This window comes from Mycobacterium sp. E2479 (assembly GCF_001667925.1).
GTDB lineage: Bacteria > Actinomycetota > Actinomycetes > Mycobacteriales > Mycobacteriaceae > Mycobacterium.
In genome coordinates this window covers 1-51,609 of the sequence record NZ_LZJR01000150.1, presented here as the reverse complement: position 1 = coordinate 51,609, position 51,609 = coordinate 1, and the positions used below count along the sequence as shown (strand labels likewise).

43 protein-coding genes are annotated in these 51,609 nt (G+C 66.1%); 29 read left to right on the top strand and 14 right to left on the bottom strand.

Translation table 11 applies throughout. From position 1 onward, the window contains the following. Positions 1–43: 43 nt before the first annotated feature. Positions 44–916, bottom strand: coding sequence for a crotonase/enoyl-CoA hydratase family protein (locus tag A5686_RS22135; RefSeq protein WP_231986453.1), 873 nt, complete (start codon positions 914–916; stop codon positions 44–46). A 34-nt stretch (positions 917–950) separates the two neighbouring features. Between A5686_RS22135 and A5686_RS22130 the strand changes: the two genes are divergently transcribed. Genes A5686_RS22130 through A5686_RS22115 form a run of 4 tightly spaced genes read left to right on the top strand, consistent with a single transcriptional unit; the run spans position 951 to position 5,799 of the window. Then, entirely contained in the window at positions 951–2,603 is a 1,653-nt protein-coding gene (locus tag A5686_RS22130; RefSeq protein ID WP_067938665.1) for an acyl-CoA synthetase, read from the top strand. 18 nt (positions 2,604–2,621) lie between these two features. Continuing rightward, a complete protein-coding gene (locus A5686_RS22125) occupies positions 2,622–3,389 on the top strand; it encodes a fructosamine kinase family protein (RefSeq protein ID WP_067938663.1) in 768 nt (255 codons plus the stop codon). A 38-nt stretch (positions 3,390–3,427) separates the two neighbouring features. Next, complete coding sequence (locus tag A5686_RS22120; protein WP_067938660.1) at positions 3,428–4,252, top strand: amidohydrolase family protein; 825 nt, start codon at positions 3,428–3,430, stop codon at positions 4,250–4,252. Then, positions 4,249–5,799, top strand: a complete 1,551-nt coding sequence (locus tag A5686_RS22115; protein WP_067938658.1) for an acetolactate synthase large subunit — start codon at positions 4,249–4,251, stop codon at positions 5,797–5,799. Before A5686_RS22120 ends, A5686_RS22115 begins: the two co-directional genes overlap by 4 nt. Here A5686_RS22115 and A5686_RS22110 read toward each other — a convergent pair. The 5 genes from A5686_RS22110 to A5686_RS22095 form a co-directional block, all read right to left on the bottom strand. Next, complete coding sequence (locus A5686_RS22110; RefSeq protein ID WP_067938656.1) at positions 5,785–6,498, bottom strand: serine hydrolase; 714 nt, start codon at positions 6,496–6,498, stop codon at positions 5,785–5,787. The genes A5686_RS22115 and A5686_RS22110 overlap by 15 nt on opposite strands. Then, entirely contained in the window at positions 6,495–6,620 is a 126-nt protein-coding gene (locus tag A5686_RS28245) for a hypothetical protein (RefSeq protein WP_255405050.1), read from the bottom strand. Before A5686_RS28245 ends, A5686_RS22110 begins: the two co-directional genes overlap by 4 nt. 101 nt (positions 6,621–6,721) lie before the next feature. Further along, on the bottom strand, positions 6,722–8,233 hold the full coding sequence (fadD17, locus tag A5686_RS22105) for a long-chain-fatty-acid--CoA ligase FadD17 (protein ID WP_067938654.1): 1,512 nt from the start codon (positions 8,231–8,233) through the stop codon (positions 6,722–6,724). A 5-nt stretch (positions 8,234–8,238) separates the two neighbouring features. Further along, the gene (locus tag A5686_RS22100; RefSeq protein WP_067938653.1) at positions 8,239–9,336 is read right to left on the bottom strand and encodes an acyl-CoA dehydrogenase family protein; all 1,098 of its coding nucleotides are present in this window, start codon (positions 9,334–9,336) and stop codon (positions 8,239–8,241) included. A 29-nt stretch (positions 9,337–9,365) separates the two neighbouring features. Then, positions 9,366–10,544, bottom strand: a complete 1,179-nt coding sequence (locus A5686_RS22095) for an acyl-CoA dehydrogenase (protein ID WP_067938651.1) — start codon at positions 10,542–10,544, stop codon at positions 9,366–9,368. Positions 10,545–10,757: 213 nt separating this feature from the next. On the opposite strand from A5686_RS22095, the gene A5686_RS22090 reads away from it, so the two are divergent. The 12 genes from A5686_RS22090 (at position 10,758) to A5686_RS22035 (ending at position 22,636) form a co-directional block, all read left to right on the top strand. Then, the gene (locus tag A5686_RS22090) at positions 10,758–10,949 is read left to right on the top strand and encodes a ferredoxin (RefSeq protein WP_067938674.1); all 192 of its coding nucleotides are present in this window, start codon (positions 10,758–10,760) and stop codon (positions 10,947–10,949) included. 44 nt (positions 10,950–10,993) lie between these two features. Beyond that, positions 10,994–11,908, top strand: coding sequence for a 3-oxoacyl-ACP reductase (locus tag A5686_RS22085; protein ID WP_067938649.1), 915 nt, complete (start codon positions 10,994–10,996; stop codon positions 11,906–11,908). A gap of 236 nt (positions 11,909–12,144) precedes the next feature. Beyond that, positions 12,145–12,909: an ABC transporter permease gene (locus tag A5686_RS22080; protein ID WP_067938647.1), complete on the top strand. Its 765-nt coding sequence runs from the start codon at positions 12,145–12,147 to the stop codon at positions 12,907–12,909. Positions 12,910–12,928: 19 nt separating this feature from the next. Then, on the top strand, positions 12,929–13,771 hold the full coding sequence (locus tag A5686_RS22075; RefSeq protein WP_067938646.1) for an ABC transporter permease: 843 nt from the start codon (positions 12,929–12,931) through the stop codon (positions 13,769–13,771). Between the two features lie 18 nt (positions 13,772–13,789). Next, positions 13,790–14,992, top strand: coding sequence for an MCE family protein (locus tag A5686_RS22070; RefSeq protein WP_067938644.1), 1,203 nt, complete (start codon positions 13,790–13,792; stop codon positions 14,990–14,992). Continuing rightward, the gene (locus tag A5686_RS22065) at positions 14,992–16,044 is read left to right on the top strand and encodes a virulence factor Mce family protein (protein WP_067938642.1); all 1,053 of its coding nucleotides are present in this window, start codon (positions 14,992–14,994) and stop codon (positions 16,042–16,044) included. Before A5686_RS22070 ends, A5686_RS22065 begins: the two co-directional genes overlap by 1 nt. Continuing rightward, complete coding sequence (locus tag A5686_RS22060) at positions 16,034–17,098, top strand: virulence factor Mce family protein (RefSeq protein WP_067938640.1); 1,065 nt, start codon at positions 16,034–16,036, stop codon at positions 17,096–17,098. The genes A5686_RS22065 and A5686_RS22060 overlap by 11 nt, the downstream gene beginning before the upstream one ends. Then, complete coding sequence (locus A5686_RS22055; protein ID WP_067938638.1) at positions 17,095–18,537, top strand: virulence factor Mce family protein; 1,443 nt, start codon at positions 17,095–17,097, stop codon at positions 18,535–18,537. The genes A5686_RS22060 and A5686_RS22055 overlap by 4 nt, the downstream gene beginning before the upstream one ends. Continuing rightward, a complete protein-coding gene (locus A5686_RS22050) occupies positions 18,534–19,688 on the top strand; it encodes a virulence factor Mce family protein (RefSeq protein WP_067938636.1) in 1,155 nt (384 codons plus the stop codon). The genes A5686_RS22055 and A5686_RS22050 overlap by 4 nt, the downstream gene beginning before the upstream one ends. 13 nt (positions 19,689–19,701) lie before the next feature. Next, positions 19,702–21,426, top strand: coding sequence for a virulence factor Mce family protein (locus A5686_RS22045; RefSeq protein WP_067938634.1), 1,725 nt, complete (start codon positions 19,702–19,704; stop codon positions 21,424–21,426). Between the two features lie 11 nt (positions 21,427–21,437). Beyond that, positions 21,438–22,145 (top strand): mammalian cell entry protein, encoded by a 708-nt coding sequence (locus A5686_RS22040; RefSeq protein WP_067938632.1) that lies wholly within the window; start codon positions 21,438–21,440, stop codon positions 22,143–22,145. Further along, a complete protein-coding gene (locus tag A5686_RS22035) occupies positions 22,145–22,636 on the top strand; it encodes a mammalian cell entry protein (RefSeq protein WP_067938630.1) in 492 nt (163 codons plus the stop codon). The genes A5686_RS22040 and A5686_RS22035 overlap by 1 nt, the downstream gene beginning before the upstream one ends. A 15-nt stretch (positions 22,637–22,651) precedes the next feature. Here A5686_RS22035 and A5686_RS22030 read toward each other — a convergent pair whose 3' ends face one another. From A5686_RS22030 to A5686_RS27445, 3 genes are all read right to left on the bottom strand, one after another. Next, positions 22,652–23,230, bottom strand: coding sequence for a hypothetical protein (locus A5686_RS22030; protein WP_067938627.1), 579 nt, complete (start codon positions 23,228–23,230; stop codon positions 22,652–22,654). Between the two features lie 84 nt (positions 23,231–23,314). Beyond that, positions 23,315–24,796: a trehalose-6-phosphate synthase gene (locus A5686_RS22025; RefSeq protein ID WP_067938625.1), complete on the bottom strand. Its 1,482-nt coding sequence runs from the start codon at positions 24,794–24,796 to the stop codon at positions 23,315–23,317. Continuing rightward, positions 24,797–24,961 (bottom strand): hypothetical protein, encoded by a 165-nt coding sequence (locus A5686_RS27445; protein ID WP_007772513.1) that lies wholly within the window; start codon positions 24,959–24,961, stop codon positions 24,797–24,799. It lies immediately after the preceding gene. Between the two features lie 134 nt (positions 24,962–25,095). On the opposite strand from A5686_RS27445, the gene A5686_RS22020 reads away from it, so the two are divergent. The 5 genes from A5686_RS22020 (at position 25,096) to A5686_RS22000 (ending at position 29,391) form a co-directional block, all read left to right on the top strand. Continuing rightward, complete coding sequence (locus tag A5686_RS22020) at positions 25,096–25,809, top strand: phosphate ABC transporter ATP-binding protein (RefSeq protein WP_067938623.1); 714 nt, start codon at positions 25,096–25,098, stop codon at positions 25,807–25,809. Continuing rightward, a complete protein-coding gene (gene fetB / locus A5686_RS22015; RefSeq protein ID WP_067938672.1) occupies positions 25,806–26,600 on the top strand; it encodes an iron export ABC transporter permease subunit FetB in 795 nt (264 codons plus the stop codon). The genes A5686_RS22020 and fetB overlap by 4 nt, the downstream gene beginning before the upstream one ends. A gap of 100 nt (positions 26,601–26,700) precedes the next feature. After that, positions 26,701–27,636 (top strand): enoyl-CoA hydratase, encoded by a 936-nt coding sequence (locus A5686_RS22010; protein WP_067938621.1) that lies wholly within the window; start codon positions 26,701–26,703, stop codon positions 27,634–27,636. Positions 27,637–27,727: 91 nt separating this feature from the next. Continuing rightward, positions 27,728–28,567, top strand: a complete 840-nt coding sequence (locus A5686_RS22005; RefSeq protein ID WP_067938618.1) for an SDR family oxidoreductase — start codon at positions 27,728–27,730, stop codon at positions 28,565–28,567. Between the two features lie 32 nt (positions 28,568–28,599). Next, positions 28,600–29,391 (top strand): SDR family NAD(P)-dependent oxidoreductase, encoded by a 792-nt coding sequence (locus A5686_RS22000; RefSeq protein WP_067938616.1) that lies wholly within the window; start codon positions 28,600–28,602, stop codon positions 29,389–29,391. A gap of 110 nt (positions 29,392–29,501) precedes the next feature. Here the strand turns inward: A5686_RS22000 and A5686_RS21995 are convergent, their stop codons facing one another. Both A5686_RS21995 and A5686_RS21990 read right to left on the bottom strand, forming a co-directional pair. Next, entirely contained in the window at positions 29,502–31,064 is a 1,563-nt protein-coding gene (locus A5686_RS21995) for an LCP family protein (RefSeq protein WP_156750192.1), read from the bottom strand. A gap of 347 nt (positions 31,065–31,411) precedes the next feature. Then, positions 31,412–31,654, bottom strand: coding sequence for a hypothetical protein (locus tag A5686_RS21990; RefSeq protein ID WP_067938612.1), 243 nt, complete (start codon positions 31,652–31,654; stop codon positions 31,412–31,414). 379 nt (positions 31,655–32,033) lie between these two features. On the opposite strand from A5686_RS21990, the gene A5686_RS21985 reads away from it, so the two are divergent. Beyond that, the gene (locus tag A5686_RS21985; protein WP_067938610.1) at positions 32,034–32,231 is read left to right on the top strand and encodes a hypothetical protein; all 198 of its coding nucleotides are present in this window, start codon (positions 32,034–32,036) and stop codon (positions 32,229–32,231) included. Here A5686_RS21985 and A5686_RS21980 read toward each other — a convergent pair. Beyond that, positions 32,228–33,721 (bottom strand): amidase, encoded by a 1,494-nt coding sequence (locus A5686_RS21980; RefSeq protein WP_067938608.1) that lies wholly within the window; start codon positions 33,719–33,721, stop codon positions 32,228–32,230. The two genes, A5686_RS21985 and A5686_RS21980, sit on opposite strands and share 4 nt — an antisense overlap. Before the next feature lie 132 nt (positions 33,722–33,853). On the opposite strand from A5686_RS21980, the gene A5686_RS21975 reads away from it, so the two are divergent. The 5 genes from A5686_RS21975 (at position 33,854) to A5686_RS21955 (ending at position 37,525) form a co-directional block, all read left to right on the top strand. Further along, positions 33,854–34,729, top strand: coding sequence for an alpha/beta fold hydrolase (locus A5686_RS21975; protein WP_197520668.1), 876 nt, complete (start codon positions 33,854–33,856; stop codon positions 34,727–34,729). Between the two features lie 88 nt (positions 34,730–34,817). Then, positions 34,818–35,486, top strand: coding sequence for a S1 family peptidase (locus A5686_RS21970; protein ID WP_067938667.1), 669 nt, complete (start codon positions 34,818–34,820; stop codon positions 35,484–35,486). A 188-nt stretch (positions 35,487–35,674) separates the two neighbouring features. Then, a complete protein-coding gene (locus tag A5686_RS21965) occupies positions 35,675–36,151 on the top strand; it encodes a lipoprotein LpqH (protein ID WP_067938606.1) in 477 nt (158 codons plus the stop codon). Between the two features lie 40 nt (positions 36,152–36,191). After that, positions 36,192–37,169, top strand: a complete 978-nt coding sequence (locus A5686_RS21960; RefSeq protein ID WP_067938605.1) for an MAP_0585 family protein — start codon at positions 36,192–36,194, stop codon at positions 37,167–37,169. A gap of 119 nt (positions 37,170–37,288) precedes the next feature. Next, positions 37,289–37,525: a hypothetical protein gene (locus A5686_RS21955; protein WP_067938603.1), complete on the top strand. Its 237-nt coding sequence runs from the start codon at positions 37,289–37,291 to the stop codon at positions 37,523–37,525. Between the two features lie 5 nt (positions 37,526–37,530). Here the strand turns inward: A5686_RS21955 and A5686_RS21950 are convergent, their stop codons facing one another. Continuing rightward, positions 37,531–38,472, bottom strand: a complete 942-nt coding sequence (locus tag A5686_RS21950; RefSeq protein ID WP_231986454.1) for a transglycosylase SLT domain-containing protein — start codon at positions 38,470–38,472, stop codon at positions 37,531–37,533. A gap of 152 nt (positions 38,473–38,624) precedes the next feature. On the opposite strand from A5686_RS21950, the gene A5686_RS21945 reads away from it, so the two are divergent. Further along, positions 38,625–39,431, top strand: coding sequence for a DUF732 domain-containing protein (locus A5686_RS21945; protein ID WP_067938600.1), 807 nt, complete (start codon positions 38,625–38,627; stop codon positions 39,429–39,431). Positions 39,432–39,529: 98 nt separating this feature from the next. Further along, positions 39,530–39,844, top strand: coding sequence for a hypothetical protein (locus A5686_RS21940; RefSeq protein WP_067938598.1), 315 nt, complete (start codon positions 39,530–39,532; stop codon positions 39,842–39,844). A gap of 62 nt (positions 39,845–39,906) precedes the next feature. Here A5686_RS21940 and A5686_RS21935 read toward each other — a convergent pair. Further along, positions 39,907–51,609: non-ribosomal peptide synthetase (locus A5686_RS21935; protein ID WP_067938596.1), on the bottom strand; the 11,703-nt coding region annotated here is incomplete at its 5' end.

Genomic DNA, 51,609 nt, shown 5'->3' with positions numbered 1-51,609 from the left:
GCCGTCGACGGGCCGGCCGGGAGGTGCGGGGGGCGGGGGGCGATTAGCGGTTTTTGAAGTTGGGCTTGCGCTTCTCGGCGAAGGCGCGGGGGCCTTCCTTGGAGTCCTCGGAGAGGAACACCGGGATGCCGTTGGCGGTGTCGGGCTTGAACGCTTCTTCCTCGTGCATCCCCTCGGTCTCGCGGATTGTCTTGAGGATCGCCTGCACGGCCAGGGGACCGTTGTTCTCGATGACCTCGGCAATCTCGAGCGCCTTGGTCAGCGCCTGTCCGTCGGGCACGACGTGGCCGATCAGGCCGATGTCCTTGGCTTCCGCGGCGGTGATGTGCCGTCCGGTCAGCAGCAGGTCGCACGCCACGGTGTAGGGAATCTGGCGGACCAGCCGGACGGCGGACCCGCCCATCGGATACAGGCTCCACTTCGCCTCGGAGATGCCGAATTTGGCGCTCTCACCGGCGACCCGGATGTCGGTGCCCTGCAGGATCTCGGTTCCTCCCGCGATGGCCGGCCCCTCGACGGCAGCGATCAGCGGCTTTTTCAGCCTGCGGCCTTTGAGTAAGGCATCGATTCGCGATGGGTCGTAGCTGCCGTCCTTGAACGACTCACCCGGTGGCTTCTGGGTCGCCGTTTTGAGGTCCATGCCCGCGCAGAAGTAGCCACCGGCGCCGGTCAGGATGCAGCAGCGGATGTCGTTGTCGTTGTCGACGCGGTCCCAGGCCTGGACCATGATTTCCATCATTTCCGTGCTTAGAGCGTTGCGGCGGTGCGGCCGATTCATGGTCACGATGAGGGTGTGACCACGCTGTTCCACCAGGGCATCGGCTTCAGAGGGCCCGGTTTCTCCGTTTTCAGTGTTTGCTGGGGTTCCGGCATTCTCCACGGACACGGCTACCGCCTTTCCCTCGACAATGGGCACGAGCTTGCCACGAAATGTAACACGTTCTAATTTGGTGGCCGTGGCCTTGAATATTGCCGATCTCGCAGAGCACGCCATCGACGCTGTGCCCGACCGTGTCGCCCTGATCTGCGGCGACGAGAAGTTGACCTATGCCCAGCTAGAGGAGAAGGCCAACCGCCTGGCCCACTACCTGATGGAGCAGGGGGTGAAAAAGGACGACAAGGTCGGGCTGTATTGCCGCAACCGCATCGAGATCGTCATCGCGATGCTCGGCATCGTCAAAGCGGGCGCCATCCTGGTGAACGTCAACTACCGCTACGTCGAGGGCGAGCTGCGCTACCTATTCGAGAATTCGGACATGGTCGCGCTGGTGCACGAGCGCCAGTACTCCGACCGGGTGGCCAACGTCTTGCCCGACACACCTGACGTCAAGACGATCCTGGTTGTCGAGGACGGCAGCGACGACGACTTCGCCCGCTACGGTGGCGTCGAATTCTATTCGGCGATCGCGCAGAGCTCGCCTGAGCGCGACTTCGGTGAGCGCAGCCCCGACGACATCTACCTGCTCTACACCGGGGGCACCACGGGCTTCCCGAAGGGCGTGATGTGGCGCCACGAGGACATCTACCGCGTGCTGTTCGGTGGAACCGACTTCGCCACAGGCGAATTCGTCAAGGACGAATACGACCTGGCCAAGGCCGCGGCGGCCAACCCGCCGATGATCCGCTACCCGATTCCGCCGATGATCCACGGCGCCACCCAATCGGCGACCTGGATGTCGATCTTCTCCGGCCAAACCACCGTGCTGGCACCGGAATTCAACTCCGACGAGGTGTGGCGCACGATCCACGACCATAAGGTGAACCTGCTGTTCTTCACCGGCGACGCGATGGCGCGACCGCTGCTCGACTCGCTGTTGGCCCACCAGGACAAGGGCGATGAGTACGACCTGTCGTCGCTGTTCCTGCTCGCCTCCACCGCGGCGCTGTTCTCGCCGAGCATCAAGGAGAAGTTCCTCGAGCTGCTGCCCAACCGGGTCATCACCGACTCCATCGGATCTTCGGAGACCGGATTCGGCGGCACCAGCATCGTCGCCAAGGACGCGCCGCACGCTGGTGGCCCGCGCGTGACGATCGACCACCGCACCGTCGTCCTGGACGAGGACGGCAACGAGGTCAAGCCGGGCTCGGGTGTGCGCGGCTTCATCGCGAAGAAGGGCAACATTCCCGTCGGTTACTACAAGGACGAGAAGAAGACCGCCGAGACGTTCAAGACCTTCAACGGCGTGCGGTACGCCATCCCCGGTGATTTCGCGACGGTCGAGGAGGACGGCACCGTCACGATGCTGGGCCGCGGCTCGGTGTCGATCAACAGCGGCGGCGAGAAGATCTACCCCGAGGAGGTCGAGGCCGCGCTCAAGGGCCACCCCGACGTCTTCGACGCCCTGGTGGTCGGCGTGCCCGACCCCCGGTATGGGCAGCACGTCGCCGCCGTCGTCCAGCCCCGGCCGGGCGCCCGGCCCGCGCTGTCGGATCTGGACAGCTTCGTGCGCTCAGAAATCGCGGGCTACAAGGTGCCCCGCAGCCTGTGGCTGGTCGACGAGGTCAAGCGGTCGCCCGCGGGCAAACCCGACTACCGGTGGGCCAAGGAGCAGACCGAGGCCCGCCCGGCTGACGACGTGCACGCAGCCCACGCCACTGCGTGATGCGCTAGGCCGCGCCGTGTGAGCGACTTCGTCAAGCACCGCGCGGGTGCGCCGGCCGGCTTCTTCGCCTGGGAAGCGGCAGGGCTGCAATGGCTTTGCGCCGTCGAAGGTGGCGTGCCGTGCGCCCAGGTCGTGTCCGTTGACGACGCGAGCCTGACCTTACGCCGCCTGGAATCCGTGAGTCCGAACCCCGAGGCCGCGCGCACGTTCGGCGGCCGGCTGGCCGTCACGCACGACGCGGGCGCCCCCGCGTTCGGTGCCGGACCGGACGGCTGGGACGGCCCGGCGTTCTTCGGGCCGCTGTCGCAACCGTTGCCGATGTCGCTGCGCCGGCATCGGAGCTGGGGCGAGTTCTACGCAGAGGAACGACTGGGTCCGATGGCAGAACTCGCGGCTCCGCGGCTCGACGCCGCCACGCGCGACGCCGTCGACTCCGTCGCGGCGCGTTGCCGTGCGGGCGATTTCGACGACGACGACCGGCCGGCCCGGCTGCACGGCGACCTATGGAGTGGGAACGTGATGTGGACGCCCGACGGTGTCGTGCTGATCGACCCGGCGGCACACGCGGGCCACCGCGAGACCGACCTGGCGATGCTCGCGCTGTTCGGCTGTCCGCACTACGACGCCGTGATCGACGGCTACCAGCGGGTGCGGCCGCTGCGGGCCGGGTGGCGCGGGCGCGCCGGCCTGCACCAACTGTTCCCACTGCTGGCGCACGTCGTCTTGTTCGGCGGCGGGTATGCGCAGCAGGCCCATGCCTGCGCGCACACGGCGCTGACCCTCTGACATCGGCGGTCCGCCGGGTCGGTCTAGAGTCCAATCGCATGACGATCGATGTCTGGATGCAGCATCCGACCGCGCGGTTTCTGCGCAGCGACATGCTCGCATCGCTGCGGCGGTGGACCGGCGGGACGATCCCCGACACCGACATCCCGATCGAGGCGACCCTGGCGTCGATGGACGCCGGGGGCGTGGAATTGGGTGTGCTCAGCGCCTGGCGCGGCCCGGCCGGAGAGGACCTGGTCTCCAACGACGAGGTGGCGCAATGGGTTGCCGCGCACCCGAACCGGCTGGCCGGCCTGGCCACCGTCGACCTGGATCGCCCGATGGAAGCCGTCCGTGAGCTCCGGCGCCGGATAGCCGACGGCTTCATCGGCCTGCGGGTGGTGCCGTGGTTGTGGAATGCCCCGCCCACCGATCGCCGCTACTATCCGCTGTTCGCCCAGTGCGTTGAATCCGGCGTGCCGTTCTGTACCCAGGTCGGTCATACCGGCCCGTTGCGACCGTCGGAAACCGGACGGCCGATCCCCTACATCGACCAGGTGGCACTCGACTTCCCGGAGCTGGTGATCGTCTGCGGCCACGTCGGCTATCCCTGGACCGAGGAGATGGTGGCGGTGGCCCGCAAGCACGAAAACGTCTACATAGATACCTCGGCGTACACGATCAAGCGGCTGCCCGACGAACTCGTGCGGTTCATGAAGACCGGTACCGGGCAACGAAAAGTATTGTTCGGCACCAATTATCCGATGATCACTCACGAGCATGCGTTGGCGGGACTGGACGCCCTCGGGCTGTCCGACGAAGCTCGCCGAGATTTCCTGCGCGGCAACGCCGAACGAATCTTCCGACTGGAGGCAATGAAGTGAACGGTGCCCAGGCCCTGATCAACACCCTCGTCGACGGCGGCGTCGACGTGTGTTTCGCCAATCCGGGCACGTCGGAGATGCACTTCGTGGCCGCGCTGGATGCCGTCCCGCGCATGCGCGGCGTGCTGGCGTTGTTCGAGGGGGTGGCCACCGGCGCGGCCGACGGCTATGCGCGCATCGCCGATCGCCCTGCCGCGGTGCTGCTGCACCTGGGCCCCGGACTGGGCAACGGCCTGGCCAACCTGCACAACGCGCGTCGCGCGCGGGTGCCGATGGTGGTGGTTGTCGGCGACCACGCCACGTATCACAAAAAGTACGATGCCCCATTGGAATCCGACATCGACGCGCTCGCCGGCAGCGTTTCGGGATGGGTGCGCCGAACCGGTGACGCCTCCCAGGTCTCCGCCGATGCGGTCGAGGGCATCGCGGCCAGCCGGTGGGGTTCGCAGATCTCGACGCTGATCCTGCCCGCCGACGTGTCGTGGTCCGATGGGGCCCAGCTGTTCTCCAACCTGGAGGCACAACCGACCGGCGCCGATCCGATGCTGGCCCCCGAGGTCCTCGAGGTCCTTCGCTCCGGTGAGCCCACAGTGATCATGGTGGGCGGCGACGCCACCCGCCGTGCGGGGCTGGCGGCGGCCACCCGCATTGCGGCGGCGACGGGTGCCCGCGTGCTGTGCGAGACCTTCCCGACGCGGCTGGAGCGCGGCGCCGGCGTCCCCGCGGTCGACCGGCTCGCGTATTTCGCCGAGGCCGCCACCGCTCAACTGAACGGCGCCAAGCATCTGGTGCTGGCCGGCGCCAAATCGCCGGTGTCGTTCTTCGCCTACCCCAACATGCCCAGCGATCTGGTACCGGCTGGCTGCGAGGTGCACGTGCTCGCCGAATACACCGGCGCCGCAAATGCTTTGATCACCCTGGCTGATGCGCTCGCCCCCGGCACCGAAGCGCCGGGGGCGAGCGCATCGCGCCCACAGCTGCCGACGGGCGCGCTGACCTCCGCGTCGGCCGCGGACGTGATCGGGGCGCTGCTGCCCGAAGACGCGATCGTGGTCGACGAGTCGAATACGTCGGGCCTGCTACTTGCGGGGGCCACCGCCGGAGCGCCGGCGCACGACTGGCTGACCCTCACCGGCGGGGCGATCGGCTACGGCATCCCGGCGGCGGTCGGCGCCGCGGTGGCCGCGCCGCATCGTCCGGTGCTGTGTCTGGAATCCGACGGTTCGGCGATGTACACGATTTCGGGATTGTGGACCCAGGCCCGCGAGAATCTCGACGTGACCACCGTGGTGTACAACAACAGCGCCTATGACATCCTCCGAATCGAGCTGCAACGCGTCGGCGCCGGGTCGACGCCCGGGCCTGAAGCGCTCGCATTGCTCGATCTGTCGGATCCCACAATGGATTTCGTGAAGATCAGCGAGGGCATGGGGGTGCAGGCCCGGCGTGTTACCACCGCCGAGGAATTGGCCGATGCGTTGCGCGCCGCCTTCGCCGAACCCGGGCCGCATCTGATCGACGCCGTGGTTCCGTCAATAACGGGCTAGGGTCGGCAGCCGGCTCAGCAGCCAATCCGTCATCGTATTGACCACCTCGACGCCCGTCTCGAAAGCGCCGTCGTCCGCGTCCGCCGCGAGTGCCACCCCCCATTGGCCGGATGGCGTGGGAACGATGCCGAACTGGCGAACCAGGTACCCGCCGTGGGCGCCTGGACCCCAACCACCTTTTGCGGCAAGGCCTTTCGCGGCCAGCCCCCATTGATCGTCGGCGACCAGCCGTTGCATCAGGTCGATCACTTCGACGGCGTCGGCGATGGTCGACAGCTCCGCGGCGAATCGCGCTTGCCGCTGCAGGCTCCACTGGGTTTGACCGAAAGCGGTGAACCCGCGGCGAAGTCGTCGTGATTCGACCACGGTCGCGGTGTCGCCCCCTTCGGCGACCACGGCCTGAACCCGCCGTGCAGCCTCCGTCGGCTCACCCAACTGCGACCACAACTGTTCGGAGGCGTGATTGTCGGATTCGGTGATGGCTTTCACGGCTAAGTCGCGGGCGCCCAGCCAATCGTCGCGCAACGCCGCTATCGCCAGGGGCACCTTGATGGTCGACCATGCCACGCCCGACCACCAGGCGCCCAGCGAGAAGGTTCTGTCCGGGCGGGCGATCGCGATGCCGACGTTGGCCGGCACTGCGGCGGAGAGCTGTTCGAAGCTCGCCTCCAGCGCGAGTTCGAGAGGCCGTGCGGTCATGCGGTGGCTTCGCTTTCGGCACGCGCGATGCTGACACCGGCGACCGGCGCATCCAGCATCGCGTCTCCCCGCTGCGTCACATTCGTTGCCGCCCCGCGCTCATACGTGTGCCGGGTAATCATCAGCCACCCAGGGCCGAACCGGCGAGCACTTCGCGGATTTTCATCAAGCGCTGAGTTTACTGCTACGACGGCGTATCCGGCCGCAACGCCGGCGCCCGGCTTTAACGGCGGATCTTCCACACCGGGTCGCCGCAGTCGACGCCCTGAGCGGCCAGCTGCCGCTTGAGCACCTTGAAGGTCACCGTCCGCGGGAGTTCGGCGCTGACCCGCACATAGGACGGCCATTGTTTGGGTCCCAGGTCGGGCTGCTCGGCCAAAAAAGCCCGGAACTTCTCGTCATCGAACTCGGCGCCGGGCGCCAGCACCAAGGCGGCCATCACCTGGTCACCGACTATCGGGTCCGGCACCGGGTAGACCGCGACCTCGGTGACGTCGGGATTGCGCAGCAACACCCGTTCGATCGGCGCCGCGCCAAGGTTTTCGCCGTCGACACGCATCCAATCACCCAGCCGCCCAGCGAAGTACGCGTAGCCGGCGTCGTCGCGGTAGGCCAGATCACCGCTGTGGTACACCCCGCCGGCCATCCGCTCTGCCTCGGCCGCCACGTCGTTGTAGTAACCCTCGAAACGTCCCGGCCCCGCGGTGTTGACCAGTTCGCCAACCACACCCGGCGGGCATGACGAGCCGGTATCGGGATCGATGATGTCAATGCCGTCGGGAAGCGGACCGAGTGAACCCGCCGGCGTATCGGGCGTGCGCGCGATGGCCACACCACCTTCGGTGGAGCCGAACCCGTCCTGCACCACACACCCGAACCTGCGGCCGAAGCGCTCGATGTCGTCGGGTACGCCCTCATTTCCGTAGACCGCCCGCAGCGGGTTATCCGCGTCATCAGGCCGCTCCGGCGTGGCGAGCACATATGAAAGTGGCTTTCCCACGTAATTCGCGTAAGTGACACCGTAGCGACGCACATCGACGATGAAGTTCGAGGCGGAGAACTTGCGCCGCAACGCCATTGAGCCCGTGCAGGCGGCCGCCACCGCCCAGCCGACCAGCACCGCATTGGAATGGAACAGCGGCATCGACACGTAGCAGACGTCGTCGCTGCCGAGACCGAAGCGCTGTGTCATCGTCACGCCGGCGATCGCGACCTTGCCGTGGCTGCACTTGACCGCCTTGGGCTCGCCGCTGGTGCCCGACGTGAAGATCAACATGAAAAGATCCGACGGCGAGGCCGGCTGAAAAGCGATCTGCGCGTCGCTATGCGCCGCCACCTCGTCGGCCCATTCGGGCGAGTCGGCGTTCAGGTGCTCGATGTCGCCCAGCGTCTCAGACGACTTCGAGTCGGCGAGCACCAATTGGCAATCGGCCCGGGCGATGTCGCGCCGCAGCGCCTCGCCGCGGCGCACCGGGTTCAGCCCCACCGGCACGATCCCCGATAGCCCCGCGGCGACCAGCATCGCCGAAAAGAACGGCGTGTTCTCCAGCAGCACGCCGACATGCGGTGGCCGGCCGGGGTCCAGCCGCGCACGCAACGTCGCGGCGATCGCGGCACCGTGCCGCAGGTGATCGCGCCAGCTGGTGAACGAGTCCTCGAAGAAGATACCCCGATCGTCGATTTCGGTCAGCGGCGCCAGCAGCCTGGTGACCGTCAGTTCATCGGTGAGCTCCATTGCGCCTAAGCGGGTGTCTCGGCCAGCTCCCGGCCGATGCGGCGCAGTTGTCCGGTGGCACCGCCCAGGGCGAACTCGATCTGCTTGGCGGCCAGGAAGTAGCGGTGCGCGGGGTGGTCGGTGTCGACGCCGACACCGCCGTGCACGTGCACGATGGTGTGCGCCACCCGGTGGCCGGCGTCCGCCGCCCAGAATGCCGCACTGGCGACGTCGATCTCGGCCGGAATGTCCTCCGAGACCCGCCAGGCCGCCTGCGTGAGGGTGAGCCGCAGTCCCTTGACGTCGATGTAGCCGTCGGCCAGTCGCTGCGACACCGCCTGGAAGCTGCCGATAGGGCGGTCGAACTGCTCGCGCTCGCGCGCGTATTCGGCCGTCATCTGCAGGCCCCGCTCGAGCACACCGAGCTGGAAAGCGCTGCGGCCCAGAGTCCCCAGCGTGCCGAGCCACGTCACGACCTCGGCGCCGCCGACCCTGCGACTCTCGTCCACCTGGGTCCCATCCAGCGTGAGATGCCCGACGCAGCCCAGGCCCGTGGTTTCCAGCGCGGTCACCGTGACGCCGGGATCGTCGGAGGCGACCAGGAAAACCGCCGTGCCGGACTCCGTTTCGGCCGGAACCAGGAACGCGTCGGCCACCGGGCCAAAGCCGACTTGGGTGCGGGTTCCGGTCAGCCGGTAGCCGGAGCCGGCGGCGGCCGCCTCTACCGGGCCCTCACCCATCTCGCCGTCGAGGGCCGGGGTGAGCGTCTTCTCGCCGCTGACCGCGGGCACGCCCCAGCTTTGTTGCAGCTCTTCGGAACCGAAGCGGGCCAGCGCTCCGGCGCCCAGCACCACCGACTCCAGGTAGGGCACCGCGGCCAGCTGGCGTCCCAGCGCGACCAGGATCGCGATCTGCTCGAGCGCCCCGAAGCCGTCTCCGCCAAGCGATGAGGCCGACGCCGATGACAGGATGCCGGCGTCGATCAGCTTGCGCCACAAGTCGCGGTCGAACCGCTGATCGAGCCCGTCGAGCTCACGCTGATGCTCGGGTGTACATACCGAGCCGACGATGGTGTCGACCAGGTTGCCGAGGTCGTTGGCCGCTTCGGTTGTGGTGAAATCCATGAACGTCCGTCCTTCTATTGCGTAGCGGCTCAGCGATTGCGGGGCAGACCGAGGGCGACCATGCCGATGATGTCGCGCTGCACTTCGTTGGTGCCGCCGCCGAAGGTCAGGATGAGGCAGGCCCGGTGCATGCGCTCGACCCGGCCGCGCAGCAGCGAGCCCGGTGAATTCTGGCGCACCGTCGCCGCGGTACCGAGCACCTCCATCAGCAGCCGGTACGCCTCGGTGGCCAGCTCGGTGCCGTACACCTTGGCCGCCGACGCGTCGGCGGGCGAGAGGGCTTCGCTTGCCGCCGAAGCCAGTTCCCAGTTGATCAGCTTGAGCACTTCGGCCTTGGCGTGCACGCGGGCCAGGTTGATCTGCACCCACTCGGAGTCGATCAGCCGGGCGCCTCCGGCGTCCTTGGTGTTCTGCGCCCATTCGCGAACCTCGCGCAGGGCCAAGAAGATCGGCTGCGGCGAGACGAGTGCGACCCGCTCATGGTTGAGCTGGTTGGTCACCAGTTTCCAGCCGCCGTTCTCCTCGCCGATCAGGTTGGTCACCGGGACACGCACGTCGGAGTAGTAGGTCGCGCTGGTGTCCACGCCGGCCATGGTGTGCACCGGCGTCCAGGAAAAGCCCTCGGCGGTCGTCGGCACGGTCAGCATCGAAATGCCGCGGTGCTTCTTGGCCTCAGGGTTGGTGCGCACCGCCAGCCAGACCCAGTCCGCGTAGGCGATCAGGCTGGTCCACATCTTCTGGCCGTTGATGACGTAGTCGTCACCGTCACGCACCGCGGTGGTGCGCAGGTTGGCTAGGTCGGTGCCGGCACCGGGCTCGGAGTAGCCGATGGAGAAGTGCAGTTCGCCGGCCGCGATCTTGGGCAGGAAGAACTTCTTCTGTTCCTCGGTGCCGAATGCCATGATGGTCGGCGCCACGCTGTTGATGGTCAGGAAAGGTACCGGCACGCCCGCAATGGCGGCCTCGTCGGTGAAGATCAGCGAGTCCATCGGAGAGCGATCCTGGCCGCCGTACTCCGCGGGCCAATTCAGGGTGAGCCACCCGTCTTTGCCCATCTGCGCGACGGTATCGCGGTACGCGGTGCCGGTCCCGACCTCGCCCTGGGTCGAGGTCAGCGCCTCGCGACGCTCAGGCGTCATGAGTTTGGTGAAGTACGACCGCAGCTCGCGACGCAGCTCCTCCTGTTCCGGGGTGTAACTGATGCGCATTTCGGCCGTCCTTCAAGTCAACGACGTTCGGAGTAACAAGCCTCGTCACAGGCTGCAGCTCGACCAACGGCTACCCGTTCGTCTTCCCGGTTGTAACACGTTCTAGTCTGGGAATCCAGCGACCGTTTCCCCAGGGGTGTCAGGGTCCTATGGTGGAGCTACATACTGATGAGGCGAGTCCTCTAGGTGAAGGCCAGGTTCAAGGAGGGTGCTGTGCGGGTGATCGTGGACCGTGACCGGTGCGAAGGTAACGCAGTGTGCTTGGGAATTGCCCCAGACATCTTCGACCTGGACGACGACGACTACGCCGTGGTCAAGCTCGACCCGATTCCCACCGATCAGGAACAACTGGCGGAGCAGGCGATCGCCGAATGCCCGCGCGCCGCGCTTCAGCGCGGCGACTAATCCGAGCCCAGAGTGCGTGAGCCGAAACTAGAGGTATTCATAAATTGACTAGCAGCACGAACGCGACCGATCTCTCCGGAAAGGTCGCGGTGGTGACCGGTGCGGCCGCGGGCCTGGGACGCGCCGAGGCGCTGGGCCTGGCCCGCCAGGGTGCCACCGTCGTCGTCAACGACATCGCCGCGGCGTTGGATGCCTCCGACGTCATCGACGAGATCAGCTCGGCCGGTTCGAAGGCCGTCGCTGTGGCAGGCGACATCAGCGAACGCGCCACCGCCGACGAACTAGTTGCTCAGGCCGACTCACTCGGTGGCCTGGACATCGTGATCAACAACGCCGGGATCACCCGCGACCGGATGCTTTTCAACATGTCCGACGAGGAGTGGGATCTTGTCATCGCCGTGCACTTGCGCGGTCACTTCCTGCTGACCCGCAACGCGGCGACCTACTGGCGTGCCAAGGCCAAGGACGCCGGCGGTCAGGTTTTCGGCCGCATCGTCAACACCGCTTCGGAGGCCGGTCTGGTCGGGCCGGTCGGGCAGGCGAACTACGGCGCCGCCAAGGCGGGCATCATTTCGCTCACCCTGACGGCCGCACGGGCATTGGGCCGCTACGGGGTACGCGCCAACGCCATCTGCCCCCGCGCGCGCACCGCGATGACGGCCGACGTATTCGGCGACGCGCCCGAGGTGGACGCGGGCAACGTGGACCCGTTGTCACCCGAACACGTGGTCAGTCTGGTGAAGTTCCTGTCGTCCCCGGCGGCCGCCGAGGTGAACGGTCAGGTGTTCATCGTCTACGGTCCGCAGGTGACGCTGGTCGCCGCCCCGACCGTGGAGCGCAAATTCAGCGCCGATGGTGCCGCTTGGGACCCCGCGCAGCTTAGTTCAACACTGCAGGAATACTTTGCTGGCCGTGATCCTGAGCACAATTTTTCCGCTGGTGCGCTGATGGAGCAATAAGCCGCTGAAACTTGGTTGCCCGGGCGGAATCGCCAGGTAGAACGTGTGTCAGTTTTACCCGGGCCAAGTGCTTCTGACCTGGCGAATTACAGTTCGGATAAAGAAGTCTTGTTCATTGACACGGTGAACTTGTTCTGGGTTAATATGATCCGGCTCACACCGAGCCAGGTGCGACCCTAGACGACGCAAAGGCCAGACATAGACTTCGCCGAGACCAAACCGAGGGGGGAACCGCGTTGAGGGAACAACTTGCGGTTCCCGCCCGCGCCGTCGGCGGATTCTTTGAAATGATGATGGACACCGGCCGGGCGGCTTTCCGCCGGCCGTTTCAATTCGGTGAGTTTCTCGAGCAGACGTGGATGATCGCGCGAGTGTCGCTGGTCCCGACGCTGCTGGTATCCATCCCGTTCACCGTCCTGGTGGCCTTTACCCTCAACATCCTGCTGCGCGAAATCGGCGCGGCCGACCTGTCCGGCGCCGGGACGGCATTCGGCACCATCACCCAGCTTGGCCCCGTGGTGACCGTGCTCGTCGTGGCCGGTGCCGGCGCCACGGCGATCTGTGCCGACCTCGGCGCCCGCACCATCCGCGAAGAGATCGACGCGATGCGGGTGCTCGGCATCGACCCGATCCAGCGGCTGGTGGTACCCCGCGTGCTGGCCTCCACGGTAGTGGCCCTGCTGCTCAATGGATTGGTATGCGCCATCGGCCTTTCCGGTGGCTACGTGTTCTCCGTGTTCCTGCAGGGCGTCAACCCCGGCGCGTTCATCAACGGACTGACCGTGCTCACCGGGCTGCGCGAGCTGGTGCTGGCCGAAGTCAAGGCGCTGCTGTTCGGCGTGATGGCCGGCATGGTGGGCTGCTACCGCGGCCTGACAGTCAAGGGCGGGCCCAAGGGAGTCGGTAACGCGGTCAACGAAACCGTGGTCTACGCCTTCATATGTCTGTTCGTGATCAATGTGGTGATGACCGCTATCGGCGTGCGAATCTCGGCGAAGTGATGGGACGGGTAAGCACGCGATGAGTTATGACTTCACGTATCGGCTGCGCAATATCGCCTCGCGGCTGCAAGAACCCGTTGACGACTTCGGCGAGCAAGCGTTGTTCTACGGCCAGACCATGCGGTATGTCCCGAATGCGCTCACCCGCTACCGCAAGGAGACCGTCCGGCTGATCGCCGAGATGACAATGGGCGCGGGAGCGCTCGTCATGATCGGCGGCACGGTCGGTGTGGCCGCGTTCTTGACCCTGGCCTCCGGCGGTGTCATTGCCGTGCAGGGGTATTCGTCGCTGGGCAACATCGGCATCGAGGCGCTGACGGGATTCCTGTCGGCATTTTTGAACGTCCGGGTAGTCGCCCCGGTGATCGCCGGTATCGCGCTGGCCGCCACCATCGGTGCCGGCGCCACCGCCCAATTGGGTGCGATGCGTGTCTCCGAGGAGATCGATGCCGTCGAATGCATGGCGGTGCACTCGGTCTCCTATCTGGTGTCGACCCGCCTGATTGCCGGCCTCATCGCGATCATCCCGCTGTACTCGCTGTCGGTGCTGGCCGCGTTCTTCGCAGCACGCTTCACCACGGTGTACATCAACGGGCAGTCAAAAGGCCTCTACGACCACTACTTCAATACGTTCCTGATCCCGTCCGACCTGTTGTGGTCGTTCCTGCAGGCGATCGTCATGTCCATCGCGGTCATGCTCGTTCATACCTTTTACGGCTACAACGCCCACGGTGGACCGGTCGGTGTCGGGATTGCGGTCGGCCAGGCCGTGCGGACTTCGCTGATCGTCGTGGTCGTCATCACTTTGTTCATCTCGCTCGCGGTGTATGGGGCGTCCGGTAACTTCAACCTCTCCGGATAAGAGGACCGCTCAAGGGACATGGCAGACACAGACGCGCGACGCGCAACCGTCCGGCTGGCAGCAGCGGTACTGGCCGGCCTGCTGGTGGCTTTCGCTGTGCTGACCTATCTTTCCTACACAGCCGCCTTCGCATCGATCGACACCGTCACGGTGTCGGCGCCCCGCGCCGGGCTGGTGATGGAGAAGGGCGCCAAGGTCAAATACCGGGGCATCCAGATCGGCAAGGTCGAAGCCATCGACTATTCCGGTGACCAGGCGCGGCTGACGCTGGGCATCAACAGCGACGACATGCATTTCATCCCGTCCAACGCGACGGTGCGCCTGGCGGGTAACACCATCTTCGGTGCCAAGGCGGTGGAATTCATTGCGCCGCAGGCTCCATCGCCGACCTCGCTCCGTCCGGATGCACACGTGGCGGCCTCTTCGGTGCAGCTGGAAGTCAACACGTTGTTCCAGTCGTTGATGGACCTCCTGCACAAGGTGGACCCCGTGGAACTCAACGGCACGCTGAGCGCGTTCGCGGAAGGCCTGCGCGGCCACGGCGACGACCTGGGCGGCATCCTGTCGGGCTTGAACACGCTCACGCGCCAGGCGAATCCGAAGCTGCCCGCGCTGCAGGAGGACTTCCGCAAGACCGCGGTGGTGGCCAACGTATACGCCGACGCCGCGCCGGACCTGACCACCGCGGTCGACAACCTGCCGACGATCGACAAGACCGTCGTCGACCAGCAAAAGAACCTCGACAGCACGCTGTTGGCCACCATCGGGCTGTCGAACAACGCCTATGACACCCTGGCGCCGGCCGAACAGGACTTCATCGACGCCATCAACCGGCTGCGGGCCCCGCTCAAAGTGGCCGCAGACTACTCGCCGGAATTCGGCTGTCTGTTCGCCGGAATCGAGCGTGGCATCAAGGAATTCGCCCCGCTGCTCGGGGTTCGCAAGGCCGGCCTGTTCACCTCGTCGAGCTTCGTGCTGGGCGCGCCGTCGTACACCTATCCGGAATCGCTGCCGATCGTGAACGCGTCCGGCGGACCGAACTGCCGCGGCTTGCCCGACATCCCGACCAAGCAGACCGGCGGATCGTTCTACCGGGCGCCATTCCTGGTGACCGACAACGCGAACATCCCTTACGAGCCGTTCACCGAGCTGCAGTTCGACGCGCCCTCCACGCTGCAGTTCTTGTTCCACGGCGCCTTCGCGGAACGGGACGACTTCTGATGGCGGCCTCGGGGATGCCGTCGCATCGCGAGATGATGACCAAGGTCAGCATCTTCGCGGTGGCCATGCTGCTGGTGTCCGCGGGGCTGGTGGTGGTATTCGGCGACTTCCGCTTCGGCCCCGAAAGCACCTACCACGCAACGTTCACCAACGTGTCACGGCTGAAGTCCGGGCAGAAGGTGCGGATCGCCGGAGTTCCGGTCGGCGCGGTGTCGGGCATCAAGCTCAACCCCGACAACACCATCGACGTGAAGTTCGGGGTCGACAAGCGCTACACCCTTTATTCATCCACGCGCGCGGTGATCCGCTACGAAAACCTGGTCGGCGATCGATTCTTAGAGATCACGTCGGGCCCCGGGGAGCTGCGAAAGTTGCCGGCCGGCGGAACCATCAACAGCCAACACACCCAGCCCGCACTCGATCTCGACGCGCTGCTGGGTGGACTGCGACCGGTGCTCAAAGGTCTCGACGCCGACAAGGTCAATACCATCAGCAGCGCGGTCATTCAGTTGCTGCAGGGCCAGGGCGGGGCGTTGTCGAACGTGCTGGCCGACACCAGCGCGTTCTCCTCGGCGCTGGGCCAGCGCGACCAGCTCATCGGTGACGTGATCAACAACCTCAACACGGTGCTGACCACCGTGGACCAACGCAGCGCACAATTCTCGGCCAGCGTCGACCAGCTGCAACAACTGATCACCGGGCTGGCCCAGCACAAGGACGACATCGCCGGTGCCATCCCACCGCTGGCGTCGACGACGACGGATCTGACGCAACTGCTGAAGAATTCGCGCCGTCCACTGCAAGGCATCCTGGAGAACACCCGCCCGCTGGCGACCGAACTGGACAACCGCAAGGCGGAGGTGAACAACGACATCGAGCAGCTGGGCGAGGACTATCTGCGGCTGGCCGCGCTGGGCGCCTACGGGTCGTTCTTCAACATCTATTTCTGCTCCGTGACGATCAAGATCAACGGCCCGGCCGGCAGCGACATCCTGCTACCGCTTGGTGGCCAGGTGGATCCCAGCAAGGGGAGGTGCTCTTTTGTCAAGTAACGCAAGGCATGAGCGCGACCCACTGCGCACCGGCATCTTCGGCGTGGTGTTGGTGGTGTGTGTAGTGCTCATTGCGTTCGGCTACGCCGGACTACCGTTCTGGCCGCAGGGCAAGATCTACGACGCCTACTTCACCGACGCCGGCGGCATCAATCCCGGCAACGCCGTTTACGTTTCGGGCTTCAAGGTCGGCAAGGTGACCTCGGTGGGTCTGGCCGGCGACAGCGCCAAAATCAGCTTCAGCGTCGACCGTCACGTCGCCGTCGGTGACCAGTCGCTGGCCTCGATCCGCACCGATACCATCCTCGGTGAGCGGTCCATCTCGGTGACCCCGGCCGGTGGCGGCAAGGCGACCTCCATCCCGCTCAGCCGCACGACGACGCCGTACACGCTCGCCGGTGCGCTCGAGGATCTGGGGCAGAACGCCAACAACCTGGACAAGCCGCAGTTCGAGAAGGCGTTGAACGTACTGACCGACACGCTGCACGACGCCACCCCGCAGCTGCGCGGTGCGCTCGACGGCGTGACCTCCCTGTCGCGCACCCTGGACCGCCGCGACGAGGCGCTGCAAAGCCTGCTGGCGCATGCGAAGTCGGTCACCGGCGTGTTGTCCCAACGCGCCGAGCAGGTCAACAAACTGGTCGATGACGGCAACGAGCTGTTCGCGGCCCTCGACGAACGACGGGCCGCCCTGGCCCAGCTGATCTCGGGGATCCAGGGCCTCTCGACACAGATCTCCGGCTTCGTCGCCGACAACCGCAAGGAATTCGGACCGGCTCTGAACAAACTCAACGACGTGCTGTCCAACCTCAACGAGCGCCGCGACTACATCGCCGAGGCCCTCAAGCGGCTGCCCACCTACGCCACCGAGCTGGGTGAGGTGGTTGGTTCGGGCCCCGGATTCAACGTCAACGTCTACGGCGTGATCCCGGCACCGCTGCTTGCCACCATGTTCGACTTCTTCTACCAGCCCGGCAAGATGCCTGCCAGCCTCGCAGATTACCTGCGCGGCCTGATTCAGGAACGCTGGATCATCAGGCCGAAGTCACCATGATGCAGCGGATCCTCGGCAGCCGGGGGCTGCGCTACGCCACCATCATCGCGCTTGTCGCGGTGCTGGTGGGTGGCGTGTATGTGCTGACGTCACAAGGGAATAACCGCAAGATCGTCGGCTACTTCGCCTCTGCAGTCGGCTTGTACCCCGGTGACCAGGTCCGCATCCTCGGTGTCCCGGTCGGCACCATCGACACGATCGATCCCCGGCCGTCCGACGTCAAGATCACCATGTCGGTGAGCAAGGACGTGAAGATCCCGAAGGACGCCAAGGCGATCATCATATCGCCAAACCTGGTGGCGGCCAGGTTCATTCAACTGACACCGGCGTACACCGGCGGCCCGGTGCTGGCCGACGGTGCGAGCATCGGCCCGGACCGCACCGCGGTCCCGGTGGAGTGGGACGAGGTCAAGGAGTCGCTGACCCAGCTGGCCGTGCAACTGGGCCCCACGGCCGGATCGATGCAGGGACCGTTGGGCGCGGCGATCAACCAGGCCGCGGACACCTTCGACGGCAAGGGCGAGTCGTTTCACAACGCCTTGCGTGAGCTCTCGCAAGCCGCTGGGCGGCTGGGGGATTCGCGCGGCGACATTTTCGGCACGGTGAAAAACCTACAGGTGGTCGTCAACGCGCTCTCGTCCAGCAACGAGCAGATCGTCCAGTTCGCCGGCAACGTCGCCTCGGTATCACAAGTGCTCGCCGACAGCTCGCGCCACCTCGACACCACGCTGGGCACCCTCAACGTAGCGCTGTCGGACATCCGGGGTTTCCTGCACGAAAACAACTCGACGATCATCGATACGGTCAACAACCTCAACGATTTGGCGAAGACGTTGAGCGACCAGAGCGACAACATCGAGCAGGTGCTGCACGTGGCGGGCCCGGGTATCGCCAACTTCTACAACATCTATGACCCCGCACAGGGCACGCTGAACGGCCTGCTGTCGATACCCGAATTCGCCAACCCCGTGCAGTTCATCTGCGGTGGATCCTTTGAGACCGCCGGCGGACCCCGGGCACCCGACTACTTCAAGCGCGCCGAACTCTGCCGTGAGCGGCTGGGACCCGTGCTGCGCCGGCTCACCGTGAACTACCCGCCGCTGATGTTCCACCCGCTGAACACGATCACGGCGTACAAGGGCCAGATCATCTACGACACTCCGGAGACACAGGCCAAGGCGGCCACCCCGGTACCGCAGCTGACCTGGATCCCGGCCAAGGGTGCTCAGACGCAGCCGGCCGCTCAGAACCCGGCGGATCTGCAAGCCCTGCTGGTCCCGACGGCCCCGCAGGCCGCTCCCGCGCCGGGCCAACCGGCCCCGGCCGGCGCCGCACCGGCGCCGGGCCCCGCTCCCGGAAGCGCGTTTGGTCCGCGGCCGGGTCCGCCTCCCAGCCAGGGGCCCGCCGGCCCGGCGGCCGACTTGGGGGGTGGCGGATGAACCGGATGTGGTTGCGCGCCAGCGCGTTGGCGACGGGCGCCGTGCTGCTGGCCGGCTGCCAATTCAACGGATTGAACTCGTTGGCGATGCCCGGTACCGCCGGCCACGGCAGCGGCGCCTACTCGATCACCGTCGAACTGCCCGACGTCGCGACGCTGCCGCAGAACTCTCCGGTCATGGTGGACGACGTCACCGTCGGCAGTGTCGCCGGCATCTCGGCCGAACAGCGGGCCGACGGATCATTCTATGCGGCAGTGAAATTGGCGCTCGACAAGAACGTCGTGTTGCCCGCGAACTCGACCGCGACTGTCGCACAGACCTCGCTGCTCGGTTCGATGCACATCGACCTGGCTCGGCCGAAGGACAAGCCGGCCGTCGGCAAGCTGAAGGACGGGTCGAAGATCGCGGAGGCCAACACCGGTCGCTATCCCACCACCGAAGAAGTGCTGTCGGCGCTCGGCGTGGTGGTGAACAAGGGCAATGTCGGTGCCCTGGAAGAGATCACCGATGAGACCTATCGTGCGGTCGCCGGGCGGCAGGATCAGTTCGTCGACCTGGTTCCGCGGCTCGCGGAACTGACCTCCGGACTGAACCGCCAGGTTAACGACATCATCGATGCGGTAGACGGATTGAACCGATTCTCCGCGGCCCTGGCGCACGACAAGGACAACCTGGGCCGGGCGCTGGACACGCTGCCCGAAGCGATTCGCGTGCTGAACAAGAATCGCGACCACATCGTCGAGGCCTTCGGTGCGCTGCACAAACTCGCGAATGTCACGTCGAACATCCTGGCAAAGACCAAAGTGGACTTCGCCGCCGATTTGAAGGACCTGTACTCGGTGGTCAAGGCGCTCAACGACAACCGGAGGAACTTCGTCACCTCGCTGCAACTGTTGCTGACGTTCCCGTTCCCCAACTTCGGCATCAAGCAGGCGGTGCGTGGCGACTACCTCAACGTCTTCAGCACCTTCGACCTCACCCTGCGCCGCCTCGGTGAAACCTTCTTCACCACGGCGTATTTCGATCCGAACATGGCCCACATGAACGAGATCCTCAATCCGCCGGACTTCTTGACCGGCGAGATGGCCAATCTGTCCGGACAGGCCGCGGACCCGTTCAAGATTCCGCCCGGCACGGCTTCAGGACAGTAGGGGGCGGGCGCAGATGCACGACAGACTGACCAGGATCCAGCTGGCGATCTTCGCGGTGATCACCGTGATCACCCTGACCGTGATGGCGATCTTCTACCTGCGGCTGCCCGCGACATTCGGCATCGGAACCTACGGCGTGAGCGCCGATTTCGTTGCCGGCGGCGGCCTGTACAAGAACGCCAACGTCACCTACCGGGGCGTCGCCGTCGGCCGCGTCGAGTCGGTGGGTTTGAGCCCCAACGGGGTCATCGCCGACATGCGGCTCAACAGCGGCACTGCCATCCCGTCGAACGTCACCGCCACGGTCAAGAGCGTGTCGGCGGTCGGCGAGCAGTACATCGACCTGGTGCCCCCGAGTTCCCCGGCGACAAGCAAGCTGCACAACGGATCTCGTATCCAGCGGCAGAACACCCGGATTGGCCGGGACGTCGCCGACCTGTTGAAGCGCGCGGAGACCTTGGTCAACAGCCTGGGCGACACCCGGTTGCGTGAGCTTTTGCACGAGACGTTCATCGCGGCCAACGGCTCGGGTCCGGAGCTGGCCCGGCTCTTCGAGTCCGCCCGGCTGTTGGTGGACGAGGCCAACGCCAACTATCCGCAGGTGTCGCAGCTGATCGACCAGGCTGGCCCGTTCCTGCAGGCTCAGATTCGCGCCGGCGGTGACATCAAGTCGCTGTCCGACGGGCTGGCGAGGTTCACCTCCGAGGTTCGGAAGGCCGACCCGCAGCTTCGCGACACCCTGGCGACCGCCCCAGGCGCCACCGACGAGGCCAGCACCGCGTTCTCCGGCATCCGCCCCTCTTTCCCTGCCCTGGCCGCCAGCCTGGCCAATCTCGGCCGGGTGGGAGTGATCTACCACAAGTCGATCGAGCAGCTGCTGGTGGTCTTGCCCGCGTTGTTCGCGGCGATCACCACCGCAGCGGGCGGCAGCCCGCAAGACGAAGGCGCCAAGCTGGACTTCAAGCTCGACCTCAACGACCCGCCGCCGTGCGCCGTCGGCTTCCTGCCGCCGCCGTTGATGCGCACCCCGGCCGACGAGACGGTCCGCGAGCTGCCGAAGGACATGTACTGCAAGACGGCGCAAAACGACCCCAGTACCGTGCGCGGCGCGCGGAACTACCCGTGTCAGGAGTTCCCCGGAAAACGCGCCCCGACGATTCAGCTGTGTCGCGACCCGAAGGGCTATGTGCCGGTCGGTCGTAACCCGTGGCGCGGTCCGCCGGTGCCGTACGACACTCCGGTCACCAACGGCTTGAACGTGTTGCCGCCGAACCACTTCCCGTATATCCCGCCGGGCGCTGAACCCGATCCGGGTACGCCCATCGTCGGGCCGCCGCCCCCGGGCGTCACGCCGGGGCCCGGGCCGTTGCCGAACAAGCAGCCGGCCTACGATCCGCCGCCACCCAACAACAACGGGCCGCCACCGCCTTTCACGTCCTGGCAGCCGCCCGGGATTCCCCCGGTGCCGCCCCAGCTTCCGTACCCGAAGTGGCTGCCCCCGCCACCGGCTCCGGAGGGCATCAGCCCGCCGCCGGCCGGTCCGGGGCCGGAAAAGCCGTGGGGGCCGCCGCCCGGTGGACAGCCGCAGGCCAGTGGTCCGGCCTATGCCACCTATGACCAGCAGACCGGCGCGTTTATCGATCCGGCCGGTGGCACTGGTATCTTCGCGGCCGGCGCAACCGGGACCTCCGGCGCCGAGAATTGGGTAGACCTCATGCTTGATCCAAGGCCTCTGTAATGGACCGTGTAATGGACCCTGCCGTGGCAGACGAACAGACAACCACGCCGCGCGTTCGTCGACGAGCCTCGCGTGCCGCGGGCCCGGCCAAGGGTGAGCCGGCCCGGGACGTCACAGTTCAAACCGCGGTGCCGGTCGCGGCGAAGCAGCCAGCGAAACCCGTCAAAACTCTCAAGTCCATCAAGCCGCCGCCGCGGCGGCGGCCGCACCGTGTCCTGGTTGGCTGGATCTCGTTCGCTGCGGCGCTGCTGGCGGTCGGGGCGCTGGCCGGGGGCGTGGCGTTCATGTGGGGCCAGCAGCGGGACGCCGACGCCAAACAGGGCCGCAATCAGCGTTTCGTCGACACCGCCACCCAGACGGTCGTCAACATGTTCAGCTACAAGCAGGACAACATCGACGAGAGCGTGAACCGGTTCGTCAACGGCACCAGCGGCCCGCTGCGCGGCATGCTCGGCGCCAACAACAATGTCGAGAACCTCAAGGGGCTGTTCCGCTCAACCAATGCGACGTCGGAGGCCGTCATCAACGGCGCGGCGTTGGAGGGCGTTGACGCCGTTACCGATAACGCGTCGGTGCTGGTTTCGGTGCGCGTCACCGTCGCCGACATCGACGGGGTCAACAAGCCGTCCATGCCCTATCGCTTGCGGGTCATCGTGCACGAAGACGAGGCCGGGAAGATGACCGGCTATGACCTGAAATACCCAGACGGGGGTAATTGATGCGATGGCGGCGTTGGCTGCTGGTCGTCGCGGGTTATCTCATGGCCGTGGCGTTCGTCGGGTTGTCCGCGGTGGGCGGCTGGATGTACTGGGACCGGGTGCAGACTCGCGGCGAGCAGGCGGCGCGCGCGGTACTGCCCGGGTTGGCGGCTAAGGAAATTCCGGAGGTCTTCGCCTACGACTACCAGACGGTCGAGCGGAGCCTCTCGGCGGCGTATCCGTTGCTGACCCCGGACTATCGCGCGGAGTTTCAGAAGAGCGCCAACAACCAGATCATCCCCGAGGCCAAGAAACGCGAAGTGGTCGTGCAGGCCAATGTCGTTGGTGTGGGGGTGATGTCGGCCAAACGCGAATCGGCATCGGTGATGGTCTTCATGAACCGGACCGTGACGGACAAGTCACGCCAGCCGCTGTACGACGGCAGCCGGCTGCGAGTGGACTTCAAGAAGATCGGCAAGCAGTGGCTGATCGCCTACATCACGCCGATCTAGCCCCACGGGCCGAAGTCAGTAGCACATCGCAATGCCGTTGCAGTACAACGGGTAACGATTAATCGGACTGGGTGGCGGGCCGGCCATCGCCAGCGAGAACGGTTCCTTCTTCATTCCCGGCTGCAACCCGCACACCGCGCCATGCAGCGTGGTGTGGGTGCCGCTCATCGTCTCGTCGCTGAACGCAAAGGTATCGGTGGAGGGGCCGGAGCCCCCGCCTGGACATGCCACACCATCGGGCTTGTCGACCTTGAAAGTCCATAGCATGCCCGACATCCGGGCCCGGCCGCTGAAGTTCTGCTGCTTGTCGGCCGCGCTGATCTGCTCAGGCGTCGAACTCACGATGTTCAGCGCACAGTTCATCGCGAACACGATCGGGTCGGAATAGTCGTTCATGTTGCGGGTGCCCGAGGGCTGATCGCAGAGCGCCGAGATGGTCCAGCTGACCCCTGACACGCCAGCCTCGTTGAAGTTGTAGGTGCCGTCCGCCGGAGGTCCGACCGCCTTGGCCGGTTCAGAAGATTGCAGTGCGATTCCGACCGCGACGGCCGTGCAGATGCCGGCCCCCGCGGCCATCCCGTGACGGAGCTTCATGTGATTCCTCTCCTTCACGCTCGACGCTGCATCTGAGTATCACAGCGTTTGGACGCCAGCACCATGGCTTGTTGCGCGTGGGCGCTAATCGGCGTCGCCGGGCCGGGATTCGGCGAGCGCATCGAGGAACGACCTCGCCCAGCGGTCGACGTCGTGAGCGAGGACCTGGCGGCGCAGTGACCGCATCCGGCGTCGTCCGTCTTCGGTGGATTGGTTGAGCGCAACCTCGATAGTGTCCTTGACGCCTTCGAGGTCGTGCGGATTGACCAGATACGCCTGCCGCAGTTCGGCGGCGGCGCCCGTGAATTCGGACAGGACGAGCGCACCGCCGAGATCGCTGCGGCAGGCGACATACTCCTTGGCCACCAGGTTCATCCCGTCGCGCAGCGGGGTGACGAGCATGACGTCGGCCGCGACGAAGAATGCGATGAGTTCGTCGCGGGGGACCGGCCGGTGTAGGTAATGCACCACCGGATGCCCGACTTCGCCATATTCGCCGTTGATGTGGCCGACCTGGCGTTCGATGTCGTTGCGCAGCTGCTGGTAGCTGTCGACCCGTTCGCGGCTGGGTGTCGCGAGCTGAATCAGCACCGTGTCGTCACGCTTGGCGCGGCCTTCGGCTAGCAGCTCCGAAAAAGCCTTCAGCCGAACGTCGATGCCCTTGGTGTAGTCGAGCCGGTCGACGCCGAGCAGTACCTTGCGGGGGTTGCCCAGCTCGGCCCGGATCTCACGGGCGCGTCGCCTGATGTCGCGGTGACGGGCCGCCTGGTCGAGCGAACTGGAGTCGATGGAGATCGGAAAGGCGCCCACCCGAACCACGCGGGACTCGAGTTCGACCTCGCCGTACCGTGACCGCACGCCCACCGCCCCGCGCGAGGTGTTGACACCGATCAGCCGCCGGGCCAGAAACAGGAAGTTCTGTGCTCCGCCGGCCAGATGAAATCCGACCAGGTCGGCGCCGAGCAGCCCCTCGACGATCTCGGTCCGCCAGGGTATCTGCATGAACAGCTCGACCGGCGGGAAGGGGATGTGCAGGAAGAAGCCGATGGTCAGGTCCGGCCGCAGGTCGCGCAACATCTTGGGGACCAGCTGCAGCTGGTAGTCCTGCACCCAGACCGTCGCGCCTTCTGCGGCGGCGCGCGAGGTGGCTTCGGCGAAGCGGCGGTTGACGGCGACGTAGCGTTCCCACCATTCGCGGTGGTAGATCGGCTTGACGATGACGTCGTGATACAGCGGCCACAGCGTGGCGTTCGAGAAACCCTCGTAGTACTGGGCGACGTCGTCGGCGCTCAGCTTGACGGGCCGAAGCTCCAGCTCATCCTGGACGATGGGCTCGCCGTCCTGATCGGTCTCCTCGTTGACGATTCCGGGCCAGCCGACCCACGCCCCACGTTGGCGACGCAGCAGCGGCTCGAGGGCGGTGACCAGTCCGCCGGGGCTGCGTTTCCATGCGGTGGTGCCGTCGGGCAGCCGCTCCTGGTCCACCGGCAGGCGGTTGGCCACCACGACGAAGTCGGAGTTCCCGAATTCCGCTGCCTTCGAGCTTCGTCCTCCCCCGGGAGACATCTACGCGTCGAGTTTCGCCGGTCCAATACCGAGCATGGACAGAAACACCCGGCACTCGTCGGCGTCGTTGGCGTACGCCGCCACTACCCGCCTGGCCTGGCTCGCAGTGTCGTCGGCCACCGGCTCGACATCGCCGATTTCGCCAGGATCAGATTTTGTAGGCATGACTTAACTGTAGGCGACGGGCGTGACCGGCCGCAGGCCGTCTCACCAGCTAACGGCCTCTAGGAGCAGTTATGGCTGGTTTGCAGGGACTCGCCGCGCCGCTCGCGAAGCCACGATGACTCCTCGCCGCGGTGATGCAGGATAAGCAGGTGGCCGATCAGGACGCCGATAACGACGTGGTGTTCGAGTTCGTTGATGTCGTCGTGGAACGCCGGGGGCTGCGTGCCCTCGACGGGTTGACCGCCGCCATTCCGGGGCACGGTGTGACGGCGGTGTTCGGACCGTCGGGCGCGGGCAAATCGACCCTGCTCCGGCTGTGCAATCGGCTGGAGCTGCCGACGAGCGGGCGGGCCTGTTTCTACGGGTCGGACATCGCCGGCCTCGACCCGCTGTGGCTGCGGCGCCGGGTGGGCATGTGCTTCCAGCGTCCGACGCCATTTCCCGGCACGGTTGCCGACAACCTGCGGGCCGCCGACCCGGATGCATCCGATACGCGGATGCGGGAAACGTTGGCGCGGGTGGCGCTGACCGGATCGTGGTTGGACCGTGACGTGGCCGAACTCTCGGGCGGCGAAGCGCAACGTGTGTGCCTGGCCCGCACCCTGATGGCCCAGCCCCGGGTGTTGCTGCTGGACGAACCCACCTCCGCCGTCGACACCGAGGCCGCCGAGGTCATTGAGCGCGCTGTCCGCGAACTGGCCGCCGACGGCACCCCGGCCCTTTGGGTCACCCACGACTGGGCGCAGGTGCAGAGGGCGGCCGACCGGGTGTTGCGCCTGGAATCCGGCCGCAGTCTAGGGCTGGGCCCGGTCGGTTCCAAGCCCGGCGGCGGTTCGGTGGCGTGGTGAACGGACAAGTCGGCTGGGTGGGCCTGGCGACGTCGCTGATCCTGGTGGCGTTCGCGGCCGGGATCTCACTGTGGCGGCGGCTGGGTTTGGAGCGCCAGCTGGTCTGGGCCGCGGCGCGCGCACTGGTGCAGCTGCTGCTCGTCGGCGGGGCGCTGACGCTGCTGTTCGAACCGGGCCGGTCGCTGTGGTGGTCGTGGGCCTGGGTCGCCGGGATGGTGGCCTACGCCGGGGATGTCGCCCGCCGCAGGGCGCCGGAGGTGCCGCGTTTCGCGCCGCTGGCCGTGGCCGCGTTCGCAGGCGCGGCGCTGGTGACGCTGGGGGTGATCTTCGGTCTGCGGGTGTTCCCGCTAGAGGGGCGCACCCTGGTGCCGATCGCCGGGATGATGATCGGCAACTCGATGACCGCAATGGTGCTGGTGGCTCGGCGGTTGGTGGACGAGCTGCGCGACAAGCGCGACGAGGTCGAAGCGCGCCTCGCGCTGGGACAGCCGTCGAGGCAGGCCGCGTCGCCGTATTTGCGAATCGCCTTGCGCTCGGGGATATCTCCGCAGATTGAAACGACCAAGGCCACCGGCCTGGTGTTCTTGCCGGGCGCCATGACCGGTCTCATCCTCGCCGGGGTGCCCCCGCTGCAGGCCGTGCTGGTGCAGGCCGTGGTGATGTTTCTGATCCTGGGTTCGGTTGCGGCGACCACCGTGGTCGTCGCGATGGGCATCGTACGGCTGGTGTTCACACGCGACCACCGCCTGCTGCCTCTGGGCCGCCGCCCCGAGAGCGCCGGGGGACCGTGACCGGTAGGCGCGTCGACCGATCACCCCAGCGCGGACCCGGTTACACACTGGCCGTAATGTGTAAACAATTCGGAGCTGGACAACGAGCGAGGTGGGCGGAATGACTCTCTCCGAGCAAGCGGGTGCGCAGGCGGCCAACGCCGGCGCCCAGGAGCTGGTGAGCTACGAAACTCTGGACGATGGCCGCATCGCCCGCATCTGGCTCAACCGGCCCGACGCTCACAACGCGCAGAGCCGCGGATTGCTGGTTCAGCTCGACGAGGCATTCCTGCGTGCCGAATCCGATGACGCCGTGCGGGTGGTGATTCTGGCCGCGCGCGGCAAGAACTTCTCCGCGGGACACGACCTCGGCTCCGAATTGGCGCTCGCCGAGCGCGCGCCCGGCGCGGGGCAGCACCCGACGTTCCGGATCAACGGGGCCACCCGGGATCCGATCGCCGAGAAGACGTACCTGCAAGAGTGGCATTACTTCTTTCAAAACACTTGCCGCTGGCGGGATTTACGCAAGATCACCATCGCGCAGGTCCAGGGCAACGCGATCTCGGCTGGCTTGATGCTGGTCTGGGCTTGCGATCTGATCGTGGCTGCCGACAATGCGAAGTTCAGCGACGTGGTCGGCGTTCGGATGGGCATGCCCGGCGTCGAATATTATGCTCACCCTTGGGAATTCGGCCCCCGCAAGGCCAAAGAGCTACTGTTGACCGGTGATGCGCTGGACGCCGATGAAGCCTACCGCCTGGGCATGGTGTCCAAGGTGTTTCCCGCGGACGAATTAGCGGACAAGACACTGGAATTCGCGCGCCGCATCGCCGAGCGGCCGACGATGGCGGCCATGCTGATCAAGGACTCGGTCAACGCCGCCTCCGATGCGATGGGCTTCACCGAGGCGCTACGGCACGCGTTTCACATTCACGAGCTCGGTCACGCGCACTGGGCGGCTCACAACGAAAACAGGTATCCGGTCGGACTGCCACCCGACGTCGAGGACTGGCGCAACGCCAAGCCGACCAAGCTGGCCCGCCGCGACACCCCGTAGCGTCGGTCCCGGTCTTCGGGGGAGGCCGCCACCATCTCAAGCGTCGCGTGGTTCGATGACTGGAACCTGTTTCAGTTGAGAGGCGGCGTGGGTGCAGCTTTCTTTCGAAGACCGGACGTATCTGATCACCGGCGGCGGCAGCGGGATCGGCAAGGGCGTGGCCGCGGGGCTGGTCGCGGGCGGCGCGTCGGTCATGATCGTCGGCCGCAACGCCGATCGCCTCGCGGCGGCCGTCCAGGAGATCGAGGCAACTCCCGGCAGCGGATCGATTCGTTACGAGCCCACGGACGTGACCAACGAGGACGAGGTGGTCCGCGCGGTCGACGCCGCGACGGCCTGGCACGGTCGGCTGCACGGCGCGGTGCATTGTGCGGGCGGCTCGCTGACCGTCGGACCCATCACCCATACCGACTCCGAGGCGTGGCGAAACACCGTCGACCTCAACGTCAACGGCACCATGTACGTGCTCAAGCATGTGGCGCGTGAGTTGGTGCGTGGCGGGGGCGGCTCGTTCATCGGGATCTCTTCGATCGCGGCCAGCAACACCCACCGCTGGTTCGGGCCGTACGGGGTCACCAAGTCGGCGATCGACCACATGATGATGCTGGCCGCCGACGAACTCGGACCGTCGTGGGTGCGGGTGAACAGCATCCGACCGGGGCTGATTCGCACCGATCTGGTCGACGCCAGCGTGATCCGGTCACCCGAGATCAGCGGGGACTACGCACTGTGCACTCCGCTGCCGCGAGTCGGCGAGGTCGAGGATGTCGCCAACTTGGCCATGTTCCTGCTCAGCGATGCGGCGACCTGGATCACCGGCCAGTGCATCAACGTCGACGGCGGACACATTCTGCGTCGCGGCCCGGACTACTCCTCGATGATGGAACAGATGTACGGCGCCGACGCGCTGCGTGGAGTGGTGACACCCTGACCCGTCGCCACGCTGAGTGAACCGGAGATGCAATGAAGCGACTCGAGGGCAAGCGGATCCTGGTGACGGGCGCCGCGTCGGGCATCGGCCAGGCCACCGCGCTGCGCTTATTGGACGAGGGTGCCGCCGTAGCGGCCGCCGACGTCGCGGCCGACGGCCTGGACAACACCCGGGCGCGGGCGACAGAGGCCGGCACCGCCGAACGGCTCACCACCATGCCGATGGATGTCGGCAGCGAGGATTCGGTGATCGACGGGGTATGCCTGGCCGTCGAGCAGTTGGGCGGGCTTGACTCGCTGGTCAACGCCGCCGGCATCCTGCGGGCCGCGCACACCCACGAGACCAGCCTCGAACTCTGGAACCAGATCGTCGGCGTCAACCTGACCGGAACCTTCCTGGTGGTCCGGGAGGCGCTACCGACCCTGCTGGCAAATCCCCGCAGCGCGATCGTGAACTTCAGCTCCACGTCGGCCTCGTTCGCTCATCCATACATGGCCGCCTACGCCGCGAGCAAGGGCGGCATCCAGGCCTTCACCCACTCGCTGGCGCTCGAATACGCGAAGGAGGGCCTGCGCGCAGCGTGCGTGGCGCCCGGCAGTATCAAGTCGGGCATCACCGATGCGACCGGCGGATATATTCCTAAAGATGCTGACTGGTCACTGTTTTCGAGGCTGATGCCGGTGCTGCCCACCACGGTCGAATCCAGCGGCGCCGGCATGGCCGAGCCTGGTGCGATCGCCGGCGTCATCGCCATGTTGGTGTCCGACGACGGCGCGTGGATCACCGGTACCGAGATCCGCATCGATGGCGGCACCCACGCCTAGCGGGCTTTAGGCGCCGACCCGCTGCGCCCGGCTTCGCCGCGCTTGCGGTCACCGCTGGTCTGATGGCGCCGACCCGCTGCGCCCGGCTTCGCCGCGCTTGCGGTCACCGTCTAGTTGACGCACGGGACGCCGCCGCCGTCGATCGGCTTTCCCTGATCGGGCGTCGGATAGGTCGTGGTCGTGCCGTTGTAGTAGTAGCTCTTGGCCTTGGTCGACGTCGTACTGGAGCTGGTACTCGTCGTGTCATCCATTTGGGTCTCGTCGGATGTGGGCATCGAGAAATTGGTGTCCACGGTGAGTTGGATGTGTCCGGCCGCGACAGCCGGGCTCGGCTGTTTGGGTGCGTCTATGCCGAGCAGGTTGGCCAGGTTGCGCGCATCGGCCTGCGCACCCGCGCCGTACTCCACTGTGGTGGTGGTCGGGTCGCCGGACTCGCGGTCGCGCACCTGACCCGGGGTGTAGCCCCTCTTTTTCAGCGCACGCGACACCTCGGTGGCCAGACCGCTCATCCCGCCGGAGTTGACCACGTCGACGACCGTGGTCGGATCGGGTTTCACGGCGGTGGTGGTCGGTGCGGGCGTTGAGGTGTCCGCGCCGATGGCCGCGGCCACCTCGGCCTTGATCGCCGCCGGGTCGACGATGTTGACGTCCTGGCCATCGATGTTGTCGTAACGCACCACCGGCAGCGTCCGGAACTCGACGTTGCCGCCGGCGAGCCCGCCGAGCCGCTGGATCATCTCGTCGTTCCAGCCCGCCGAGAGCACCACGTCCTTGCGCGCCACCGCCATCAGGTTCTTCAGCTTGTCGATGTTGGTGAAAGTGCCCGCGGCCTGCAACTCCTGCATGACCGACGAGATGAACGCCTGCTGGCGGTGGGTGCGGTCAAGATCGCCGTTCTCCAGGCCGTGCCGCTGCCTGACGAACGACAACGCCTCGGACGCGTCCAGCCGCTGTCGCCCGGCGGGGAAGTCGGCGCCGGAATATTCGTCGTAGACGGGGTGATTCAGGCAGACGTTGACGCCGCCGAGGGTCTGAGCCAGATCGTAGAAACCGGCCAGATTGACCTCGGCGAAGTAGTCGATGGGCACACCGGTCAGATTCCGCACCGCGCGCAGCGTCGCCGCCCGACCGGCCTCGCGGCCCTTGGTTTCGAGTTCCTTCTGGGTGATGTCGCCCTGGTTGGCCAGCTTTTGGGCGACGTACTGTTTGGTCAGCCCGTACGCCTCTTTGATCTTGATGTGGTTGTACCCCGGGACGCCGGAGAAAGGCACCCAGTCGTCGCGAGGGATCGAGAAGGCAACGACTCTGTTGTCGGCGCTGACGTGCACCAGGATCATCGTGTTGGTGTTGTAGCCGCCGTCATCGGAATCGCCGGCGTGCAGATGCTTCAGGATCGAGTTGGGGAGGTCGTTGCCGTCCTGGTCTTTACGCGAGTCCAGCCCGATCAGCAGGATGTTCATGTTGTCGCCGCTGGAGCGGGGATCGTCGGGCAGCAGAGCGTTCGACACGGTGATACCGCCCAGCGCACCGTGCGCCACGTAGTACCCCGCTCCGGTGAGCCCCACGGCCGCCACGGAGACGAGCGCGCCCAGGGTGCGCGTCAGCCCCTTGCGGAATCGGGAGGGTCGACGGACGGCTCGATGGCGGCGATGCGCGCCGCCCGAGCGGGCCATCACAAACCTCTGCCCACGCCCAGCACATCACCACGCACCGCAACGGTGCTGTGCGGCGATGTCGCTTCAAGCATGGTCCCAAGTATGCGTTAGCTTGCCGTGAAGCCTCCAATCGAGAGCACCCGTCACACGGCTGGCGCTGGCGCGTTTGCTGGGCCGACCAGGGGCGATTCGGGCTCGTCACACCCGCTCTACCAGCATGTTCCGCGCGAACGCGCGCGCGGCGGTCTCGTGAAGGTCTCAAGCCGGCCACGCCGCTGCCCGGATCGAGCCGAAGTTGTTACCGAGTAGATACTGCCCGACGGCCTCCGAGCGCATCACGGCCGCCAGCAAACCGCCACCGTCAGCTAGCGGGCTCTGATGAGATCCTCGCCGGAGGTGTAATAGAGCGCGATGTTGGTGCCGGTGACGATTTCTGCGAGGTAGACGCCGGCGGGCTCGACCTCGTAGTAGTAGCGAATGTTGCCGTCGTTATCCAGCGTCGACGCGCACGCAAAGCCCGGCGCACCGCATCGCTGCTTGATGGGCATCGCGAGTACGGCAAGCAGTGCCACGACAGCGACGCCGACGATCAGCGGGACCCTGTTCACTGCCGACCTCGGGGGCGCCGGATTGACCACGGTTGGAGTGTAAGCGGCCGGCACGGCGGCGTCGGCGCGGCACAGGTCGCCGTCCCGGCCCGGCCGGGTATCGCCGCGGGCGTTTGGGGTCCCCGGTACGGCGGGTACGCGGCCCTGAGCCGAGCGGAGGACTGAGCATGTTCGACACATGCCTCAGACCGCTTTCGGTGGAGCGGCCGGGAGATTCCTAGCAGCCATCGAAGCAGGGTGCGCCCGGCGAGACCCGGAGCGGGTCACGCCGACGGAAACGCCCGAACGGCTCACACCAGGAAAACCGCCCCGAGCGCTTGACGCCTTCCGAACCACCCGAGCGTCAGGCGCCGGACTAGCGAACACGATTGGAGAAGACATGCGTGCCGAGGAAGGCGACGAAACCGTCAAGGACTATGCGAACGAGGGACGAGAAACCCTGGGGCACATCAAGGCGTCACAGCATCGAGGCGGTCGGCTCGGCGACATCGCCCGGCGCTTTGCCAGCATGTGGCGGGGCCAACGCGGTACCGATGACACGGGGGCAGGCGGCGAAAGCCGTTCACCGACACGCTAATTCGCTGCCGCGGGCGCGGGATGGCGGTGGGCCCAGGGCTGCGCCTCTTCGAGTTGCGCGGCAAGCTGCAGCAGATCACCGTCTGCGCCCAGTCTCCCTACGAACTGGACACCCAGCGGCAGTCCGGCATCCGTCCAGTGCAGCGGCACACTGATTGCCGGACGACCGGTGAGGTTGGCGAGTTGCGTATACGGCACCCAACCCAAACTCTCCTGGATGAGGTCGTCGAGGATTCCGCTGAGTCCCATGAGTTTTCCGGCCCGGACCTTGCTGATCAGCCGGGCCAGCCGCTGCAGCACGGGCGACGTCGTCGTGGCACCGACCGCAATGGGCGGGGTGGCCAGGGTCGGTGTCAAAAAGAAGTCATAGCTGGCGTGAAACGCGGCCAGGGATTGGATGTAGTCATTCCGGTTTTCTAGAGCGGACATGACCGGCAGCACACCGCCGGACCGGCCGAGCTCCGCGATGGCCAACGTATCGGCCTCAAAGTCGCTGTCGCGGGCACCGGTTCGTTGTTTGATGTCGGCAACTTGCTGGTGTAGTTGGCCGAACCAGATGGTCAGAAAGTCGCGCCCCAACGCGGCGTCGTCGTAGGGCGGTGCAACCTCCTCGACCTGATGGCCCAGTTCGCGAAGGAGCTCGGCTGCCTTTTCCACCGCCGCAACGGCCTCGCGATCCGGCCGAGCGTTGATGGCCGATCGTGCCGAGTAGCCGATTTTCAGCGGCCCCGGGTGATGCCTGATCTGCTCACCAAATGGCATGTCGGGCAGCGCAACTCGGTATGCCGCGCTCGGATCGGGTCCGACGATCGCGTCGAGTAGCGCGGCACTGTCGCGCACGGTGCGTGACACGACTCCCTGCGTCGCCATGCCCAGCATCTGTTCACCCGTCTGCGGGCCGTAGGGCGCCAACCCCCGGCTGGGCTTGAGGCCGACCAGCCCGTTGCAGGCGGCGGGGATGCGGATAGACCCGCCGCCGTCGCCGCCCCCGGCGGCAGGCACGATGCCCGCCGCCACGGCCGCCCCGGATCCACCCGAGGAACCGCCGGGCGTGTGCCGGGTGTTCCACGGGTTGCGCGCCGGGCCCCAGTAGTCGGGTTCCGTCACGCCCTTGGCCCCGAACTCCGGGGTATTGGTCTTCCCGAAGACCACCAGGCCCGCGTTCAGGAAACGTTGGGTGACCAGTGCATGCCGGTCGGCCACGTCGTGGGCAAGCGAGCGGGACCCGCACGAAGTCGCAAAGCCGCGGTATTCCTGGCCCAGGTCTTTGATCAGAAACGGCACGCCGGCGAGCGGTCCGCTCAAATGCGGATCGGCGGCTTGCCGGTCGGCGACTTCGTCGAGCCGACGGACGATGGCGTTGAGCCGAGGATTAACCGCGTCCGCTCGTTCCCGTGCCAATGCGAGCAGCTCGGTCGGGGTGACCTGCTTGCGCTCGACCAGCTCGGCCAGAGCGATCGCATCCAACGACATGTACTCGTCAAGATGCATGCGTTCTCCTTGCCTGCGGTCCGAGTCCGGGTGGCGCCGGCAGCGCCCGACACCTTAAAAATTGACGCCGCGGCATGCAACTGACGTTAAGCCAACGCGAGCTCTTCGTGTGGGGCGCCTTAGTATCACCTGGTGCCCGCGGCAGCTGAACCGTTTACGATCCAGGGCCCCGGCGGGGTGCAGATCGTCGCTGACCGTTTGGGGGATGCGCAGGCGCGCGCGGTGGTCTTCTTGCACGGCGGCGGACAAACCCGCCGATCCTGGGGCAAGGCGGCCGCCGCTGTCGCCGCGCGGGGGTGGCAAGCCGTCACCGTCGACCTCCGCGGCCACGGCGAATCGGATTGGTCCGACGACGGTGATTACCGCGTCGTCAGTTTCGCCGCCGACGTCCAAGAGGTGCTGCGCACGCTGCCCCCGCAGCCGGTGTTGGTCGGTGCTTCCCTGGGTGGGTTCACGTCGATGCTGCTCGCCGGGGAGCTGTCCCCCGGCATCGCCAGTGCTGTCGTGTTGGTGGACATCGTGCCGAACATGGACCAGTCCGGGGCCAACCGGATACATGCCTTCATGGCCGACCGGGTGGAGTCGGGTTTCAGCTCACTCGACGAAGTCGCCGACGCGATCGCCGAATACAATCCGCACCGGCCGCGACCAACCGATTTGGCAGGCCTGACCACCAACCTGCGCCGCCGCGGTGATCGTTGGTACTGGCATTGGGATCCCCAATTCATTAGCGGCACTGCCGCTTTCCCTCCTTTCGAGGTAACCGACCCCGACCGGATGCACGCCGCCGTGGCGGCCATCCTGCGCGGAGGGGTGCCCATTCTGCTGGTCCGCGGTCAGATGAGCGACCTGGTCAGCCAAGAGCGCGCCGACGAATTCCTCGCGCGTTTCCCGCAAGTCGAATTCACCGATGTCCGCGGCGCGGGACACATGGTGGCCGGCGATCGCAACGACATCTTTGCCGACGCCGTGCTGGACTTCCTTACCCGCCACGTTGACGCCGGATGACCTGCGTGCGCGGAACGGATTGGTCGCCAGCTCATTTCAGGTCGGCAACACTGCTATTATCTGGCCGGCGCAAGCAGAGGAGGACGGCGTGACCATGCGGTGGTTGCGGTTGTTGAGGCTGCTGGGGGCTCTGATGGTGGCCGCAACAGCGGTGGCGAAAACCGCTCTGGCAGCGCCGCCCCCGGCTCTGCCGTCGCCGCCACCCGCGCCGGGCATCGGAGTCGATCATGAATCCGGCAGGTGCACAGCAGGATTCGCAGCGCAGGGATCCGACGGCAGCTACTATCTGATGACGAGCGGGCACTGCGACTCGCACGACGGCGCCGAATGGACGTACGGCAACGACGCTCCCCTTGGCAGGATCTCCGCCAGCGAGCACGACGGTGATAAGCGAGACGCCGCGATCATCCGTCTGGAGCCCAGTGTCGGGATGCCGGTGGGCGACGTCGGCGGCAGGTATCGAGTTCGTGATGTGTTGAGCCGTCAGCAAATTCAGCCCGGCATGCCATTCTGCAAGATCGGCGCGGTGACCGGCGAGACGTGTGGTGTCATCAAAAGCATCGATGGTGACGTCGTCGAGGCCAGCGTGTTCAGCCTCGACGGTGACAGTGGCAGCCCGGGCTTCGTGATGAACCCGGACGGCACCGTCAGCGCGGTCGGTCTGCTGATGTCATCGCCGGACGGTGACGACTACACGACCTACTTCATGCTCATCAATCCGCTGCTGGGCAGGTGGGGGCTTCGCGTGCTTCCGTGAAGAGGCGCTCACCGACGGTGGCTGAACCGGCCAGCGGCACGCGAGTTGGCGTTTGCGAGCCCGGGGTACCGGGTATCAGGTGGAACCGGCCGCGACGCGTCGTTCCGACGGCCCGGGCAGCCTAGCTGTGTTGACGCGGCCGAGGTAACGAGGCAGCAGCGGGACCAGCGACACGAAGGGAAGCAGTAGTGAAGCGTGGGATGGTGGCCGGCGTGGCCGCCGTGACCCTTATGGTCGCGGCCAGTGCCGGATGCTCGAGCAACAAGTCCAGCACCGGATCGTCGGGGTCGCCGTCGTCGTCTGCACCGGCAGCGGCGGGTCCGGTACTCACCGTCGATGGGCAGAATCAAAACATCAGCGGGCAGGTCACCTGCACCGCCGCGGGTGACAACATCAACATCGGCATAGGTGACCCGACCGCCGGCCTCGGTGCCGTGGTCAGCAATGGAAATCCGCCTTTGGTGCACTCCGTCGGGCTGGGCACCGTCAACGGCGTCGCGCTCGGCTTCTCCGACGCTGCGCCGAATCAAAGCGGTAACGCGGGGGCCGCGGTCAACGGCAAGGACTGGGCGATCAAGGGGACCGCTACCGGCACCGACATGAGCAACCCGCAACAACCGCAGCAGGTAACCAAGCCGTTCGAGTTGGACCTCACCTGCCCGTAGTGCAGGCCCACGACACCCAAGAGGGGACGCAGCTATGTCTATGAAACGTGTCGTCAGCGCTGCCGCGTTGGCTGCCGGTCTGAGCATCTCCACGCTGAATGCCGCATCGGCCTACTCCGCTCCGCTCGACCCACCACCCCCGTGCCCGAACTGCCACGGCGGCGGTGGCGGCGGGGGCAACCCCGGCGGGCCCGGCGGCCAGCCGGGTGGACCGGGCGGCCAGCCGGGTGGACCGGGCGGCCAGCCGGGTGGACCGGGCGGTCAGCCAGGCGGATCGGGCGGCGGGCCGGGCGGCCCCGGCGGTCAGGCGGGTGGCGGAAATACTCCGCCGGCACAGGGCGGTCACAACAGTCCGCCGGCGCAGGGTGGTCAGACGAACCCGCCGCAGGGTGGCCCGAACACCCCAGAGCCCAACCAGCATGGTCAGAACCCCGGCCAGACGGGGCAGAACACGCCGCCCAATGAACACGGTCAATACCCGCCGCAGGGCGGTCAGACCAACCCGCCCAACGAGCACGGCCAAAACCCTCCGGCGCAGGGCGGGCAGACGAATGCGCCGGCAAACACCCAGAACCCACCGCCGAACAACAGGCAGCGGTACGAGACGCTGAACCCGCCGGCGACGCAGCCTCCGCACCCGCCGTACATTCCGCGCCACGACTTGGTCACCGCCAGCGCACAAATCGGTGGCCCCAGCGGTCCGGATGTCCAATTCAGCCTCCCGGGCCGCGGCGCGCCCCCGCCACCGCGGCAGCACGGATACGGCTGGAACGATGGCCCCGCTCCGGGCCACCCGCCGCCTCACTGGGACGGCCCGCCGCCTCCAGGTGGCTGGAACGGTCCGCCGCCTCCGGGAGGCTGGAACCGGCCTTGGGACGGTCCACCGCGTGACATTGCTCTGGCACGGCGCGACTTCGGACCTTTCAACTACAACACCTTCACCGTCATCCCGGTCTTCAACTGGCAGTACGGGGGTTGGGGCTACTGGTTCTTCGGTGTGTGGGTGCCGCTGTACTGATCCGTACCGATCGCCCTGAAACCGTCAGCGGGCGCGACCGTAAATCGGCGCGCCCGCTGACGCGTTTACCGCGCCGTCTCGACCCCGCGCGGGCAGCGCCGCCATGGCAGGCTGCGGGCATGGACGTGAAGGAGAACGTTCGCCGAGCCATCGAGGTCATGACGGCCTGGTCATCCGAGAGCGACCCAGACTTCGCCTGGAGCCGGTTGGTCGAGAACGTGGGCGAGCCCCACGGCGAGCTCATGCTGTTGATGGGCTTCGTTAATCTCGCCGGCGAGCTGGGCATCAGACTGGAAAGGGCCACCGGTCAAGACCTGCGTTCGCATCTGCGGGACATTGCCCGCAAATACGTCTAGGTGGATTACTGCGGGTGGGCCGCCACATAATCGGCGGCCGGGATCGGCGCGGACGCGTCATACCCGATGGGAAGCAACACATCGCCCGCCGTCGTCAGGCAGTAGACGTCCCATCGGTAATACGCGGCGAACGTCGCGGGATCGTCGGCCATCAGCGCCGCGTAGTCGTCGACGGCACGAACATATTCGTGGGCGTGGTTGTAGCCGTAGATGGCGTGATCCCGGTCGTTGGCGAAGCCATTGGCGGCCAGGTAGCGTCCCGCCGCCAGGATGCTGTCGTGGGGCGAGTGGATGTCGCCACCTTGGCCGTAGCCGGCGAACGTCGAGGGCAAAAACTGCATGGGTCCCTGGGCGCCGGCGGTGCTCGCGCCGGCGATGCTGCCGAAGCGGGACTCCACGAAATTGATCGCAGCCAGGTAGTTCCAACTGACACCGGATTCAGACTCCGCCTGGTGGTAGTAGTTCATCAGCTCGTCGGCCGGTGCCGGCGCCACGATGCGCCATGCCGGAAGGGTTGCGCGCACCGGGGTCAGCGCGGTGAGTTGGCGGCGGGCTTCAACATTGCGGTTGTAGACATCGAGCAACTCCGGGGGGATCCGCGGGCGCGTGATGGCATCCCATTCGGGGTGGCGCCCAATGGCGCGGTAGGCCGCCTGCTCGCGATGTGCTGCCGCCGTCAGCGCCGGGTCCGGTGTCCCTGGATCACGCAGCGCGCGCTCGTCGGCCACCAGGTCGTCGGCCAACTGCGCGGGGTCCGGCGCCAGGCGAGGCTGTGCACCTCCAGTCGCCTGGTCGGCGGGCACCATCCGCGTCGTCGGCGCCGGAGCCTCGGCGACGCGTGCGGCTGTGGTGGGTCCGGCCGCGGCCGTCGGGTGCGCGGAACACCCAGCGAGCCCCCACACGATCGCGCCGACGACGAGTGGTGCGGTGCGCCGGTCACGAGTCACGGTGATCACGTCCGTCCAATGTCGAGTTTCATGGCTCCGGTTTTGTTGGTCACCGCGAGTCTGTCGCATCGGAGCCTGGGACATCAATGATGTGACGGTCGTTTTTTCGCAGGGAGTTGTCACAATTGCGTGGCACTCTCAAACTGATTGGTATGCGCGACCGCGAGAAGATCGACTCGGAATTGCGGCTCATCGCGCTGCGGCGCCAGGCGATCCGCGAGCAGGGCGGTCGGCCCTCGATCGTGGAGGCCGACCAATTGCTCGACGAGATCTTGGCCCACGGCGCTGGGACTTCTGAGCTCGACTTGTTCGACGCCTTGGAGACCGAGGTCGTCACCGCCGCCCGGTCGCGCGCCAGCAGACTCCGCGCCATGGTGCCTCGGCGACATAAGGTCGCTGCGCTGCGCCGCTTCGGTCTTTTCGCGGCATTACCGCTGTCTCTGGTGGCCGTGGTCTCCGCGGTGGTGGTGATGTTCGTGCTCCACCGCCAAGGTCCATCGGCGCAGTCGGAGGAGAGCCCGCCGTCGGCCGCACCCGTCACGCCGGCCGCGCCCTCCACACCGGCCGCGCCGAAGCCGTCCGCTCCAGCGATCAACGCAGTTGACGCGGCGTTCATCTCCGTGCTGAAACAGGAAGGCGTGCCAGTTCCCAGCCAGGACTACGTGATGGCCCAAGGACATGCGGTGTGCGACTTCCTGGCGCACCAACCGAACTTCGCAGACGCAGTCGGCTTCGTGCAACGAACATCTGTATGGGATGCCGATCAAAGTACCGCCGTAACCGCGGGGGCCATCGCCTCCTACTGCCCACAATCTCGGCCAACGACGCCGGACCAGATCTCGCCGGCCTATCAGAACACCCTCTCTGATCTGCAGGCCATCGAGCGTAAATTGCAAGGCATTCAAGGGAATCTGCATGACATTCAAGACGGTCTGCCCGGTGTCCCGGGCCGTCCGTAATCGCGTCGCGGAGGCAGAAGATTTCGGACGGAAATAGTGACCTGCAGTCATTGTTTTCGTGATCATGGGTGAGTAGCGTCTACAGCTGAGGAGGCCTTATGCGCTATCTCACCTCTATCGATCCTGTGGACCACCAGCGGACCAGCCGCCCGCTAGTGGGGCAGGCGCTGAAGAGTCCGGCCAAAGAGCCTGCGCTGCTTCTGATGACGGTTGGCTTGGTGGCATATGGGATCTGCCTTGCGAGCTTGGCCCACCGGCAATATCAGGCCGGGCTCATCACCGCTGTCACCGCGCTGCTGGCCATTGCGACTGCCGGGGCCTGGTTATGGAAAGAGGCAAGGCGAGTCCGGAAACTTGAAAGCGACTGGAACGCAAAGCACCGCGAACCCCGGCGGGTTGACCCAATTTCGTGACAACCAGCCTTGCATCGAATGCTGCGACGTTCACCGCCGGTGTGCCGCGCAGCAACGGCGATCTACGGTCCTAAAAGAAGTCTGAGTTGTTCGCCGTACAGGCTGAGCGATTCGATAGTCAACATATTCTCATGTGCGCAGTCGACCGGATACTCTGTAATGTCGCCGGCGACGTACGGCTGCCAAGTCTCAATAAGATATGAACCGCGATCGCTCTCCGTGCCCACCGCAGAGAATATGGTCAGATCACCGTCGAAAATGCGAGGTTCGTGAGCTCGTTGTAACTCCATGTTCTTATTAAAGTTTTGGATTATCCAATCAACAAGCCGTTTATATCTAGGGAAGTCTTTGATCCCTCGTTCGAGCATTAATTTTTCTATCTGATCGGCGTTGAGCGGCTCTTCCTGCCCGGGAACATCTATGCCATAAAACCGCAGAATTTCTTCCAGCATCTGCCTGTCCTCTAAGGGATGGGTCGGCACGCTCGCGCCGTCGAGACTCAGCTGAGCGTCGAACAGGATAAGGCGTGCGATTGCGCATCCACGTTGCTGAAGCTCAATGGCGACTTCGTGAGCGACGAGCCCTCCAAAAGACCAGCCCAGAACGTTGTAAGGCCCGTTAGGATCAACCTTTTGTATCCTGTCGGCGTAATTCTTCGCCATATCGGGAATTGTCTGGGGTTCAGCTTCGTCGTCCACTAAAAGTTGTTGAATTCCAATGATGGGGCAGTCGAGGTAATTACTAAGACGCTGATACGGCCAACTCATCCCGCCCCCGGGATGGATGCAAAACAGCGGAAGATCAGCGCCCTCTTTGAGGACCTCGACGGGGACTATGTCGAGCTGGCTGGCACCTGTACCCAACTGCCGGCTCAAGCTTCGAACCGACGGCGCGTGGAACAAGGTGCGCACCGCGAGGTCGGCATCCAGGCGCTTATTGATTTCGGCGACCACTCGCATCGCCGAAAGCGAATCCCCGCCTAGGTCGAAGAACGAGTCGTCGACCCCGACCCGCTCCAGCCCGAGCACTTCAGCGTAGATGCCGGCGAGCGTCTCCTCAGTAGGAGTGGCGGGGGCCCGATAACCATTGGTGCCGTCATATTCCGGTGCAGGCAGGGCGCGTCTGTCGAGTTTCCCGTTGACCGTCAATGGCAATGCGTCAAGCGCCACTACCGCCGCGGGGATCATGTATGCCGGTAGGCGAGTGGCCAGCGCGGCGCGGGTCTCGGCCGGGTGGGCGTTGCCCGTGATGTAGCCCACCAGACGTCTGCCGCCAGACCCGTCCTCGCGGGCGACTACCACTGCCTGATCCACCCCGTCCAGCGCTGCCAGCGCAGCCTGAACTTCACCGAGTTCGATGCGATACCCACGTATCTTGACCTGTTCGTCAGCGCGTCCCAGATAGTCCAGTTGCCCGTCGGCGCGCCACCGCACCAGATCCCCGGTCCGATACATCCGGTGCCCCTGCGCTCCGGCACCGTCCGCGCCTGCGAACGGACACGCCACGAACCGCGACGCGGTCAACCCCGACCGACGCCAATAGCCGCAACCCACCCCTCTGCCGGCCACATACAACTCGCCCACCACACCGGAGGGGACCGGCCGCAACCACGCATCCAGCACGAAGAAGGCAGCCCCCGGCACCGGCGAGCCAACCGGCGGCGACCCTGACCCCGCAGTCAACGGCGCGCTCTTAGACGCCCACATCGTCGTTTCGGTCGGCCCGTAGACGTTGATCATCACGCGGCCCGGCGCCCAGCGATCCACCAGCTCGGCCGGGCACGGCTCAGCGCCGATGACCAACGCGGCCGGCCCCAACCCCTCAGGCGAGAGCATTCCCACAGCCGATGGAGTCTGGGTCAACACGCTGACCCGTTCCGCAATCAGCAGGTCGTGGAAGTCCTCCGGTGAGCGCGTCACCTCTTCGGGCACCACAACCAGCCGACCCCCGTGCAGCAACGCGCCCCAAATTTCCCACACCGAAAAGTCGAAGGCCAAGGAGTGAAACTGTGTCCACACCTGCCCCGGCACCAACTCAATGCCCGCATTCAGCGAATCGAACAGCTGGGCCACATTGTGATGGGTCACTGCCACGCCCTTGGGCACCCCCGTGGTGCCGGAGGTGTAAATGATGTGGGCGAGGTCATCAGGGGCCGGCGTCGGTAGTGCCGTACTAGGTTGGCTCTGCACAGCGTCGTCATGGACATCGACCACCGGTATGTCATGCCCGTCCAGCCGGGACCGCAGGGCCGCGGTGGTGACCGCGGCGATGGGTGTGGCGTCGGCGAGGATGAATCCGATCCGGGCCTCCGGCAGCGCCGGATCGACCGGGACGTAGGCGGCACCGGTTTTGAGTACCGCCAAGATCGCCGCGATCGCCTCGACGGACCGGGACAACAGCAATGCCACACATTGCCCGGGGCCCGCACCATGGTCGGCCAGCAGGTGCGCCAACCGGTTAGCGGTGTCCTCCAGTTCGCGGTAGGTCCACGCACGATCGCCGCAGACCGTTGCCACCGCGTCTGGGGCTCGCTCGACCTGCGCGGCGAACAACGCCGGAATGGACACCGCCGTCCGCGGTCTGGGCTGGGCCAATACTGCCCGGTTGCCGAGTTCGTCGAGGCGAGCGTGGTCAGCCTCATCGAGCAGATCCACTGACGACAATCGCCGGCTGGGGTCGGCAGTGATCGCCACCAGTACCCGCTCCAACCGTTTGATCAGCGCTTCGATGGTTTTTACGTCGAACACATCGGTGCGGAATTCCACCGCGCCCCCGATCCCGGCGGGTTCACCGCCCTCGGTCCAGCGTTCGGCCAGCGAAAAGGTCAGGTCCATGCGCGCGCTGTGGGTGTCCACCGACAGCGGCGCGATCTGCAGGTCACCCGACGCGAATCCGGCGCCGAGGTTCGTAGTGTCCTGGCCGCCGAAGTTCTGCCAAGCCAACGCCACCTGCACCAGTGGGTGATGGGTAAGGCTGCGGGTCGGGTTAAGCCGCTCAACGAGCAGTTCAAAGGGCACGTCTTGGTGCTCGTAGGCGGCCAGGCTGCGCCCACGCACTTGGGCCAGCAATTCGGCCAGGCTGGGATCTCCGGTCAAATCGACCCGCAGCACCAAGGTGTTGACGAAGAAGCCAACCAGGTCATAAAGGGCGGGGTCCCGCCGCCCTGCGATGGGGAACCCAACCGCTACATCTGCGCTCGCGCTGAGCTTGGCCAGCAGCACCGCCAGCGCGGCCTGGATCAACATGAAACTGGTCGCGTTGTGCTCACGAGCCACCAGCGTCACTTGCTGCTGCAGCTGAGCCGGCCAGTGCACCGCCACACTGGCGCCAAGCAGATTAGCCACCGGTGGGTAGGGTCGATCGGTGGGCAGCTGCAGGCGATCGGGCATGCCGGCGAGGGCGTTCTCCCAGTACGCCAGCTGCGCGGCGATCAGGCTGTGGCCATCCTCGAGACTGCCCAGCTGCCCGCGCTGCCACAGGGCGTAGTCGACATACTGAACCGCCAATGGCGCCCATCCGGGGGCTTTCCCCGCGCACCGGCTGGCGTAAGCCACCCCCAGGTCACGCACCAGCGGGGCGATCGACCAGCCGTCGGCGGCGATGTGGTGTACAACCACTGCCAGCACGTGCTCGTCGTCGCCGACATGGAAAAGCGTTGCGTGCAGCGGGATTTCGGAGGACAGGTCAAACGTGTACCGGACCGCGGTGTCGATGGCCTCGGCCAGCCGGGCCGGCGGCCAATCGCTGGTATCAACGATCTCCCAGCCGAAGTCGGCGCGCTCGGCGGGCACCACCAGCTGGCGGGGTATCCCGTCGACGGCCGGGAACAGCGTGCGCAGGCTCTCATGGCGACCCATCACATCGGCCAGCGCCGCACCCAATGCCTCGGTGTCAAGCGGCCCTCGCAGTCGAAATGACACAGGGATGTTGTAGATCGGTGAAGGACCCTGCAACTGGTCGATGAACCACAGCCGGTTCTGGGCGAACGACAATGGCACCACTTCGGGTCGCGCTGTGGCCACCAACGGTTCAAACCGGCCTGCCTCCGCCCCGACACGGGGCGCCAACCCGGCAACCGTAGGCGTCTCGAACACCGCACGCACCGCCAGGTTTGCACCCAGGCCGGCATTGACCGCGGCGACCAGACGCATCGCCGCCAGGGAATCCCCACCCAATTCGAAGAACGAGTCATCGGCCCCGACCCGGTCCAGGCCCAGCACCTGGGCGTAGATACCGGCCAACATGTCCTCGATCGCGTTGCTCGGGGGGTGATACCGGTCGAGGTCCCGGTATTCCGGGGCGGGCAGGGCGCGGGTGTCCACTTTGCCGCTGGTGGTCACTGGCAGCGCTTCCACCACCACGATTGCCGCCGGCATCATGTACGCCGGCAACCGCTCGCCCAACTGTGCGCGGATCTCGCCGGGCTCGGCTGTCCCGGTGACATAGCTGACCAGGCGCTTATCACCGGGGCGCTCCTCGCGGGCGACCACCACCGCCTGCCCCACCCCAGGAAGGCCGGCCAGCGCCGCCTGGACTTCACTCAATTCAATGCGATACCCGCGGATCTTGACCTGGTCATCAGCTCGGCCCACATACTGCAGCTGCCCATCACCGCCCCAACGCACCAAATCCCCAGTGCGATACATCCGGGTCCCCGGACCGCCGAAGGGACACGCCACAAACCGCGACCCGGTCAACCCCGTCCGGCCCACATAGCCCACCCCCACGCGGGCACCGGCGACATACAACTCACCCACGACACCGGCGGGCACCGCCCGCAACCACCCGTCGAGCACAAACAACGCCGCCCCCAACACCGGCGACCCGATCGGCACTACCTTGGTCCCCGCTGACAACGGTGCGCTGATCGCCACATAAACCGTGGCCTCGGTCGGGCCATAGGCGTTGACCACCACCCTCCCCGGCGCCCAGCGCTGCACCACCTCCGGCGGACACGCCTCCCCGCCGAGCAGCAACGCCGTCGACCCCAACCCCTGCGGGGACAGCACCGCCACCGCCGAGGGGGTCTGGGTCAAGACGTTCACCCCTTCGGCGACCAGCAGGGCGTGGAAGTCATCGGGTGCGCCCGTTATCTCTTCCGGCACCACCACCAACCGGCCACCCCGCAGCAACGCACCCCAGATCTCCCACACCGAGAAGTCGAACGCATAGGAATGACACTGCGTCCACACTCCGGGCAACGACAGCGCAGTGGGCAACGACTCCGCCAAATAAGTCACGTTGTGGTGAGTGACCGCCACCCCCTTGGGCGCCCCCGTGGTACCGGAGGTGTAAATGAGGTAAGCGAGGTCATCAGGGGCCGGCCCCAGCCCGGGCAACGCCGTACCGGGCTGGGTGTCGACAGTGGGGTCACGAACATCCACGACCGCCACATCATGGCCGTCGAGCCGATCGGCCAACTCCGCCGTGGTGATCGCGACGATCGGTCCAGCATCGTCAACCATGAACTCGATCCGCGCTGCCGGCGCCGCCGGGTCCATCGGTAAATAAGCCGCACCCGCCTTGAGTACCGCCAACATCGCCACGACCGCCTCAAACGAACGGTTGAACAGCAACGCCACACACTCGCCCGGACCCACACCCCGGCCGGCCAACACATGCGCCAACCGATTCGACGCCTCATCCAACTCGCGGTAGGTCCATGAACTCTGCCCGCAGCGGATTGCCACCGCATGCGGTGCGCGCGCCACCTGCGCGCCGAACAGCGCTGGCACCGACACCGGCACGGGCGCGGGCCGGGTCAGCGCCGCCCGGTTGCCCCACTGCTCCAACCGGTCGCGCTCAGCCGCATCCACCACATCCATTGACGACAATCGCCGCGCGGGATCGGCGCTCATCGCCGCCAGCACCCGCTCCAACCGGGCGATCAGCAGCTCGATACTGACCGCATCGAACACGTCGGTACGAAACTCCACCGTTCCGCCGATCCCAGCAGGCTCACCGTCCTCGGTGAAGCGTTCGGCCAACGAAAACGCCAAATCCATGCGGGCGGTCTGGGTGTCCACCCGCAGCTGTGTGGCCCGCAGATCACCAAAGGTAAGTCCGGCGGCGTCGCCTTGCTGCCAGGGCAGATTCTGCCAGGTCAACGCCACCTGGATCAGGGGGGAATGGGTGAGCGATCGCGTGGGCTTGAGTCGATCTACGAGCAGCTCGAAAGGCACGTCTTGGTGTTCGTAGGCGGCCAGGCTGCGCCGCCGGACCTGTGCCAGCAACTCAGCGACAGTGGGATCACCGGCCAGATCGACACGTAGCACCAAGGTGTTGACGAAGAAACCCACCAACTCATCCAGCCCGGGGTCGCGGCGCCCGGCGACCGGGAACCCCACCGCCACATCGCTGCTGGCGCTGAGTTTGGCGAGCAGCACCGCCAAGGCGGTCTGAACCACCATGAAGCTGGTGGCGTTGTGCTCGCGAGCAATTCGGTGAACCCTTTGTTGCAGACCTGTTCCCCAGCTGACCGCCACATTGGCACCGCGCTGATCTGCCACCGGCGGATATGGCCGGTCGGTGGGAAGCTGCAGGCGCTCGGGCATCCCGGCCAGGGTGTCTTCCCAAAAGCTCAGCTGCGCAGCGATGGGGCTGTCGCTATCCGCCAGATCACCAAAGCTTTCGCGCTGCCACAGCGTGTAATCGGCGTACTGAACTGGTAACGGCGCCCAGTCGGGAGCCCGCCCAGCGCATCGGCTGGCATATGCGACACCCAAATCGCGAGCCAGCGGGGCGATAGACCAGCCGTCCGCCGCGATATGGTGCACCACGACCACCAACACGTGTTCGTCGTCGGCCACGCGGAAAAGCCAGGCGCGCAACGGGATTTCGCTAGCCAGATCAAACGTGTAGCGCACCGCCGCGCCGATTGCCTCATCCAGCCGGGTCGTCGGCCAGCCAGTGGCATCTACGACGTCCCACCCAAAGTCGGCCTGCTCACCGGGCACCACCACCTGCACGGGTGTCCCCTCGTGCACCGTGAACAGAGTCCGCAAACTCTCATGGCGATCCACCAAATCACCCACCGCCGCACCCAGTGCGTCGGCATCAAGCCGCCCGCACAACCGCAGCGCTGCGGGCATGTTGTACACCGGCGACGGGCCCTGCAACTGATCGATGAACCACAGCCGGCTCTGGGCATACGACAGTGGGATTCGTGCCGGGCGCGACATCGGTCGCACCGGTGGGCGAGCAGTGCCGCCACGATTCCGGTCCAGGTACTGCGCGAGGCCTCCGACCGTGGACGCGTCGAACAGATACCGCACCGGCACTTCCCTGCCCAACCTCAACTGCAGCCGCGCGCTCGCCCGGGTGGCTATCAAGGAATCGCCACCCATTGCGAAGAAGTCGTCGTCAAGGCCAACGCGGTTCACGCCCAACACCTCGGCGAACGCCTCGGCGACAACTTTCTCGGTCTCGGTATGTGGCGCCCTAAACGGTGCGCCGGCAAATAACGGTGCGGGCAACGCTTTGCGGTCGAGCTTGCCCGAGGCGGTCAACGGGAACTCCTCGAGCACCAAAATCTGCGTCGGCACCATGTATTCGGGCAACCGCGCGCTCAACCGTTGGCGCACCGCGCCGAGTTTGGTGTTGGTGTTGGGGTCGTTGGATTTGACCCTGCTTTGGTCTGCCCCGGCGGAGGCCAGGTAGAGATCGGTCAGCGGTGGGGCGTGCTGGGTACCGCCGTCGCTGGGGGCGATGAAGACGGCATCCAGGGTGCCCCGTTGGGCTCCCCAAGTGACGGCGACGTGGTATCCGGTGGTGTCACCGATGCGGTGCAATTCTTCGGGGACGACGTCCGCGTTCCAGCTGCCGGCTTCGACGACTGCCTCGCCCGGGGGCAGCCCGGCGGCAAGGCCTCGTTCGATGCGGACGTCGCTGATCACTCCCGCGCGGTGTATGTCGGTGACGCGGACCGTGGCCGGACGTTCGGCTAACAGCCGCGTGCGCAGGCCGTCGAGGCCAGCGCAATCGGTCCAGGACCAGGTGGGTGCGCCGGCCAGTGAGCGCACCGGGGCAGGAGCTTTGTAGAAGACGACGTCGTAGCGATACCGGTTGAGTTCGTTGTCGGCAAATCCGCGTTTGACTTCGATGTCAACTCCGGCCACCGAAGCATGAGCGGCGGCGAGGGCAGTGAAAAACTCTGGGGCAAGCAGTAATTCGGGCTCGCCGAGCATTGCGGACTGGACTCGCTGACGGATTTCGGCGGCGTCGGTGGAAGTGGTGCGGGCCAGCGCGACCCCGGTTTGGAACGCGCTCTGCAGGCTGTGGTTTCGCACATCACCGATAAACAGAGAACCGCCTGGAGCCAGCAGATCCATGGCGTTGTTGATGAGGTCACCCAGATATCCCGCGTTAGGGAAGTACTGCACGACCGAGTTGAGAATGATGGTGTCGAAGCCGCCCTCTGGCAGTGCCTCAGTGACGTGAGCCGGTCGGGTCAGCAGCTCTACCCGATCACGCCACGGGATCTGCAAGTCCTCGAGTGTGCGGGCCAGCCTGTCGATAACCACCGCGGAAATATCGGTGGCCACGTAGCGCTCACACACCGGGGCAATCTGCGACAACACCAGTCCGGAGCCCACGCCGATCTCCAACACCCGCCGCGGCCGCAGGGCCATGATCCGATCTACCGTGGCAGAGCGCCACTCCACCATCTCCTCAAGCGGAATCGCGTCATCGGTATAACTACTGTTCCAACCCCGGAAGTCCATGCCGAATCCCGGCGCCTCGACATCGGCGTCGTAGAGCTCGTCATAGAGGTGTTGCCATTCCTCAACGATTTCGGCGTCCTGGTCGGCGGTGCTGGTGTGCTCGATGGTGATGTAAGCGATCAGCTGGGAACCGGTGTCGCTCCGATGCACCGTGACGGCGGCCCGGGCGACCTGCGGGCAAGCCAATAGCGTGTTTTCGATTTCGCCCGGTTCGATGCGCTGTCCTCGCAATTTGATCTGAGTGTCCGCCCGGCCCAGATAGTCGAGGCTGCCGGCGCGGGTCCAGCGCACGAGGTCACCCGTGCGATACATACGTGACCCCGCACCAACATATGGGTCCGCGACGAATCGTTCCGCGGTCAAATCCGCGCGACCTACATAGCCCTGCGCCAGGGCCGGCCCACTTAAATACAGCTCGCCGACCACCCCGATCGGCGTCGGGTTCAGTCGGGCGTCGAGCACCAGCGCGCACATGCCCGGAATCGGGGCGCCGATGTTGACCGGCTGCCCCCCCGACAGCGGCGCACTGCACGAGGCCCAGATCGTGGCCTCAGTAGGACCGTAGGCGTTGAAAATCCGCCGACCTGGCGCCCATGCGGCCACCAGCTCCTGCGGGCAGGCCTCGCCCATGGTGACCAGCGTGTCCACCCCGTCGAGTCGGGCCCGATCCAGTGACGTCAACACCGAGGGGGTGATCACCGCTGCACTGACCCGCCGGTCCTGCAGCAACCCGGTTAGTGCGTCTCCGGCATACACCTGCGGCGGGGCCACCACCAACGCCGCGCCGGATCCCGCCGCCCACACCATTTCGAAGACCGAGGCATCGAAGGTCGGCACGGCGACCATCAATACGCGCGCATCCGTGCCTGATTCGAAGATCTTGCGTTGCGCCGCAACCAATCCCAACAGACCGGCATGGCTTACCGTCACCCCCTTGGGGACACCGGTAGACCCAGAAGTGAAGATGACGTACGCGGTGTCGTCCACCCACAGCGGGGCAATTCGGTCGGAGTCGGTGATGGGATCCGCGGAATGCCCGGACACGTCGAGAGCGTCGACGCGAATCACCGGGCGCGCGCCGGCCCCAGCCATGGTGTCCCGACCACTGGTCAACACACACACAGCCGTCACCGCGTCTAGCACCGTGGCGATCCGCTCGATCGGATAGGCGGGGTCCACGGGCACATATATGCCGCCGGCCTTGACCACGGCCCACCACGCCACCACCAACTCCGCACACCGATCCATCGCCACGCCCACCGCGCGCTCCGGACCGACCCCAATCTCGATAAGGACCCGTGCCAACCGCGTCGACCACTCATCAAGCTCTTGGTACGACAACTCTCGCGCACCGTCGATCAGCGCCGCCGCGTCCGCGTCGGCCGAAACCGCCGCAGCCAACAACTGCGGCGCCACGCCCGCCGGCGCCTCCACACCGATGCCAGACCAGGCCGACAGGACAAGATCACACTCACTGCCATCCAGCAGCGCGACATCGCCCACCACTACCGACGCGTCCGCCGCGACAGCCTCGATCACCCGCCCAAACCAGGTAACCAACCGCTCAATGGTGGTTCGGTCAAATAAGTCGGTCGCATACGTCACCACCCCGGCGGCCATCGGCGCATCCGAGTTTTCGGGCCGCACCTCGCTGAGATGGAAATCCAGGTCGAACTTGGCAGTGCGGGTCGACCCCCCCAGCGGCTCGACGCCGACGTCGTCGAACGCCAAAGGCTCGGGGCGCACGTTGTTCTGGAAGACCATGGCGACCTGGAATAGCGGATGATGCGCGGTCGAGCGGGCCGGGTTGAGCTGTTCGACGAGGCGCTCAAACGGCACATCCTGATTGGTGTAGGCATCCAGCGCCTTCTGCCGCACCTGCTGAAGCACGTCGCTGAACCGCTGCTGAGAATCCACGCCCACCCGCAGCACCCAGGTGTTGACGAAAAAACCGACGAGATCGTCGAGTGCCGCATCCTGCCGTCCGGCAATCGGTGTGCCCAGCACCACGTCCTCGCCGGCGCCGACCCGGTGCAACACCACCGCCAAGACCGCCTGCAAGACCATGGACGCCGTCGCGTTATGCGCCGTCGCCAGCGCCCTGGTACCCGCCCAGACGTGCGGGTCGATGCGGATCTCCACCGCATCACCGCGGTAACTGGGCACCGGTGGGCGGGCGTGATCGGTCGGCAACGACGCCACTTCCGGCAGATCGGCCAACTCCTGTAGCCAGTACCGCAACTGACCGGCGATCAGGCTGTCGGGATCGGACTCCGCCCCCAGACTCTCCCGTTGCCACAGCGTGTAATCGACATACTGCACCGGCAACGGCGCCCAGCCTGGGGCGTGGCCCTGCCGGCGCGCTTGATACGCCTCGCCCACATCGCGGACCATCGGAGCCAGCGACCAGCCGTCAAAAGCTATGTGGTGCACCACGATTCCCAGCACGTGCTGCTCGGGATCGATCGAATAGATCTGGGCACGAATCGGTATCTCTGTCGCCAGATCAAACCGATATCCCCCCAACGCCGCCAATTCGCCGACCACATCCTGCTCCGGCAACGACACCACCGCCGTGCCCTCGCGCCGCCACATCCCGGCCCGGGCCGGCAACACCTCCTGGAACGGCACACCGTCGATGTCGGGAAATATGGTGCGCAGCGATTCATGACGGGCGACCACATCGTCGAGTGCCGCGCTCAACGCCTCGACGTCCAACGCCCCCCTGATCCGGAAAGCGGTCGGAATGTTGTAGGTCGCAACCCCGCCCTCGAACCGATTGAGAAACCACAATCGGCTCTGGGCAAACGACAACGGAACGACGGTCGGCCGCTCCACCGGCACCAGCGGCGGTCGCCGACCCGCCCCCTCACCGATCCGGGGCGCCAATTGGGCGATCGTGGGCGCCTCGAACACGGTGCGAACCGAAAGGCCGGAGTCCAGGTTGGTGTTGATTGCGGCGATCAGGCGCATCGCCGAGATGCTGTCGCCGCCCAGCTCGAAGAAGGAGTCGTCGATCCCGACCCGCTCGATACCGAGGAC

Excerpts from the sequence above, each read along its gene's own strand:
- A5686_RS22035 (WP_067938630.1), top strand. The coding sequence starts at position 22,145 with ATGCGATGGCGGCGTTGGCTGCTGGTCGTCGCGGGTTATCTCATGGCC.
- A5686_RS22040 (WP_067938632.1), top strand. The coding sequence starts at position 21,438 with ATGGACCCTGCCGTGGCAGACGAACAGACAACCACGCCGCGCGTTCGT.
- A5686_RS22110 (WP_067938656.1), bottom strand. The coding sequence starts at position 6,498 with ATGACCGCACGGCCTCTCGAACTCGCGCTGGAGGCGAGCTTCGAACAG.
- A5686_RS22020 (WP_067938623.1), top strand. The coding sequence starts at position 25,096 with ATGCAGGATAAGCAGGTGGCCGATCAGGACGCCGATAACGACGTGGTG.
- A5686_RS22055 (WP_067938638.1), top strand. The coding sequence starts at position 17,095 with ATGATGCAGCGGATCCTCGGCAGCCGGGGGCTGCGCTACGCCACCATC.
- A5686_RS21985 (WP_067938610.1), top strand. The coding sequence starts at position 32,034 with ATGCGTGCCGAGGAAGGCGACGAAACCGTCAAGGACTATGCGAACGAG.
- A5686_RS22010 (WP_067938621.1), top strand. The coding sequence starts at position 26,701 with ATGACTCTCTCCGAGCAAGCGGGTGCGCAGGCGGCCAACGCCGGCGCC.
- A5686_RS22095 (WP_067938651.1), bottom strand. The coding sequence starts at position 10,544 with ATGCGCATCAGTTACACCCCGGAACAGGAGGAGCTGCGTCGCGAGCTG.
- A5686_RS22025 (WP_067938625.1), bottom strand. The coding sequence starts at position 24,796 with ATGTCTCCCGGGGGAGGACGAAGCTCGAAGGCAGCGGAATTCGGGAAC.
- A5686_RS22075 (WP_067938646.1), top strand. The coding sequence starts at position 12,929 with ATGAGTTATGACTTCACGTATCGGCTGCGCAATATCGCCTCGCGGCTG.
- A5686_RS22065 (WP_067938642.1), top strand. The coding sequence starts at position 14,992 with ATGGCGGCCTCGGGGATGCCGTCGCATCGCGAGATGATGACCAAGGTC.
- A5686_RS28245 (WP_255405050.1), bottom strand. The coding sequence starts at position 6,620 with ATGATTACCCGGCACACGTATGAGCGCGGGGCGGCAACGAATGTGACG.
- A5686_RS22070 (WP_067938644.1), top strand. The coding sequence starts at position 13,790 with ATGGCAGACACAGACGCGCGACGCGCAACCGTCCGGCTGGCAGCAGCG.
- A5686_RS21980 (WP_067938608.1), bottom strand. The coding sequence starts at position 33,721 with ATGCATCTTGACGAGTACATGTCGTTGGATGCGATCGCTCTGGCCGAG.
- A5686_RS21940 (WP_067938598.1), top strand. The coding sequence starts at position 39,530 with ATGCGCTATCTCACCTCTATCGATCCTGTGGACCACCAGCGGACCAGC.
- A5686_RS22120 (WP_067938660.1), top strand. The coding sequence starts at position 3,428 with ATGACGATCGATGTCTGGATGCAGCATCCGACCGCGCGGTTTCTGCGC.
- fadD17 (WP_067938654.1), bottom strand. The coding sequence starts at position 8,233 with ATGGAGCTCACCGATGAACTGACGGTCACCAGGCTGCTGGCGCCGCTG.
- A5686_RS27445 (WP_007772513.1), bottom strand. The coding sequence starts at position 24,961 with ATGCCTACAAAATCTGATCCTGGCGAAATCGGCGATGTCGAGCCGGTG.
- A5686_RS22000 (WP_067938616.1), top strand. The coding sequence starts at position 28,600 with ATGAAGCGACTCGAGGGCAAGCGGATCCTGGTGACGGGCGCCGCGTCG.
- A5686_RS21955 (WP_067938603.1), top strand. The coding sequence starts at position 37,289 with ATGGACGTGAAGGAGAACGTTCGCCGAGCCATCGAGGTCATGACGGCC.
- A5686_RS21945 (WP_067938600.1), top strand. The coding sequence starts at position 38,625 with ATGCGCGACCGCGAGAAGATCGACTCGGAATTGCGGCTCATCGCGCTG.
- A5686_RS22100 (WP_067938653.1), bottom strand. The coding sequence starts at position 9,336 with ATGGATTTCACCACAACCGAAGCGGCCAACGACCTCGGCAACCTGGTC.
- A5686_RS22050 (WP_067938636.1), top strand. The coding sequence starts at position 18,534 with ATGAACCGGATGTGGTTGCGCGCCAGCGCGTTGGCGACGGGCGCCGTG.
- A5686_RS22045 (WP_067938634.1), top strand. The coding sequence starts at position 19,702 with ATGCACGACAGACTGACCAGGATCCAGCTGGCGATCTTCGCGGTGATC.
- A5686_RS22030 (WP_067938627.1), bottom strand. The coding sequence starts at position 23,230 with ATGAAGCTCCGTCACGGGATGGCCGCGGGGGCCGGCATCTGCACGGCC.
- A5686_RS21995 (WP_156750192.1), bottom strand. The coding sequence starts at position 31,064 with ATGGCCCGCTCGGGCGGCGCGCATCGCCGCCATCGAGCCGTCCGTCGA.
- A5686_RS21960 (WP_067938605.1), top strand. The coding sequence starts at position 36,192 with ATGAAACGTGTCGTCAGCGCTGCCGCGTTGGCTGCCGGTCTGAGCATC.